The organism is Shewanella mangrovi (assembly GCF_000753795.1).
Taxonomy (GTDB): domain Bacteria; phylum Pseudomonadota; class Gammaproteobacteria; order Enterobacterales; family Shewanellaceae; genus Shewanella; species Shewanella mangrovi.
Window position 1 is genome coordinate 1 of the sequence record NZ_JPEO01000014.1, and the last position, 57671, is coordinate 57671.

Below are 57671 nucleotides of genomic sequence, written 5' to 3' on the forward strand. Positions count from 1 at the left end.
CATGTGTTAGGCCTGCCGCCAGCGTTCAATCTGAGCCATGATCAAACTCTTCAATTAAAAGTTTTGACTCTAATGAATTCTGTTCGCATGAACACTCTTCATAAAGTCGATAAATCGTTTTGTCGATATACCACTTCGAGAGTGCCCACACAGATTGCTTGATAACTTGTTAAAGAGCATTCCAACAGATAACTGCTAGAGGCTGAAGCGCTTATCGCGAATCAGTGGAAGCGAATTATAGGGACTGAATTAATTTGTGCAAGTACAAATAGGCGATAATTTTCAACTTTCAGCACAACCGCTCAGTTTTTAACCCTTAAAGATGCTTTTCGCCTATAAATCCAACGTGGCGGCACTATTTTTGCTGATTTTGCTGCAAATATGTAGGTACATCGGCAATTGAGTTAACTACTGCTGTCGCTAAAGGCTCGGCCTCGATGTCAAACTTTTTCCCGGTCCTGACTAGTAGCCGCGTTGGTATGTCCGCTGCGATAGCTGCACGCATATCATCAGCCTTGTCGCCCACCAGTACACTTTGGCTCATATCAATCTTCAGGAAACGTTGCGCGCTAATCAACATACCGGGTTTAGGCTTGCGACAGTCACAATCTTGCTTATATTCACCAATGCCTTTATCGGGGTGATGAGGACAATAATAGATGCCATCGAAGTCGACACCTTTGTCGGCAAAGTTCCAGTCCATCCATTCCGTTAACTGCTGGAACTCATCTTCCGTGTAGTAACCTCGAGCAATTCCAGATTGATTGGTTACCAATACTAATAGATATCCTTGCTGTTTTAACTGACGACAAGCGTCAAACACACCTTCGATATATTCAAATTCATCAATTGTATGGACATAACCGGTATCGACGTTAATCACACCGTCACGATCTAAAAACACCGCTTTCTTCACACTGCATCTCCAATTTCTGTGTCACGGCATTATAGGCAGTTACGGGCAAATTGCAGCCATTGCTCGCAATAAAAGTAGCTTGTTATCGCAACTTTTCCTTCGGTTTCACGTTGGATTAAGCAACCTGTGCGTCTTGAACTTTATTTATGGTAAATGACGGGTTAACCTAAGCTCATTGAACAGAACCTCATCACACCACTATATCCTGTTTGTTCGGTTAGCACCCTAGTTCAGCGATATCCACGTGCGAGTATGTTCGACCCACATCGAATGAAAGAGAGTCGCTACGTCTAGCGCCGACTATGAGAGTATTTTTATATGCAGTACGCCACGATCACCGGCTGGGGTAAATGTGTTCCTCCCGCGATTTTAACAAATGATGATCTATCCACTTTTATGGAAACTTCCGATGAGTGGATTAAGCCGAGAACCGGCATCAGCCAACGTCATATCAGTCACGTCAACACTTCTGAGCTCGCCTCTGTTGCGGCAAAACGTGCTCTGGCCGCTGCCGGAATTGAAGGGTCTGAGCTGGATATGATTATTTTGGCAACCGCTACGCCAGACACGCTCATTCCGAATATTGCATCAACGGTGCAAGCTAACGTAGGTGCAAATTGCGCTGCATTTGATATTAACGCGGCCTGTAGCGGCTTTTTATATGCGCTGAGTTTAGCGACAGGTCAGATTAAGAGCGGTGCCGCTCGTAAAGTTTTGGTCATTGGTGCCGAACGTCTGAGCTTTTTCATCGACTGGTCTCGTCGTGAAACTGCGGTCTTATTCGGTGATGGTGCTGGCGCAGTTGTCGTCGAAGCGACTGACGAAAAAGAAGGTGTCTTAGGTTACGAACTGAATAACGACCCAGAAGGCCGTGAAATTCTAAAAACCAGCTTTGGTACATCAATGGACCGTTATGCTGCAGAGTCGTTAGATTTCTATATTCAATTCGATGGCCGGGAAATCTTTAAGCGCGCAATCCACGGCATGGCAACCCTAAGTGCTAAGGTGCTTGATAATTGTGGTATTGATAAAGATCAGATTGACCTCGTCGTGCCGCACCAAGCAAACGAACGCATTATCGATACCTTAGTACACAAAATGAAAATCGATCCGGCTAAAGCGTTTGTGAATATCGCAAACTACGGCAACACGTCAGCCGCGACGATCCCTATCGCGTTATGCGATGCACTGGAAAAAGACTTAATTAAGCCTGGTCAATATATTCTGTCTTGTGCTTTTGGCGCCGGTCTCACCAGTGCAGCCATGCTGCTTAAGTGGGGAGCTCGCATTACACCTAAGTCAACTTCAAACGCAGAACTTCCACCTTGTGAAGAAACTGGGTTGCAGCTGACCAAACGCGCGGTGGATTACTTCTACCGTAATCAGGCGAAGTAATCACTCGTGATAAAAAAGAGCGCATAACGCGCTCTTTTTTATTTGTTCAGAACCAAAACAGGTAATCATCTAGCGGTTGCGTCTCCCATCCAGCAAATGCAGTTTGCGCCAGAAATAGCTCACCACAGGCAGTAGCATCCATCAGCGCATTATGGGCCGAGTACGCCGGAAGATGATATCGTTTTCTACATGCAGCCAAACGCAAACTGCCATGTTCAATAACATGCCTGTCACGTAACAATCGTCGTTGTTCCAACTGCATGGTATCCACAATTGGCAGATGTAATGGCCGCTGAAATACCTGCATACAAAGCTTGGACAAAAACGCGATATCAAGCATACCGTGGTGAAAAATTAACAGCTTTCCTTGGGTTTGCTGTAGCAACCATAGCAACATCTCGGACTGCGACATAACATCTTGCTGCAATTGCCGGTCAACAATGCCATGGATTGTCGCACTTTGCCCAACACTACCATTAATGCTAACTAATTGGTGCACTGCGCCGGAAAGCTGCAATCTTTGCTGTTCAATCGGCAACAAGCCGACCGAGATTATCTGATCGATTTGCGCATTAAGGCCTGTCATCTCCAAGTCGATGGCAACCAGTGGTACATGCAGCAGATGTTCTCGTTGCAGTATTGGTCGTAGGGATTCGTAATAGTCGGCCAAAGCGCCATTGGCGCGCCACAATTGATAGTTTACCCCTAGCCTATGTCGCCACCCCGCCATTAAAAGCTCCGCATAAATTTAAGCCGAATGGCTGACTGGCTGTCGTGCACGACTTTAAATGCATCACGCAACTGATGACGCATCAGAGAAGACAAGTCCTGAGGTTTTAAATAATTTGATAACGGACGGCGCTGCTCAAATTGCTGTCCCTGATTGGCTAAACGCATATGACCGATAAACTCTAACGCGTCAGCTAAATTAAGCCCGTCTTTGCGATTAAGCACGCCAGCATCAATTACCCGCTTAATCCGTTTTGCAGTATTCACCTCTTTTATGCCGGCCGACAATGCATAGACTCGGGCGATGTCATTTATAAGGGCACTGCCTCGGTGCTTTAGATCTATTCCTTTAAGCTCACTGCCATCACGCTCTAAGACAAACTTGCGAAAAAAGCCTAATGGTGGCGATTCGCTAGTAGCGTTACCTGTTAATGCCGCTAAAAAGATGTCGTTATCTTTGGTCCTTTCCAGCACTTCGTCTTGCAGCGCATCAAACAAATTTGCTGGACCGTACACAGCACGCATATCGAAAAATATACTGGCGTGCATTAGCGCTTTTGGCTCAGGGCTATCAACCCAATGAGCAAATTTTTGCTGCCATTGCGTCAATGACATCATCCACTGAGGATTTTGCGCCATAATATCACCGGGACAAAACACGTAACCGCAATCGTTTAAACCGCTACATACTCCCTTGGCTAACGCTTCAAAATAGCCTTTTGCTTGTTCATCAGGCTGCTCCGCTAATAGCAGCCCATTATCCTGATCTGAACAGGCGACTTGATCTTGTCGTCCCTGCGAGCCGAAGGCGAGCCAACAAAAGGCCATCGGAGCCTCTCCCAGCAGTGCTTGATTAAGTACAATCAAGCGACGCGTTAATGCATCGGTAACACTGGTAAGAATACGACCGATCTCTTCGGCCCTCGCGTCGGCACTAATTAAACTTTGTAATAACTCGGGGATTTGTTTACTCACCGCAATCAGACTTGGCAAATCTTGCTGACGCTCTATTTCACGGATCAGCAAGATGGGTTGGGAAGATTGGCTCCTAATAATATCGGTAGAGGTCACCATCCCGATTGGAATACCGTCGTCAATGACTGGCAGATGATGAATATTGAATTCGCTCATCAACAACATAGCTTCGAACACTAACGACTTAGCCTCAATGGTAACAGGCGATGGCGTCATCGCCTGATGGACCGGCACATCGCCAGCAAGCCCTTCGGCAAGCACTCTATTGCGCAAGTCTCTGTCAGTAAGGATGCCGCACAATTTACCGTTATCCAGCACTAACGCGGACGACACGTGATGACTTCTCATCGCTCGCGTCGCCTCAATCACCGTTTCTCGGTGATCGACACTGAGCAAAGAGGTGTTAATTAAGCTGGAAATTCGGTTGGTGGTTACCGTCTCACGATTACGATAGCGACGCTCGTGACGTAGACGCTTGGCATAAGCACGATTAAAAAAACGGTCAAAACTTCGACATTGAAGTCTGAGTTGGTCGAACTCGGCAGGTGCAAGATGATAAACCAAACCATCCTCTAAAATGAGCACACGGTTACTGACGCTCTCCCCCGATAGCAGTGACGGAAAACCGAAATAATCCCCCTCGCCGAGGCGATCCACCAATTCATCATCAGCATCACGCACTTCAAACGCCCCACTGCGCACAATATATAACATTGGATTATCAGAACTCAGGGGCACGGCCTTCGACGCCTTACTGTAATATCCGATGCTGATGCGCCGACAGCAAAGCACTAATAAATCAGCTGAAAGCTCATTAAATGGTGCGATTTCAGCCAGAAAATTACGAATAGGCAGTAGTTCTGTTTCATCCATAGACATATATCGTTAGCTGATTTATCAATCACTTAATAATGGCTGCTCGCATCGAAAGCAGCCAATCTTCTTTGGTCTAATAGTAGATAAATAGACTTTGCCCCTCATTTGGATATTTATCATGCTTGCTGGTAAATTTTTATTGTTAATACAATGTAAATCTAAAATATCAAAGGATTGTTCAATAGAAGGGTTTTCTAATCCCATAACTCGCGTTAGTCTGCCATAGGCGCTTTTTCACGACTAAGCGCGCTAATACTTACTTCTACAACGCCTATAACAATAAATTATCTGATAAGACCGGATCACTATGGACACAACGCTTGGTTCCTCAGCCAACAACATGACCCCCCATTCACGCGCAAGACGAGCTGCCTTCGGGAGTTTTGCCGGCGCAGTCGTCGATTGGTACGATTTTTTACTCTATGGCATTACCGCTGCTTTAGTTTTTAACAGTGAATTTTTCCCACAAGTGAGCCCAACAATGGGCACACTAGCGGCCTTTGCCACCTTTGGCGTTGGCTTTTTATTCCGGCCGTTGGGTGGCATTATTTTCGGTCATTTTGGCGATCGGCTCGGACGCAAACGCATGCTGATGTTGACCGTGTGGCTGATGGGCATTTCTACAGCTTGCATTGGCTTGCTGCCATCATTCGACACAATCGGGTGGTGGGCTCCAGCACTATTAGTAATGCTGCGCGCAGTGCAGGGATTTGCTGTAGGGGGAGAATGGGGCGGAGCGGCATTATTATCTGTCGAAAATGCGCCAGCGGGGAGAAAGGCTTTCTATAGCAGTGGCGTTCAGGTCGGCTATGGTGTTGGTCTACTATTGTCTACCGGGCTAGTGTCCGTTATTAGTCATTTTTGCAGCGAGCAAGAGTTCTTAAGCTGGGGATGGCGCATTCCATTTTTGTGCAGCATATTGCTGGTGTTGGCGGCTTGGTATATTCGCAGCGACATGGAGGAGTCAGAAGAGTTTAAACAGGTGGCTGTACGTGAAAAGCGTGAGCATCAAACACAAAAACTCCCCGTCATCGAAGCGTTACGGCGTCATCCAAGCGCATTCTTGCAAATTATTGGTCTACGATTGTGCGAGTTGCTCACTATGTATATTGTCACGACATTTGCACTTAATTACTCCACGCACAACTTAGGTTTATCACGAGAATTGTTCCTTACTATCGGCTTGTGTGTGGGGGCATTAAGTTGCATCACTATCCCCTGCTTTGCGCTGTTGGCTGACAAATATGGTCGTAAACGAATTTATATTACGGGTGCAATAATAGGTGCTCTGAGTGCCTTTCCCTTCTTTATGGCACTCGAAGCCCACTCCATCATGAGCATTATTCTGTGCTCATTGCTGTTAGCTAACCTTGCTCACGATATGGTGGTGTGCGTGCAGCAACCGGTATTTACAGAGTTATTTGGTGCTAGCTATCGTTATAGCGGCGCTGGCGTTGGCTATCAGGTTGCGAGTGTTGTCGGCGGAGGCTTTACCCCATTTATTGCAACCGCATTGGTGAGCTTGTCTAACGGTAGTTGGCATAGTGTGGCTATGTATCTGATGGGAGGTTGTCTACTTTCTGCAATTGTCGCTGGCACCATGAAGCACGCAGCAGTATCGCAACAGACGCAGTCTGATAATGCTGAGGATAATGAAGCCGAGATGATGAGTTTGCCGACTCAATTGGAAAAAATCTAAGCTTAATTTGAAAGCAAAAAGAAAGGCGCTAACTGCGCCTTTCTTCATTTCAGTAGTTGCTTAGTGCTCAGTGTCCTGAAGCTTCACCTGCACCTTTAGGGAAGCGAATAGACTCCACCATTTCCTGCACCTCATCCGGCACTTCTGCCGTCATTTTACTCACAACAAGCGCAACAACGAAGTTCACTATCATACCGACCATACCGATACCTTCAGGCGAAATGCCGAACAACCAGTTGTCAGGTACGTTAGCCGCTGGATTTACAAACTTGAAGTAGATGATATAGGCGGCAGTGAAACCTAAGCCCAATACCATACCGGCAATTGCTCCCTCTTTGTTCATGCGCTTGGAGAAGATCCCCATCACTATCGCAGGGAACAAGGAGGACGCAGCTAAGCCGAAGGCAAAGGCTACCACCGCGGCCACAAAGCCTGGCGGATTAATACCGAAGTAACCCGCGATAACAATGCCCACAGCCGCCGCAGTACGTGCGTACATCAACTCCTTCTTATCCGAGATATCCGGCATAAAGTTCTTTTTCAGCAAGTCGTGGGACACCGAGGTTGAGATAACCAACAACAAACCTGCAGACGTTGACAACGCCGCGGCCAAACCACCCGCCGCTACCAAGGCGATAACCCATGCTGGCAAAGATGCAATTTCAGGTGTCGCCAATACCATGATGTCACGGTCAACACTCATTTCGTTGCTGCTAGCAGGATCAGTGATCTTACCTTTGCTATAGAACATTTTGCCGTCGCCGTTCTTATCGTTCCATTTGATAAGACCAGTCTGCTCCCAGTTTTTAATCCAAGAAGGCGCAGTAGCATGTGCAACGCCCTGACCATCGGCACCGTTGATGGTTTCAATCATATTCACACGTGAGAATACAGAAACCGCAGGCACAGTGGTGTACAAAATGGCAATGAATACCAAGGCCCAACCAGTACTGGTACGCGCATCTTTCACTTTAGGTACTGTGAAGAAGCGTACGATTACGTGCGGCAAACCAGCAGTACCCACCATCAGTGCAGCAGTAATTGCAAACACATCGATAGTACTTTTAGCCCCTTCGGTATACTCATTAAAGCCAAGCTGCGTCGATAGCCCATCAAGCTTATTCAACAAGTAGACACCGGTATCATTACCTGCCGCGTCAAGCACGGTAGAACCGAAACCAATCTGAGGGATCACATGGCCAGTCATCATCACAGAAATGAAGATTGCAGGCACCATGAACGCAAAAATCAGTACGCAGTATTGCGCTACCTGGGTATAGGTAATCCCCTTCATGCCACCGAGTACGGCATAGAAGAACACCACCGCCATACCAATGTAAACACCGGTATCAACTTCAACTTCGAGGAAGCGAGAGAACACTACGCCAACACCACGCATCTGTCCTGCAATATAGGTAAAGCAGATGAAGATGGCACAGACTACCGCCACTACACGGGCTGTTTGCGAGTAATAACGCTCACCAATAAAGTCGGGTACGGTAAACTTACCAAACTTACGTAGGTAAGGTGCGATACACAGTGCTAGCAGCACATAGCCACCGGTCCAACCCATCAAGTAAACACTGCCGTCATAACCGACAAATGAGATGATACCGGCCATAGAAATGAAGGATGCAGCAGACATCCAGTCAGCCGCTGTTGCCATACCATTCATGACAGGAGGTACACCGCCACCTGCAACGTAGAAATCTTTCGTCGATCCGGCCCGCGACCATATCGCGATGCCGATGTAGAGCGCGAACGACAGCCCCACGATCAAAAAGGTTAATGCTTGAACGCTCATTTTCAGCTCCCTTAGTCTTCGTGTACGTTATATTTTTTGTCTAAGGCGTTCGCTTTGTACGCATAGATGAAAATCAGCGCGACGAACACATAAATGGAACCTTGCTGAGCAAACCAGAAACCCAATTTGAACCCCATAAAATGGATTTCGTTTAACATGTCAGCGAATACAATTCCACAGCCATAGGACACGGCAAACCAGACTGCCAAAAGTCCCAGCACAAGACGTAAGTTTTCACGCCAGTAACTCAGTGCCTTCTCGTTGCTATCAAAGCCCATTGTGACTTCCCCTTTTGTGCAAATAAGTCACATTTAATCTAGCAATCGCGAACTTGCTCACAATCGCGACCTTAGTCTAACGTTTTGTTTACGTAAACGTAACATTGAAAAAATTGCGATATTATTTAATCAGTTAACGTTTAAGTAAGATTTTATTGATATAGATCAAGATGGGGGTTGATTAGACCAATGTCGATACGAAAACAGACAGTAAAAATAAAAAAAGCCGGTATTTCACCGGCTTTTAGGGATTAAACAATATGTTATTTTTGAGCGAGATATTGAATGAGGTCTGCCAATGCCTGCGGATCTTTTGGCTGATTTCTGATGAGGTATTTTCCATTCACTAACAGTGAGGGTACTCCTCGAATGCCAGACAACTGAGTTTGTGCATCATAATTGGCGATGGCAAGCGAGATATCGGCAGAATCAACCACCTTAGTTAATTCCTCTTTTTGCAATCCCTGTGCAGTAAAGAAATCGATTAAATCTTGCGAACGTTGAAACGGGAGGTGCTGTTCATGAATACGGTTAAAAATTTCACTATGTACCTGTGCTACCACATTAAATTTGTTGGCAATGTAATAGGCTTTTTGGCTCATAATCCATTGAGTACGTCCAGCACCGACAGGGGTGCGCTCAAAACGGACTTTGCCCTTAAGCAGCTTCGCAGTGTCTAAAAATAGTGGATCTTGGTGATAACAATGCGGGCAATTGTAGGAAAAGAACTCACGCACGACCGGGCCCGGACTTTCAGGAATGCCACTCACCACCTGATATTGTTTACCCTCCTGATATTGGGCAGCTTGCACTTGGGAAAAAACACCCACCATTAATAATGCAGACAAGAGTAATGTTACGAATCGATTAAACAACATAGTGATACCTCTTTATTCCTTGTTGTTATGCAAAGCTTATGCGAGCAATGACTTAGCGTCACGATATTGATAATCAAAGTCAAGCTCGGAGCAAATGCGATCACCAAGTACGACTTTGCCTTCACCAATCGATGTTGCGCTAAACTGCGGTGCAGGCAATCCGAGCATTTCTGCCGCTTGAGCATAAAATTGATCTTTTCGAGGATGTGCAGGAGACACCAGATTGTAAACGTGGCTACTGTACTGACTGCGCAATACAGCGGTTACACCAGCAATACAATCTTCAATATGAATTAAATTAACTAAATGACTTCCGCCAGCTAAACCAGTCTTGCCGGCTAAGAATCGTCCTGGATTGCGCCCAGCCCCCACTAAACCGGCAAACCTCACTGTCACGACCCGTCTTGCGTCTGTTGCTAATGACTGCATCATTTGTTCGGCGTGTTGCAGAATCGCAGCACTACCATCATCGTCAACCGCCACTAAATCGTCTTCGGTTAACCGCCCTTCTGTTTGCTGGTACGCGCCGGTACTACTGACATAGACCACCAAACGCAGCTTACTGTCTCGTATAGGCTCAGCCAACAACTGAAGTTTATCTAAGTAATCACGTTCTCCGCGTCTAAGGCCCGGAGGAATATTGACAACTAACGCATCAACATCGGTCAATATTTGCCGCAATTGAAAAGCGCAATTGTCATCCCCCAGCGTCAATAACGCGCCGTCAATCCCAGCCTCATTCAACAGTTGCACGCCAGCAGCTGTAGTTTTAGTCCCCACGACGTCAATGCCGTTGGCCAACAATGATTTTGCTAATGGAAGACCAAACCATCCACAACCAATTACTGCGACTCGCTTCATTCATTATTTCCATCAAAGGTTAAAGATTGCGGCGCGATATTACACGAGCTGAATTAGCGCCTTAACAGATATAGAAGCTAATACCGTCATCTGACTTGAGGGTTTTCGCTGCCCCCGATGTTAACTCATCGGGTTTTATCGCCGCTTCGACGGTCACATCCTCATCAATCAAGAACCGAAATACCGCCTCGGAGCCATCCACTTTACACGACCAGACTTGTGGCTTGGCAACATTTTCCGTCGTCAGCATGACTTTGCCGATAAAACCGTCACTTAATCTCACCAAGGTGCCTGGAGGATAAATGCCCAACACTTTCACCAAGGCTTCGATCAAATTCTGTTGATGCATACCTGAACGATTTTTGAAGAGATAGCCCAGTGCTATCTGTGGCGAAATAATATCGTCACGCCATAGCTGCGAATCATAGTCATTCGCCAAAGACACAATTTGCGTCGACAAGGAAATTGCATCTCCCTTTAAGCCATCAGGAAAACCGGAGCCGTCGATAAACTCATGGTGGTGCAGCACGATATTCAATACATCATCGCTAAAAAGGCCACTGCGCTTTAACAGGTCATAGCCAAAATTAGGATGCATTGCGAGAAAGTTTTTTTCGTGGTTGGTTAAGCTCGTACGCTTACGACGAATCGACTCAGGAACTTTCATTTTACCTATATCATGCAGAATCGCCCCAGTCGCAATTTCACGCAGTTGTGGCTTAGATAACGCAAGCTGTCGGCCCATCACCAAGGCCAACGTTGCCACAGAAATCCCATGCTGCGTAATGCTGACACTATTCTCACCGGATGACACGAGGGCAAGCCTTGAATGCTCAGTTTCAAACAGATGCTCCATCATCATTTCGACCAACACCGCGGTTTCTCGCACCGCACCTTCAGGATCGCTAACGACCTTACTCATCATAGTGCGACTTTGATTCATGGCTTCAATGAAACGCTTCTGGCTTAGCCGCAGCGCTTTGCGCGCCTTTTGTGCCGGATCTAGTGGCAAGGGTTTATCTGCCGCATTTTGGTCGACATTCGTCATTGCAGGCGCCTGAGCCTCGGCGGATAGATTTTCCATACCCGACAACACTTGCACGTAAGGCACGCCTAACTGGCGGATCATCTCGATTTGACCAGCTGATTTGATTTCTATCTTATTGAATAGAAAGGGATGATCCGTCCAAGACAATGGCAACTTTACGGTAAGACCTACTTGCAATTGCGCAACTGGCAGTTGGATCGGTTTGTGTTTGGCCACTGATGCTCCTAAACACCTGCCTTTTTGGGGCTTTAACGTGAGTCAATAGAATTAATCAAACTATAGCTCATTGATATGAAAGCGAAAGTCCAAACAGTCAGAATTTACGAACAACGTCAAACAATTGACGATTTTCGCGTCAACATTACGACATTTACGCTACCCAGTCGCGGCAATAGAGCTGTAGCTGGCGGGAAACGCGAAGATAAATCAGTGACCAAAATAGCAGTAATGCATCCAGCGCCATCGACCATTCAAACCAGAAATGGTTATGTTTTAGCCGAAAATAGAGCAGCACCGCATCAATCACCAATAAGACCAACAGCATCGGTCGTAACCAGCGAAAGCAATGTCGTAACCATTGTGGCTTGCGGCGACGCTCTGCCGTCACCAATAGAAATATCAGTACCGCCCCGGCGCCAGCGGCGAGGGAGACTAAAAAATCAGCTCGTTCAGGAAAGAAAAAACGTACCAGACCAGCACGATCGCTGCTATCCGTTAACGACAGCACAAAGATAACCCAGCCGCGCGCAAGAAATAGCAGTAAAAGATATAACACCATGGGCGGCTTAACATGGCCTTTGTCATCAAGCCAGCGAACATCTTCAAAACTGAACATCAGTAATCCAACGGCAGCGTATCGGGGAGAGAATAACTAGTAGATGGGCATCATTCGTTGAAATTTCAACTAACTGATGCCCATTTTGGCGTGAGTTTAGGCCAATAGTTGCAGCAGTTCTGCTTCATCAATCACTTTGACACCAAGTTCAGCGGCTTTCGCCAATTTAGAGCCTGCTGCTTCACCTGCGACTACACAATCGGTCTTTTTAGAGACACTGCCCGCCACTTTAGCACCAAGAGCTTCCAGTTTCGCTTTGGCCTCTGTACGCCCGAGCGATGTCAAAGTGCCAGTCAGTACCCATGTTTGGCCTTTTAACGGCTGAGCTGCTTCATTCGGCAATTCAATCGCTGGCCAGTGGATGCCAGCATCCACTAACTGGGCAATGACGTCCAGATTATGGGCTTGTTCAAAGAAGTGCTTCACATGTTGCGCGACAACTGCGCCAACATCTTCAACTTCAATGAGTTGCTCAACCGTTGCCGCTTGCAGCGCTTCAATAGATTTGAAGTGATTTGCCAGATTGGCTGCTGTCGCCTCACCCACTTCACGGATCCCCAGCGAGTAAAGGAACTTAGCCAAGGTCGTCTGCTTAGAAGCTTGAAGCGCTGCCACCAAATTATTGGCCGACTTAAGTCCCATACGTTCTAGTGAGGTAATCGTAGAAGCGCTCAAGCGAAACAGATCTGCCGGGTTCTTAATCAATTCACGATCAACCAATTGCTCCACAATTTTGTCGCCAAGACCGTCAACATCCAACGCCTTACGTGAAGCAAAGTGCTTAATCGCCTCTTTACGCTGCGCCGCACAGAATAACCCACCGGTACATCGCGCAACCGCCTCGCCTTCTAGCCGTTCAACTAACGAGCTACATACCGGGCATTCACTCGGAAAGATGATATCGGTTGCATCTTCTGGACGCTTTTCAGCAACAATCGCCACAATCTGCGGGATCACATCGCCCGCGCGGCGCACAATCACGGTATCGCCAACTTTCACGCCTAAACGATCGATTTCATCAGCGTTATGTAGCGTCGCATTCGAGACCGTAACACCACCGACAAACACCGGTTTTAATCGTGCAACTGGCGTCACAGCCCCAGTGCGCCCTACTTGGAAATCAACACCTTCAAGGACCGTGAGCTCTTCTTGCGCCGGAAACTTATATGCCGTCGCCCAACGCGGTGCTCGTGCCACAAACCCCAGTTGTTGCTGCGCTTCAATGGCATTAACCTTAAAGACAACGCCATCAATATCAAATGCTAACGTGGGGCGCTTGGCTAAAATCTGCTGATAATATTGCTGTACTCCGGCCAAATCATCAGCCAGCTGTGTTTCACTGCTTACTGGCAGCCCCCAACTTTTAAGTTGCTGTAGTTGACCAAAATGACTATCCGCCATGTCGAAGCTTTCTGGCTCCACCACACCTAATGCATACGCATAAAATGCCAATGAGCGCGAAGCGGTAATCTTGCTATCGAGTTGACGCAAACTCCCTGCAGCAGCGTTACGAGGGTTAACGAATAATTTCTCATTACGAGCGCGAGCCCGTTCATTCAGTGCATCAAATGCTGCACGCGGCATAAAAACTTCACCGCGGACTTCCAGCAGTGGAGGATACCCTTCGCCACGCAGTTTCAGCGGAATGGAGCGAATCGTGCGTACGTTTTCGGTGATATTCTCACCAACGGCACCATCACCACGAGTAGCGGCACGTTCTAGCATGCCATCGCGATACACCAAACTTACTGCCAAGCCGTCAAGCTTAGGTTCACAGCAATATTGGACTTGGCCGACACGCTCAGAAATACGACGATGAAATGCGGTAAATTCCTCTTCACTAAAAACGTTATCTAGGCTCAACATCGGCCGCAAATGTTCAACCTGTTCAAACTTGGCTAACGCAGCGCCACCAACTCTCAACGTTGGAGAATCTGAGCGTTGCAGTTGCGGATGTGCTTGCTCCAACGCTTTTAACTGCTGCATTAAACGGTCGTATTCCGCATCTGGAATCGTCGGATTATCATCAACATAGTAACGAATATTATGTTCGTTGATGGTTTGGATCAGATGATCAATCTGTTGTTCAACTGTTGGCATATCTCGGTCCGATAAATTAAAGGCCGCATTGCGCGGCCTTTAGCTAATTCTATAACGCAGGGGCTATCAGGCGCTGGCTCTGATCCGCTCCAAATATCGCATTTTAATCTGTTCATTCCACAACTGACGTTCGCCGTCGAGCAAATTGGCATTTAAATCATCAGCCAATTGTTGTGCAGAATTCAGCATATTGGAGAAGTTAAATAAGGCATCACCATAACAAGGTAAGGTCATAAATAGTACGACGCCCACGGTGGTAAATTGTTCCATGTTATCGGGGTCAAATACCCCTGGCTTAACCATATTTGCTAATGAGAACAGAACCTTGCCATTACCCGCATTATCTTCGTGACGATGGAAGATCTGCATATCGCCAAACTTAAAGTTTAACGTTAGTAACGCTGGCAATAACTCTGCGCCACTGAGCGCTTCGCCTTCTTTGGCAACGACGTGCAACGCTAACACGTCTCGCGGCGCCGGCAATTCATCGTCAACTTCTGCTACAGGTTCAGGCTCAACCGCTTCTGGCTCACTGGCTAAACCAAGTTCCATCTGAATATCTTCTTGCACCACAACGTCATCGCTTTCAATCGACAATGTTGGCTCTTGTCGTTGAGATTTAGGTGCTCGTTTAGTGGCTTCGCTCGATAATTCGAATGCATCATCGTGGGCTTCAACGTCAGCATCAATATCAGCTTCAACCTCAAGATTAGGCGCGGTGTGCACCGCTGGCTTAGGTCGTTTACTCGTTTTCAGCTTTGGCGGACGGTCATCAGCGGTCATTTTACGTACGCGCACTTCACCGACGCCTTCTGCGTCAAAGCCATCGCGGTCACGCGAATGTGACTCTCGAGCAACGCCGGTTAAAGGCGAGTCTTTTAACCCTTTGGGCTGCTGTTTGCGGATAGACCAAAAGCCGTGAACAAGTACCGCGATAATCGCGATCGCACTCAATACAATCAAAACGGGCTGTAAATCTTCCATTGCTGACCTGTAATTCCTGTAGTTATCCGGCGTCTGCCATGGCAACGGCTTCTTCAATATTCACCGCTACAATACGCGACACGCCCGGTTCATGCATGGTCACACCGATCAGTTGATCGGCCATCTCCATGGTAATTTTGTTATGGCTGATATAAATAAATTGTACGTTGCCCGACATTTCCTGCAGCAGTCGGCAAAATCTGTCGACGTTGGCATCATCTAACGGTGCATCGACCTCATCTAACATACAAAACGGCGCTGGATTCAGCCTGAAAATCGCAAACACCAATGATAAAGCGGTCAACGCCTTTTCTCCACCGGAAAGTAAGTGGATGGTGCTGTTCTTTTTACCGGGTGGGCGCGCCATAATCGTCACACCGGTTTCTAATAAATCATCGTCCGTAAGCGCTAAGTATGCACTGCCACCACCAAACACTTTGGGAAACAGTTCGCCCAGTCCTCGATTAACCTCATCAAAGGTGGTTTTAAAGCGACTGCGGGTTTCGCGGTCAATACGCCGAATCGCTTCTTCTAAACTGGTAAGCGCTTGTGTTAAATCATGATCTTGTTCATCAAGATACACTTTACGCTGTTTTTGCTGCTCAAATTCTTCGATCGCAGCAAGGTTAATAGCACCGAGGCGGCCGATTTTACCACGTACATTCTCTAAATCTTTGTGCCACTTATCGATTGTGGCATCTGCCGGCAACTGCTCGGCAATATCGGCGACACGTATCTGCTGCTCTTGCAGCAACGCCATCTGGCTTTCGGCCTTACCTTTTAAGCCTTCGCGACGTAACTTTAACGTGCTGATCGACTGAGTCAAGTGCTCTGCTTCAGCAAGCTGTTGTTTTTGCTTAATTGCTATCGCTTCGTATTGCTTTTGTAAATCGGCCTGCTTAACTCGGGTGTGTTCTAATGTCTGCTGATATTGCTGCTGCTGTAACAGAAGTTGCTGCAGTTGCTTCGCTAATACCTCAACCTGCTGTTCGTCTTGCTGTGACAAATGCTGAGGTATAAGACTAGTTAGCTGCTCATGCAGCTCTGCCTGCTGCTGAGCGGCTTGTGCCATTTGCTGTTGTTGCAATGCAATCGTTGTCGCCAGTTCATTAAGCTGACGCCCATAATCTCTGTTATTACGTTCCGCTTCAGCCAATTGCGATTTTAGGCTATTGCGTCGCAGCAACAGCTCATTGTGTTGCGCTTCGAGACGCCGTTCGGCCTCTTGCTTTTCATATAAAGCATCATCGGCATTGAATTGCGCCTCAATTAACACTTCCAGTTCAAGCGATGCTGTGGCAATCCGCTCTGAGAGCAGTTCAACTTCCTGTTGCAGATGCAACTGCCGCTCAGCAGCAGCCTGTTCATGTTGCTGAGCGCTTTCTATCGCTAATTCAATTTTTGAACACGCTAGTTGTGCCTGCTGATAATGGCTAGCCTTAGTTTTTTGTTCATTTAGCGCTTGTTCTGCAGCAGTATTAAGCTGCTGTAGCGCTGCATTTTGTGCCTGAAACGCTTGCTCCGCGGCGGGGAGTTCAGCTTCGACAGTCTCGAGCTCAGCCATCATCTGGATCAAGGAGTCACCACGACTCTCAGCGATAGACAAACGGCAACCATTGCCCAATAGACGACCGTTTTGACAAAGAATTAACTGCTCATCCGCCAAGGTTAGCAACAGTTGCTCAGCTTCATCTTCGTTCTCGACAAACCGCCAATGCGCCAACCACGGCGCTAAGTTAACAGGCGCCTTTACCGGGCCCCACTGTTGTGAAGTCCATGCGCTAAAACCATCAGTTGCTTGAGCTTGAACCTCATGCCATTGTCGTTGCAGCAAAGGCTTTAACCAATACTCTATTGCGGTTTCCCAACCAGGTTCCACACTGAGTTGTTGCCAAAGTTGCTGACTGGCATCATCGGTTTGCAGCTGTTGTGCCTTAATCCAATCACTCAGCAACTGCTGACGTTGAGTCAATGTATTCAGTTGCGCCTGTGCCGATGATAGCTGTTCATTCTGCTGGTACTGCTGTTGTTGCAGCGCTTGATACGCCGACTCCGTCTGATGCAGCGCAATTTCGGCATCCTGCTGCTGTTGTTGGGCTTCTGCAAGTTGCACCGCTAATTCGCCAACCGCCTCATTTTGCGGTTTTGACTGTGCTAAACGTTGCTGCAATCGCTGCAGTTGTTCTTGGTCACGTCCTAACTGTTGCTTCAGGTGCTGTTCTTTTGTCGCGTCCAGTTCCTGTTTGTGTTTCAACTCACTGGCGAGGGTGCGAGCTTGCCGCCATTGGCTATCAAGATAGTTGACCTGTTCTTCCAGCTGCTCTTGCTGAGACGCCAGCTCCCAATGCAGCTCGTCTGTTTGCTGCTGGAGCGGCTCAAGTTGCTCATGGCGCGTTTGCAATTGCCCCAGTTGTTGCTGAGCACTCGCGTGACGTTCATTCGCTTGTTGCAATTGTTGTTGTAAACGCTGCTGCGTTTGCGCCAATTGCTGGTCACGGTCTTTCAAAAACGCGATTTGCTGCTCGGCTTTGGCAATATCGGTATTGGACTGGTAAAACTGTGCAACTTGGCGCTGCTCGAGATCGTCGAGGTCATCTTGCTGCAACTTTAATTCAGTCAGTTGCAATGCCGACTGTTCAGCCAACGTTTGAATGCGCATCAGCTCGGTTTCTAAGCGTAAAATCTCGCTATTTTCAGCTTCTGCAAGCTCATGTAATTCTAGATAACGCATTACCAAGAGCTGAGCATTAAGACTGCGCTCTTGCTGCTTGTACTCACGATAGCGCCGTGCGGCTTCAGCTTGTAAGGTTAACTTATCTAATTGTTTACCCAGTTCAGCGCGAATATCCCCTAGCCGCTCTAAGTTATCGCGAGTGTGGCGGATACGATTCTCGGTGTCGCGGCGACGTTCCTTATAACGGGAGATCCCAGCTGCCTCTTCGATAAAGACACGCAGTTCCTGCGGCTTGCATTCAATTAGCCGTGAAATAGTACCTTGGCCGATGATGGCGTAGCTGCGAGGTCCTAACCCAGTGCCCATAAAGATATCGGTAATATCTTTCTTTCGGCACTTTTGCCCATTGAGGAAATAGAGGTTGTCGCCATCACGTGAAACTTGGCGTTTAACGGCGATTTCATTGTAATTAGCGTATTGGCCGCCAATTCGCCCTTCGGTGTTGTCAAACACCAACTCAACACTCGCGACAGAGACAGGTTTACGGCCGTTAGAACCATTAAAAATGACATCTGTCCAAGAATCGCCACGCAGGTTTTTGGCTGAGCTTTCACCCAACACCCAGCGCACCGCGTCAATGACATTGGACTTACCACAGCCATTGGGACCAATAATTGCGGTGAGTGGGTTTAAAAAGGGAATTTTGGTAGCATCAACAAACGACTTAAAGCCAGCAAGTTTTATCTGTTTTAGTCTCATGTGTGCTTGAATGCCAGTCGCGTAAAAGAAGTGATTATCGACGTCAGAAAAGCTGAACCGACGCTGTTTATAGTTGTGAAATCACTTTAACAAAGCCGCTGTATTTTGTAACCTTTTTTTGGTTTTCGCAGAAGTTTTTTGCTTGTTTTCCGTCGTTTGCTTACTCACAATCATGCCAACAGTTACAGAGTTTTCAGGGAGTGTCTATGTCGTCAGCGAGTAAAAGCGGCATTCAGTATTTTATGGATGGCTTTAGCTTGATCAAACAACCGGGACTGCGGCGCTTTGTGGTCGTGCCGCTGCTGGTTAACTTAGCGTTGTTCTCCGGCGCGTTGATGTTAGCGGTAAAATACCTGTCACAATTGATGCAATGGATTGATCACGCTGTGCCCTCTTGGCTCGACTGGATCAGTTTTGTGTTATGGCCGCTCCTTATCATCGCCGTACTTGTTGTGTTTTCGTTTATTTTCAGCTCGATAATGAACTGGATAGCGGCGCCATTTAACGGCTTATTAGCGGAAAAAGCCGAGCAACTGCTGACAGGAAAGCCGCTTTATACGGGCGGCGCTATGGATGCAGTGAAAGATCTGCCCCGCGTATTTGGCCGCGAATGGCAAAAACTAAAATACTATCTGCCACGGGCACTACTGGTATTGGTGCTGTTTTTTATTCCACTGGTTGGCCAAACGCTGTTTCCAGTTATCTGGTTTCTCTTTAGTGCCTGGATGATGGCGATTCAGTATTGTGATTATCCGTTTGATAACCACAAAGTTGCCTTTAATGATATGAAATTCGCGCTGAAGCAAACGAAGGGCAGCAGCATGAGTTTTGGTATTGCGGTGACACTGTTCTCCATGATCCCAATAGTTAACTTCATTGTGATGCCAGTGGCGATTTGTGGCGCCACCGCCATGTGGGTGGATAAGTACCGAGAAGTTTATCGTAATCAACGTGTTGCACCAGAATAACACTGTCGTTTTTGATTCGTTTAAAAGCCCACTCTGTGGGCTTTTTTATATGTAATAACGCAGATTAATGGAGAAATTTTTGTACCAAGTCCACTGCGCTCATCGGCTTACCAAACAAAAAGCCCTGAAAACGGCGACAGCCATGCTTAAGTAGAAACTGCAATTGCGCTTGTGTTTCGACGCCTTCTGCAATGGCTTCGATATTGAGCGAATCACAAATGGCGAGAATCGCTTGTACAATCGCCGCATCACTCTCGTCTTCCGTAATATCCTGCACGAAGGAGCGATCAATTTTCAGTTGATCGACTGGCAGCTGTTTGAGGTAGGAAAGTGAGGAATAACCAGTTCCAAAATCATCCAAAGAGAAACGAATGCCCGCCGCCTTTAAGCGTAAAATCTTCTCTCTCGCGGCATTGATATCCTGCAAAATGGCGCTTTCGGTCAGTTCAATTTTCAACCGTGTTGGATCTGCTCCAGTCAGAGATAACGTCATCAGCAGTTCGGAGACAAAATTGACATGGGTGAATTGACGCGCGCTGACGTTCACCGCCACTTGAATATCGAGGAACATATTATTTTGCTGCCATTTCACCAGTTGTTGGCAGGCGGCTTTAATCACCCAAGAGCCAATCACCTCAATTAATCCTGACTCTTCCGCTATCGGGATAAAGTCGCCAGGGGGCACCATTTCACCGTCGTCTTTAATCCAACGGATCAAAGCTTCGGTGCCAATCAATTGGCCGGTAGCATCCATTTGCGGCTGATAATAAAGGACAAACTGCTGTAATGCGTCGGCGCGTTTTAAGGCGTTTTCGATTACCGTGCGCTGGGCAATTTCTTGTTGAATACTGCTATCAAACACTTTGATCACATCACGTCCAGCGTCTTTGGCCTTATAGAGCGCCATGTCGACATGGGTCATTAACGTATCGATAGAATCTTTAGCACCATGAAATAACGCGATCCCCATACTGACGGTACAGGTATAGTCTGTGAGTTCATTTGCGAGCCGATAAGGCAACAGAATCTTGTGTTTCAACGAGCGCGCAATATCCAGCGCCTCCTGCTCTGCGCGTTTACGGTCGGTCCCTAAATTATTCATTAACACAATAAATTCATCACCGCCGAGACGCGCCACCGTATGCGAAGAGGCAATGGTGGTCTTCATCCGCCGTGCCACTTCAATGAGCAACAGATCGCCCATGCCATGACCGCAGGTATCGTTAAGCGCTTTGAAATTATCCAAGTCAGCCATCAAGATCGCACCATACTGACCCGTTGCCTGACTATTTTGTAATTCGGCACGGAACTGTTCCAGCAACATACGGCGATTGGGCAACTCAGTTAGCGGGTCATAAAATGCGAGATGGCGGATCTGCTCTTCGGCCTGCTTACGCTCAGTGACATCACGGACTACCGCTACATACACAGATTGGTATTTCATCATCCAACTGTTGATCGATAGCTCTAAGCGAATTTCATTGCCATCTTTGCGCAAACCGGGTAACTCAATAATTTTTCCTAGAAACGGGATCTCATTACCGCTAAGCACACGCTCCATGCCCATATGGTGCTTGTTGCGATCTTGATAGGGCACTAGCACCGAAATTGACTGATGCAGCATTTCCGCTTCGCTATAACCAAAAATCTTCTCCGCTCCGCGATTCCAGAAGGTAATTTTGCCCTTCTGATCAGTTTGAATAACGCCTTCTTGTGCGGTTTGCACCAGCGTGCGATAACGCACCTCACTCTCTTTTAATGCAGAGTCTTTTGCGGAAAGGTGAGTCACCATGTCGTTAAAGGCAGAGCCGATATCGTTAAATTCTCCGGGGAGTTTTTCGACCGGTAAGGTACTCGTGCTGATCCCCATGCGGGTATGGCGAATAGCATCGCTTAACACTGTAATCGGCTGCAGTACATTACGGCGGATCAGCACCAGAATGATGATGACCAACAGCACTCCAGATCCCAACATCCACCAGAACTGAATGCCAAACATATGCCGAATGCGCCGCTCAACGATTGTTCCCGGCAGCTTGATACTGACAATGCCACGTAAATCGCCCACTTTATAATCATACGCAGTATCGTAATTATCGCGGATTGTCGCCGGCGCAGAGGCTTGGCTACCATGACAGGTCAGGCAATAAGGTTCGACCCAAATTGGGCGAGCATAGAGGTAAAAGCGTTTACCGCTGCGATCATCGAACGGAACAAATTGAATCTCGGCTTTCGGATTTTTGCGAAAAAAGTCGATAGCCTGTTGTTCGATACCATCAGCACTGTGTTCCGGATTGCGTGGTACGTCGGACACGTTATTGAAGGAAAAACCTGAATCGTTCCAATTGGCAATATCGCGCGAGATTTTGCCTAGGGCATGAGCGGGTAAAAAGCCGAGGGTATGTTCGTTGAGCGGCAAACCACTGTCTAAAAACTGATGCTGGTATATACGACGAGTCGCCATCAGCACCGAACGCACTCTGTCAGCTGAATCAAGCAGTTCTTGTTCAGTTTCCTGCTTGATGTTGTGATACATCAGAAATTGTACCAACCCAAATCCAGCGAGAAATACGAAAAGTACGGCAATCAGAAACTTGGTACTGAGAGACATGCGGGCTTCCTTGTCAACCACATCTGCGCTGAGTATCGAGCAAGAATTCAATGATAAAACAACGACACACGGGTTAATCTTGGCGTCGTCACCATCGCTATATAGTAACCGTTACAGTTTGGTTTTGTGGTTTTTTTACGCGATTTTGTGTGAGATAACATCAATATTAGTAAAGTTAACGATGCGCAGGTTCGCGCATCTCCTATCTTAGCCAAGACTGAAAAACGTCTGTATTCTAGTGAGTTAATCAAAATTTCACTCCTGGAAATAAATACACAGAATCTAATAACCAAATCGAATATAGAAGAACAAAGATTCACTTCTCATCATCGCCAAGGGCATTATGCTTAGTTAGGTAAAATTCAAGGAGCTATTGAGCTATGAGCAAAATCTTCGAAGACAATTCCTATACCATTGGAAACACTCCACTGGTGCGTTTGAATCGTGTTAGCAACGGCAATGTGCTAGCCAAAGTTGAATCCCGTAACCCAAGCTTCAGCGTGAAATGCCGTATTGGTGCCAACATGATTTGGGACGCTGAGAAGAAAGGCCTGCTCACTAAAGACAAGGAACTGATTGAGCCAACTTCTGGCAATACCGGTATCGCGCTTGCCTATGTAGCAGCAGCCCGCGGTTACAAGTTAACCCTGACCATGCCTAACACCATGAGCCTTGAGCGTCGTAAGTTGTTAAAAGCACTCGGCGCTAACTTGGTTCTGACCGAAGGTGCCAAAGGGATGAAAGGTGCGATCGAAAAAGCGGAAGAACTTCGCCAAGCCGATCCAGAAAAAAATATCATTTTGCAGCAGTTTTCTAACCCAGCTAACCCAGAAATCCACGAAAAGACCACAGGTCCTGAAATCTGGGACGCAACCGATGGTAACGTAGACGTAATTGTTGCGGGTGTAGGTACTGGCGGTACGATTACAGGTATCAGTCGCTATATTAAGCAAACCCAAGGTAAAGCGATTACCTCTGTAGCGGTAGAACCAGCTGAATCACCAGTGATTGCGCAAACCCTAGCCGGTCAACCCGTGCAACCGGGGCCACACAAAATCCAAGGTATTGGCGCTGGTTTCATTCCTGGCAACTTAGATTTGGAACTGATTGACCGTGTTGAGCCTGTCACCAGCGACGATGCCATTGCGATGGCGCATCGTTTGATGAAAGAAGAAGGTATTTTAGTGGGTATCTCTTCTGGTGCAGCGGTTGTTGCCGCCAATCGCATTGCTGAACTGCCTGAGTTTGCTGGTAAGCAAATTGTGGTTATTCTGCCATCTGCAGCTGAGCGTTATCTGACATCACCACTGTTTGTTGGCCAATTCGGCGACACCGAAAACGTGCAGTAATCGTCTCTGATACTTGCAGAAAGCCCGCTAAGTGCGGGCTTTTTTACGGCCAACTCTCTCAGAAAGTGGCTTACGATTTTCTTGCTAACAGTGTCGCAAATCGCAGCTTAATGCGGTTGCCATTTTCATCCAGCTTGTGCAATTCACCCACATTTTCGTTGTACTTAATGACATCCCAATCCGCGTAATAGTTGAGTAACTCATTCTCTTTAAAGCGGAATGGGAAACCTACGGTGCAGGGATAGTCTGCAGTATCCATGGCTGACACAATCAGATTCAAGCCGCCCGCCTTGGTGTGTTGTTGCATCTGCCTAATTAACTGCGGCACGGTGTTTTCCGGCAAAAACATCATCACAACAGTGGATAGGATGAAGTCATAATCATCCTCAATCAGCAAATCCGCCAAATCTTGTTCTGAGGCGTTGATGTGAGTAAGACCTTCTTCACCGATGATACGGTTCAGATTAGCAATGCTAAGACTATTGCGATCAAAGCCTTGTACTTCAAAACCATTAAGGTTGAGATACAGGCTGTTACGGCCATTTCCACAGCCGAGATCTAACGCCTTGCCGCCATTCAGATAGGGCATTGCGGCAATCACTTCTGAATGCGTACGTGTCAGTTGATATTTGAAACCGTAGTAGTCTTCCGCACTGCACAGTAGTTCTACTTGAAGTTGTGCCGCATCATCAGATGTTAACGCCCCTAGCGCAGAGATTGCCGTTGGCTCCATTTTGGAATTCTTGTCTAACGCTTGTTGTTCACCCGCATTTAACAGCGCGACATGTCCGTCAATAACATGTAAGCATACCCAAGTATTTGCAGCAGAATGCGCTGTGGCCGCCAACATTTCGGCAGTGTCTGTATGATGCATAATGGGGCTAGTGTGATAGCTAATTAATGATGCTTGCGACATAACATCCTCTAAAGAAACAACCCAGAAACGACAAAGCCAGTCACGAGGACTGGCTTAAGACTACGCGAATGAGGCTAGCTTATTCGCTTTGGCTTTCGGCTTCCAACACTTTACCTGAGCCAATAGTAATTTTGCGAGGTTTCATCGCTTCGGGAATTTCCCGAACTAGATCAATATTGAGCAAACCATGCTCTAAATGAGCACCTGAAACCGTCACATAATCCGCCAATTGGAAGGTACGCTCAAAACCGCGCTCGGCGATGCCTTGATACAGGTATTGGCGTTCGGGTTGCTGCTCTGACTTAGTCCCTTTTACCAGCAGCTTTTCCCCTTCGCTGGTGATTTCCAATTCATCCATCGCAAAACCTGCGACGGCCATCGTAATACGGTATTGGTTGTCACCTAAAAGTTCGATGTTGTATGGGGGATAGCCTGCATTACCATTGTTGGCGGCAGCATGTTCTGCCAGACGAGCCAAACGATCAAAACCAATGGCACTGCGGTAAAGTGGAGTCAAATCATAATTACGCATATTCATATCCTCGTAAGCAATATGTCAATTTATGGGCCGAGTCATTCGCACCCAAATTTATAACGACCGCCCAAAGGCACGGTCTCTCGATTGTCGACAACGCCATTGCTGCCGACACTAACTAAATGGGGTGGCCAAACACATTTTCAAGGCACAATGTTTCGATTGGGCGTTTTTTGACCACACAGTTCTGTGTGATACTCAAACCTAATAGTTCTAAATAATCGAACTCAACAGCTCAATTTAGCGGCTTTTTGTTTGCTTAATTCGTTTATACACTATCCCCATTAGTAGATTGAAAGGTGGCGTTATGGGATTACTACAAGCAGGCAAATGGGTGGATAAGTGGTACGACACAGCTAAAACCGATGGCAAGTTTGTCAGAGAAAACGCCCAATTCAGAAACTGGGTTACCGCAGATGGCAGCGCTGGCGCAACTGGCAATGCGGGTTTTAAAGCGGAAGCCGACCGCTATCATCTCTATGTGTCGCTCGCCTGCCCTTGGGCGCATCGCACCTTGATTTTTCGTGAGTTAAAAGGCTTACAACACTTAATTCCGGTCACTGTGGTCGAGCCGCATATGCTGCAAAATGGTTGGGAGTTTGCAGGTGCAGGACAATCCGCCAATGCGCATCACATTGCAGGCGCTGATGCAGATCCTCTGTTCCAAAAAGATTTTCTGTACCAGCTTTATCTTGAAGCCGACCATAATTACAGTGGCCGTGTAACGGTGCCTGTGCTTTGGGACAAACAACAGCAGACAATCGTCAGTAATGAGTCTGCCGATATTATTCGTATGTTTAATTCGGCCTTTAATGACTTAACTGGTAATACTGTCGATTATTATCCGGCGCACTTACAGGCTGAAATTGAACGGTGGAACACCTTGATATATCCCAATATCAATAATGGCGTTTACCGGGCCGGATTTGCCACGCAGCAAGCCGCTTATGAGCAAGCATTTGACGACGTATTTGCCACGCTGGACACGCTTGAACAGCACCTCAGTAACCAGCGTTACTTAGCCAAAGAGCAAATTACCGAAGCAGACTGGCGTCTATTTACCACCTTGATCCGTTTTGATGCGGTATATTTTGGCCACTTTAAAACCAACTTACGCCGTATTAGCGATTACCCTGCTATATCTGCATATGTGCGCGAGCTGTATCAGCAGCCGGGGATTGCAGGCACAGTGAATATTGAGCACATCAAGCAACACTACTATTACAGCCACGATAGTATAAACCCGACGCGTGTAGTACCTAAGGGGCCAGCATTAGCTTTTGATGCGCCACATCAGCGTGAACGAGTAAGCAAATAGCGATTAACGCGCCTCTGCAGCAATTCCGTAAAAATCGGCAATTTGCTGCAGTTGTTCTGCGTTATCTAACGGCAGTTGCCAACTCACGGCTCCTACATTGGCCACCAGCAAATTAACAGATGCGATCAAGCGTAAGTCGTCGAGCAATACACTTAATATTGCACCGGATGGCATCAGCCTCACTTGCAACTCTTGCGGCGATAAAATCAATTTGGCGTGGTTTAAGGTCAACAACATAATCGCTCTCTATCAACACATTAAGCATCAGTCACAAAAAAGCCCGTGACTACGGGCTTTTTGGATATTACACATCACACTTAGTGATGATGACCACCATCACCGTGCGCATGACCATGCGACAGTTCTTCTTCGGTCGCGTCACGTACACCAGCAACCGTCAAATCAAAAGTCAGTTCACGACCCGCCAGTGGATGATTGGTATCCACCGTCACCATAAACTTGCCTACTTTTACCACGGTAACTTGGCGTTGACCTTGATCAGTGTTGATCACTGCTACCATACCGGGCTTCCATACTTTGGCGCCCTGCAGGTGTTTTACCGATACACGCTGCTCAGAATCAGCCAAACGCTCACCGTAGGTTTCAGTCGCTGGCAAAGTCACGCTAAAACTATCGCCTTCAGCTTTGCCTTCAAGCGCCTTTTCAATACCGACCATCATATTATTATGGCCATGCAGATAGGCAATTGGCGTTTGGCCTTCATTGCTTTCCAGCACTTCGCCTTGCTCATCACGCAAGGTGTAATTCAATTGCACAATTTTATCTTTTGCGATTGTCATGATGCGTCCTTAAAACCGCTTTTATCAAAGTGGCGGCAGCTTAACAAAAGCGCCAGCATGCCGCCAATATAATTAGCTATTGCCACCGGGAACGATAGAAAGATGCTCCAAGACATCTAGGACTTCGGTATTTTTCAATGCTAACTGGCACACTCCTGAGCTAATTTTATGTTCTTTTGAACAATCAACGCTCCAACTCCGCAACAGATATGCCGCCAAGGCAGCATTAGATTGCAACGACAACTGCCCGTCACTCATGCCGTAATCCAACGCTATTGCTTCAGGGTGAGATAAACTCGGATGTGGGATCAATATTAAAGTCACAGGCGTCAGCCACGCTTTGTCCGCCGCAGGTTGCTCGTAAGCGGCAACGACTAACTGTTCCTTACGTACTTGTTTAATACGCGTCACCACAAAATCGGTGAACAGCCCATGAGTGCGATCGTAAGCACGTACATGCCATCGCTGGCCATTGTTAATCAAACTATGCGGCACAATCTCACGCACGTTTTCACCAGATGAGGTGGAGACATAGCTAATCTGTAAAGCTGCACCTTGCTGTATAGCGCGCATTAACGCAGCGATAATATCTGGTTTAGGGTGGATCAGTTGTTGCGCGTCGATACAGACTTGGCTGGGCACCAATGGCTGCGACAGGCCATCACCAAAGCCGCGCGCTAAACCACTTAATACCGCTTGAGGGTCATGCTCAAACAGCGCTTAAAACTGAAGCTGACGTTGATAGTGTCGAGTGGGATGCACCAGCTTCAAATTATCAGGCGCCAATTCGCGATAAAGGCTCAGATCGCGCGTTGACGCAGCGAGACCGGTCGCGAACTTAGTAATCAAATCCTGACGACTTATTTGGCCAAAATATTGCAGACAAAAATCGATAAAAGCGAGACGCTGCTTCTGCGCGTGATTAAGTTCATCCAGACGAGACATTAACGGGCTTTCCTAAGGTGTTAACAATAACGCAACCTTAACCAAAAGCCCGTTCTCTAGCAATCATTTTGATTATCAAGAACCCGAAATACCTAATGCATTAAACGTAGCATCATCAGGAAATCCGTCTGGAATTAATCCCTTACTCGCCTGAAATGCACGTAAACTCTTGCGGGAATTACTCCCCAAAATACCATCAGGCTTACCCGCATCAAAACCTAATTCATTGAGCTTCTGTTGCAATACTTTAATTTGCTCTCGACTACGACGTTGCTGCTGCGGTGGCGCCTTTGCGAGCTTACCAGCACCAATAATGCGATCGGCCAGATGACCAACGCTAATGGCATAGAAGTCTGAACGATTCCAGCGTTTGATCACCTCAAAATTATCGTAACCGATAAAAGCGGGTCCCTGATGTCCGGCGGGCAAAATTAAAGTTGCGCGCATATCAGCCACGGGCAATCTATGACCATTGGCCTCTTTCAAACCAAGATGTTGCCATTCTACCAGCGGCTTGCTTTGCCCAATCTGGGTGTAATCGAAACCATCAGGCAGCAGGACTTCCCTCCCCCAACGTTGACTTCGTTGCCAACCGAGATGCTGCAGAAAGTTGGCGGCTGATGCGAGCGCATCTTCAGTACTGCTCCATAGATCCGCTTTACCGTCGCCATCGGCATCGACCGCATAACTGGCGTAAGCACTGGGCATAAATTGCGTATGCCCCATTGCTCCAGCCCAAGAGCCTTGCATTTTTTCTGCGGGGAACTGGTATTTCTGGCTCAGCTGCAACGCTGTAATGAGCTCTTTGGTGAAAAACTTGCTGCGGCGATGATCGCAGGCCAGTGTCGCCAGCGAATCCAGCACCGGCATCTTGCCTTTATAGCCGCCGAAGTTGGTTTCCATCCCCCAAAATGCCAACAGATACTGCGCCGGAATACCATATTGCTTCGTCAGACTGTTAAGAAATTGTCGATGTTCTTCCAACAACTGACGCCCTTTATTGACCCGCCAATCGGTAACGCGCTGATCAAAATATCCGGCAAAGGTTGAGGTAAACTCCGGCTGACGCCGGTCGAGTTCAATTACACGCTTAACCACTTTGAGATTAGCGAGATGGGTTTTAATGGTGTCATCACTGACACCCTGCGATTTTGCTTGCTCGGCAAAAGACTGCAAACATTGTGGAAACTCATCCTGCACACGCTGAATTTCCTGAGCTACATCCACTGGTTGCGCCGCAAACGTAGGGGCCGCTATGACGGCGAGCACCCAAGAGATCTTCTTTAACACCGACAGCCTCCTGTCATCGTTCAGTGTCATACTGGCGTCCATCCTATCATTGAGCTAAGAATTTTTAAGCGCAATTTCGATTTTCACCAAACAAACAGTGTTTTTTTGAGCAGATGGAGATTCTCGCCAACTATTGCTTGGTCGCCAGCCTGCTTAACGTATAATGGCCGCAACTAGCTATTAAGGAAGCCAAACCATGAGTGAACTGTCCGCTGTGCTGAGCAGCTTTTTGAAAAACATCGAAGAAACTCAAACGCTGTGGGCGTTGCAGGATGAATCAGGTGAAGGTTGGGTTGTTTGTGACTCCACCATGTATGAAGACACAGATGTAATGCCGCTGTGGTCAACAGAAGAAATGGCGGCTAAGCAGTGCAATGATGAATGGCAGGACTTCACCCCGACGCCAATCAGCGTAGAAGAGTTTCTCGAATACTGGGTAGAAGATCTCAATGAAGATGGCGTCACTATTGGTATCGATTGGCAAGGTGATGAAAACTGTGAAGAGTTAGAGCCTGTCGAATTCGCTAAAACGCTCGCTGAAATCGAAGCCGAGTAAATTATCGCGCTGTTATGTCCGGTGTGCTGATTGATATTCCTTTTGAATTTCGCCACATCTGCTGGTTTTGTGGCGAACCCTGCAATCAGCTGCTGGACTATCCCCTCGCAGGCGCAAACGCCCGCACAATTGCTATTCCAAGCTGTAAAGAGTGTCGCCAACTCGCCAACAAACAACTGCTTACGTCATATGCTGAATGCCGGGTGGCGGTCAAAGACGCATTAATGAAACGCTATGCTAAACATCTGGCTATTGGACTAAATTGGACCGAAGAAGAGTTGGCTGAAGCAGACTTCACCTGCCGTACGCTGCAAAGCTTTCAACAGAGCGCATGGTTTATGTTCGAAGTCGCGAGAGACAGAATCAATTTTAACGGGTGGCAAGTTAGCGTTGATGGCGTATCGCTTGACGAAGCAATTAACGACACCCGATTTGAATTCGATGGCGTACAGTACAGTTCGGTGTTTTCCGCTATCGAACAATATTGTCGCCATTTAGCGTTAGACCGCGATTTTCTCAGCGGCGTTGTTGCGGTAGTGGGTAAACATAGGTTTGGTCATGCAGTGCGCCTTGCCAGAATCCATATTGTGTCATCTGACAAGGTTAAACGTGCTGTTATTCAAGAATTAATCGACGACGTTCAGGCTTTCACGAGTTGACGCAAGCGCTCTTGTACGGCTTCCACCAGCAAGTCAGGTTGAAACTTAGAAATAAACTTATCGCAGCCCACCTTCTCCACCATCGCATTATTAAAACTGCCGCTTAATGAGGTATTCAAGGTGATGAATAAGTCTGCCATACGTTTGTCATTACGGATCTCGTAGGTCAAACGGTAGCCGTCCATCGATGGCATTTCGGCATCGGTGATCAGCATCAGAATTTCATCACTCACAACCTTGCCACTATCAGCCCACGCTTTTAGCATCGCCAGCGCTTCGGCACCGTCGGACGTTTCAATCACCTCAATCCCAAGTTGCCCTAAGGTGTCACGCACTTGACGGCGCGCTGTGGGTGAATCATCGGCAATCAGGACTTTACGCCCGGGCATGTGTTGCACTAACTGCTGGTCGAGGATCTCGTCTGATAACTGGATGTTGTACTCAATAATCTCCGCCAGCACTTTTTCCACATCAATAATCGACACTAAGGTCGTTTTGCCCTGATCTTCCATGCGCGTGATAGCCGTCAAATAATGATTGCGACCCGCATTTTTCGGTGGCGGCAAAATGTCTTGCCAGGTCATGTTGACGATGTGCTCGACCTTACCGACCAGAAAGCCCTGCACTGACCGGTTATATTCGGTGATGATCAAATTGCTGTCTGGGGTAATGTCCATCGGACTAAAGCCGATAGCACTGCGAAGATTAATCACTGGAATCGAGGTGCCGCGAATATTGGCCACACCACAAATACAAGGGTGGCGTCCTGGCATCGCAGAAAGATGCGGCACTTTTACCACCTCTTTTACCTTAAACACATTGATGGCATAAAGTTGAGTCGAATTAATCCGGAATAGAAGCAGTTCTAAGCGGTTTTCACCTACCAGTTGGGTACGTAAATCAACTGATTCCAATAAATTTGCCATAAATGTCCAAACCTTTGTTACTACAGAACTAGTTAACTAGTCATAATTATAGTGCGTAAGCTAAACGCACATATTGAGCGAATGCAAATTTATTACTAACTATTCGAATTTATTACGATTGATCGCTTTTAAACGCTAGTTCGTATTCGAGCACGCCCAATCAAGGAAATTTGAATATAAAGGATGCCATAATGAAGACCTTATCGCTCGCGCTTGCACTGTTATTACTCTGTATGTCGGGGTGTACCAGTTTAGATAAGAAGATCGCCGTCGTTGAGCCGTTTGTCGCTCAACAATATCTAGGCAAGTGGTATGAAATTGGCAGACTGGATCATTCCTTTGAACGAGGACTGACCCATGTGACGGCCGAATATCGTCAGCAAGCGGATAGCATAAAGGTGATTAACCGCGGTTTTAATCCTAAGACACTAGCGTGGCAAAGCGCCGATGGCGTGGCCTATTTTACCGATGGCCACGATGTCGGGCGCCTACGCGTCAGTTTCTTTTGGCCGTTTTACGGTGCTTATCAAATCCATCAACTCATCCCCGCAAAACCTGCGAATGGAGCGCCCTATCAAGTAAGTCTGGTTTTGGGGCCCAATGTTGATTACATGTGGATTCTGGCCAGAACCCCACAAATCACCGCCGAGACCAAGCAGGCATTAGTCGAGCAAGCCGCAGCGCTTGGAGTCAACACAAACGACATCATCTGGGTAGATCAGTCATCGCCAATGGCACCTTAATCAAGCGTTATTTGGGCGGGTTTTATCGCCAATGTCAGTCCCGCTAACGCGGGCAAATGATGGGATTTTCGAATGTCAAAACCCGCCAACTTCAAACATTGATGTAATTCAATATGATTGAAGCGGTTGGTTTGCGGATGCTCAAACAACCGCTTACTCAACGGATTACAAATCGCAGCGCGATATAGCTCTTCAATCACAAAAGCGCCGCCGGGTTTCAGCACTCGAAAAACCTCGCTGACTGCGGCTTGCCAATCTGGTACATGATGAAACACCGCGAAATCGCACACGAGGTCAAATTGTTGATCATCAAAGGGTAATCGAGTGGCATCGGCTTGCAACAATGTCAGCCAGTCGGCACCTGCATGACGTTCTGCACTGTAAGCAAGCATCTCTTCATCAAGATCAACTGCCACGACCTTCGCCGCGCCAAAACCGTTACGCAACAGCTGGATCCCCTGTCCATAGCCGCAACCTATCTCCAATGCTTGTTCGAAAGCAGGAAGATTGTTGTCAAACAGCCTTAATAGTAATGGCTGCTCTATTTTGCTTTGCACCCAATGTCGCATTGGATGTTTCACCACCATGCGTTCAAAACGATTCAGCTTCATCCTCACTCCTAAATCCGGTAACTCTTTCCTAAAAACTATCTTACTTGCATGACCCCCATGTGTCATAACACTAATGGAATTGATCTGAACCACAGCCCAACACGTAATCAGATGCATCATCGCCAACTAAATACGTCTATGAAACTATCTTCAATTCCATTATTCCCACTTCCCGTGTGTTTGATGCCTGAGGGACAAACAGAACTGCGCATTTTTGAGCCCAGATACCAACGCTTGGTGCGAGAAGCCAGCGTTAATCAATATGGGTTTGGCTTATGTTTGTACCAAGCAGAAACCCAGTCAATGCCGGGAGCAGGCTGTTTGGCTGACATAGTGGATTTTGAGCAACTCGAAGATGGTTTGCTTGGGATTGTCATTCGCGGCCGCCAACGCTTCACTTTGAACAGATTTATAATTGAAGATGATGGTCTGAAACGCGGTGATATTAGCCTATTAAATAACTGGCATGCTGAATCCGTCAGCCCAGATGAACAGCATATTACGCAGCAGTTACAAACACTACATCAGCAACACTCACTATATGAGCATTATGCAGTAGAACGTTATCAAGATATCGCTTGGGTGTGTCAGCGTTGGCTAGAGATTTTACCGATCGATATTGCGGCCAAACATCAATTAATGCTGCAAGAGGATCACCAGATGTTGTTATCACTTCTCAAACAACTTATTGATTGATCCATTTTCCTGAACCAGTCGTATTCTTCGCAAAGCATACTCAACAGTTAGCACGGGGCTGTTTTTTGGGTTGCTGTTGAATACTCAATATACCTTGTAATGGCTAAGGATTATTCGCGTTTAGCGTAATAAAAGGACTAAGATAAGCGAATGAATGTTCACATTAACAACGCCATGAACCAGCGTAACTTGGATGAGATACAACAAAAACATCAATGGCTTAATACGCTGTTGCTGCAAGTTGCTGCGGAGCGGGATAAAGACGCGTTTCAGCAAATTTTTCATCACGTTGCGGCTAAGATTATCGCATTTGGACATCAACGTTTAGGCTCCCAAGGTCTTGCAAAAGATTTACTGCAGGAAACTATGACCTCGGTTTGGACCAAGGCGCATCTGTTTGATGCCGATAAAGGCAATGCCATCACCTGGATTTTTACCATTATGCGCAACCAGTGTTTTGATATGTTGCGTAAAGTCCAACACAACCGCGAAGACTGTTTGGGCGATAGTATCTGGCCATTGGTGGACTCATCGCCTGAAGAGTCGGAAACCATCGTGAGCAGTGAACAACAGCGCTTCCTGCTCGATCATTTAGCCCTACTGCCTTCAAAACAACGCCAAGTCGTCCAAGGCATTTATCTGCGCGAACTCACCCATCAGCAATTGGCTGAAGAACTCAATGTGCCAGTAGGTACCGTAAAATCAAGATTGCGGCTTGCATTAGAAAAGCTTCGCAGCCGTATGGAGCAATATGATGATTAGCCATCACCCTCGCCCACAACTTCTCGAACAACATGCCGCCGGCACCTTACCAGCTGGATTAGCAGTCGCAGTGGCAACCCATTGTCAGATGTGCGCAGAGTGCCGCGCGTTGTTGCAGCAAGCAGAGGCAGCATGTGCGAGTCAACATCTCAGTGAGTTTAGCACTACAGGCCATAACGCTAGCGAAGCAGATGCACCTAACTTTGAAGATATTTGTGCTCAGATTACCAGTTTGCCAGCAACTGCGTCCGAACCGATGAGACCGCATTTTATTTGTGTAAAAGGTCAGTCTTACCCGCTGCCAATCGCATTACAACAGCTTGATTGTGCTGCTTGGACATCTGTCGGCAATATCAGTCGCATGCGCTATGACTTAGAAGACACCGCCGGGCGCGCCAGTCTGCTGCATATTGCCGCAGGTGGCAGTGTGCCGCAACATACTCATAAAGGTCGAGAGCTCACTTTGTTACTCGACGGCAGTTTTACCGATGAAAGCGGTAAATATGTGAAAGGCGATTTTATTGAGCGTGATGGGTCAAATGAACACTCACCCTACAGCGAGCACGGCTGTTTGTGCTTCACGTTGGTGGATGCTCCACTCCATTTCACCAAAGGATTAGGAAAGTTGCTCAACCCATTCGGTCAATTACTGTATTAATCAAATTACAGTGATAGCAGCTTAATATCGCTGTCATAAAGCTGTGTTTACCTATGACGCGATATACGAGGTTTTGCGTACAGCTTTTACACAGCTTACTCACAAATATGCTTGATTAGTTGAGTTGTCTATGTTAGGTTCTGACTCACCTAAATTTCTTTAGCATGAAAAACTAAGGATATCTTATAGTTAAAACAAGTGCGTCGCATAGACGCTAGAACAATAGAAGGAGTGTGGCTTATGTCATACAAAGTTAACGGACATGAAATTACAGTGAACTTTCCTGTAGACTCAATCTCAATAAACAAAAACTCAATTGCCTTCACCGATAAGAAAGGCAAAAAATTACAAACATTTTCTCAACGCACTGATGCCCTGAATTTTATGAAGTGGCTAGTAAGTGCAAGCAAGTAAAGCTAGTCAATTCGGTACATCCCATTAACCTCTCACAAATTCGTACCGAAATTCCCTACTGCAAGTTAAGCAAATTGTTGTGACAACCTTGCAACCTAGTTTGGTTCAGGCAGACTTCCCGTTAGGGACTCGCCTGGCCAAATAGGCAACCCCAACGTTTCACTTGTTTAATAACTGCATTAGTATTGCGTGAACACGTCAGCTTATACGCATCAACCATTACTCGTGACAAAACCAAACACTACACAGGCGATGCACTATTTAATTGCCGAAATAGAGCAACAAATTCCGCTGAATATTAGTGACGCCAATATGTGTGGTGGCAAATGCCAAGGCTGCCCGAAAAAGATGTTGGAGATGCTCGACAGTGAGTTGAGTTATTGGAAATATGCTGACCAGTCCATTGTACCGTCGCTGGCAGATCTCAATCGACTGGCAAAACTCGCCAAGCGCACTCACAGAGTGTTCAGCAAAAATGGCCTAATACCATCCGGTTAACACCATTAGAAGCACTGCGGATATTTTCGTTGGTAGCGCGGTAATATGCTCTGATTTCCCAATACGCCCCCCTGATGCAGATACATCATTGGCATCGTGATTTGTTCTGCGACTTGTAACAACATCATCCACCCTAGCGGGTCATAGAGTAGTTCAAACGTAATACCAGTATGATTGAGCTGCTGCCACAGCGTTAAAAACTCCAGATAGCATTTCCCAAAATGGTACTTCTTGGGAGGCGCTACAATCATGGGATGAAGAGAAGTATCGGCACATAACTGCGTAAACTGCTGCTGCAGATATTCGGCGTCGCCTACAACGGGGCAAGTATAAACGTGGATATTCAACCGATGTTGAGTGAAATATTTTGCTAAAAATAACGCAGTCGTCCCTGTACCGGCAGGCAAAAACAGGGCGAGTTCATCAATCAGGTGTTGTTTACACCAAACTGCAATTTCCTCTGCTAACTTACTTACGCCATATTCCGCTTCAGCGACGCGGCCACCTTCAGCAATCAATAAACAGTGTTCATCGTGAGCAGCCAAACTACGTAAATAGCTTTCAATCTGCACACCGCCGCGGACAGGCGCCACAATAACATTCGCGCCCATAGCGCAAGCAGCGGCATAGTTACCTGAAGGGCTTTGCATTAACATTTGCGGCAAATGATCCACATAGAAATCAAGCTGCCATCCCTTCAATTGACACAAAGCCGCTAAAGAGTAGAGCGAATTTGCTTGGGCAGAACCATAACCCAACACCTTTTCTACTCCATCAAACGCATGTTCAAGGAAATAAAGAAACTTACGCGCTTTATTACCCGAGAACTGTGGATGTAGCAGATCGTCACGCTTTATAAATATGGTGTGCTTGCCCAGCGTTATCTGTTCTACAGGTGAGTTTGCTAATTGCATATTATCGCCGTGAGGTTAATCAATTAACAATTTTACCCAGCGCAAGTTACTGGAACCAATACAAATTAGTCAAAATCGCTAAAACGGATTAATCATTCATCACACCCATAGCAACATAAAAAATAACATATTGATTTTTATCAATTAAATTATTGGCATGGATATCGCTTTAATTAAGCTAGTCAACAACATTTTGAGGAATAAACATGTCATTGCTAAGGCTTATCTTCAACATCGCTTGGTTCTTACTTGGTGGATTTGTGATGGGACTCGCTTGGTGGCTAGCCGGGCTTATTTGCTTCATCAGTATCATTGGCATTCCATTTGGTCGAGCCTGCTTTGTTATTGGAGAGCTGGCCTTTTGGCCCTTTGGTCAAGATCACGTCAATCGAGATCAATTTTATGGTCGGGAAGATATCGGCACAGGTGCACTTGGCATGTTGGGTAATATTGTGTGGTTTTTGCTGTTTGGCATTTGGTTGGCAATCGGTCACCTTGTGCACGCCTTGGGTTGCTTCATTAGCATCATCGGCATCCCGTTTGGCATCCAGCACATCAAACTAGCACTGCTAACGTTGACCCCAATTGGCAAAACCATCGTTAACCGCGAAGCCCGTATTTAACCCCATCCATGAGTTCAGATGATCTCACTTGCCCATGCTAAGCGCTTTTCATAAAGCGCTTAGCTTATATTTAAGCTTCAGTGCTCACCTTGATCTACTTCCTAAGCCACCAGCTTCATTTGAAAGTAAATTTCACACTATCAAGCGTGATCTAGCCTACCAATCACGATCATCCAGAGACTTGAGTCACATTAGCCCTTGCTAAAGCTCAATTTTTAATCACTAATTTTTCATGAACTTACATAAAAACCACTAGAAAAAGGTCTAATATGACAACTGGTCATACCACATAAGAAAAAATCGAGACTAAAATGTAATTAACTTTCAGAAACGACCTAAAAAATACAGGTCGCGAACAGAATTCAAAATTAAAACATTATAGAGGGAAGAAACCATGAAAAAATTAACTGTAGCAGCTTTAGCTCTCATAGCCACCATGAGTTCAGCAAGCACTATCGCTGATTCACTGCAAAGCGGTGTTGAATCTCTGCAACTGCCTATGACGCTGGATACTGGCGTATTAACCCGCGCTCAGTATACGCCAAAAGGTGTTGAATACTACATCACCACCGAAGTTAAAGAGAAAGAGCTGACAGAAAACACTACTGCAAGTGCATGTGCTAACCTGGCTCCAGAAGCACTGGCTAAAGGTGTTACATACAACTACTTCAACCAAGCCGGCTACCTGGTTGCTAAAGTAAACATTGCAAGTGACACTTGTGGTCAATAAGCAAAAGTTTTCCTAAAAAGGCTCCGTTACGGAGCCTTTTTTGTTTTCATTATCATCAAGATAGCAAATAACCCTCGGTTATCATGTCGTTCTCTTATCACTAGAAATATCCCCTCATTCATCACACCTCATTTTGTAATATAATTACACAATTAACTTTCATCACACCCTGCCATTGTTATTTTATTGTTGTAAAGCTCAGGGGTTATTAACATCTAAACCGAATTATTGGTGATCCGGCGTAAAAATTCTTAAGCTTTAACGATGATTTACTAATATCTAGGAAGCGCTGTGCGTTATTGGCTATTCAAATCTGAACCTGATGAGTACTCAATTGAAGATTTACAACAGTCGGCACAACAAGGCACCTGTTGGTTTGGCATTCGCAATTATCAGGCTAGAAACTTTTTAAGAGACGAATTGCAGCAAGGTGATCAACTATTCTTCTATCACTCAAGCTGTAAACAACCCGCCATAGTGGGAACGGCATCGATCATAAGTCACAGCTACCCTGACCCAACAGCCTATGATCCGCAATCAAGCTATTTCGATATTAAGTCAACACCTGAGCAACCACGTTGGTTTGCAACAGATATTCAATGGCGTTCAACCTTTCATCAGCCGGTGACCTTGGCAGCGATGAAACAACATCCGGCACTAAATGGGATGTTTCTGATTAAAAAAGGAAATCGTCTCAGTATTCAACCTGTTTCAGAAGCCGAATGGCGATTGATAAACGCGTTAGGAGAAGCATCATAATGGACGCAATAAAAAGACCGTTGGTCACCTTAGTCACTGCAATTGCGCTGTTATCACCAACAGTCGCATTTGCTAAACATGATCATGGCGAGTTACCGCCTGGGCTACAGAAGAAAGCCGCCCAAGGCAAACCGTTTCCACCGGGATGGCAAAAACGCTATCATCGCGGTGATGTTCTTGAGCGTGATATCTATGATAGAGGACGTATCGTTGTACCGTTAGACGATAAAGGCCTGATTACCGTCAATATTGAAGGTACCTTATTTCGCTTGAACCAAACGACCCGCGAGATCATCGATATCTTAAGCCGTTAGTTTTTGGGACCAGATAATGAAAAAGCAGCGAGCTAAATTGATAGCTTCGCTGCTTTTTTATCGAGCTTAAGATAACGCTACGTCATCGATTAAATATGATCTGGATAGAGAGGTTGAATGTCGACTGGCACATCGCCCAAACTGGCATTGACTGCACGCACGCCATCATCAATGTGACCGTATTTGGTTAAGAAGGCTTTGGCTTCTTGATAATTACCATCCCCCTGCACGACCACCACATCGTGTACCAGATCTGTGATAGCTTGCTCTAACTTGTCGAAGTCAATTTTGTACAAACCATCAGCTTGACGAGTCAACGCACCTTTATCGACATAGTAACTATATTGGAATGCAGCGCCGATACCGTGAGCTTCATGCACGCCAAAACGCATCGAGCGGAACAAACCTGCGGCATAAGTCGCAAGCAGATTGTTTTTTTCTGCCATCGGCAGCTCACCTTTCTTCATCAAAAATAGAATGTTGTAAGCGCCCATTACGTCTGCTTTGCCTTCTTCAATGCCTGAGTACAACTCTTGCAGTTCAGCGGCTACCGTGGTGGGTTTACCGTTTTTCACAATAGAACCAGGGCCTAATGAGTGTGACAACTCGTGGAACAGGGTTTCGTAACCAAAGTACTGCTGATCCAACAACTTGGCTTGTTCTGGAATCAAAATGTGCTGCGCCATGGGCTTCATAATGCGCTCAAATTTGGCCGCCATCACGTTGTTGAGCAATACCTTTTTCGCGCCTTTAGCTTCACGTACTTTTTCATCATTTGGCAGGTTAAAGGCAATGGTCTGCACGCCTGGTACGTTATCGCCACCGCCTTGGATTTGATCTGCTACCGCTATCGGTGATTCAAAACCACGCTTAAAGTTTTTGTAGCTGTCATCCACCGGCAAGTTGGCTTCCATATCACGCAGATATTTCTTAAAGCGATCTAACTTGGCAGATGCATCAGGGTCTTTGATCGTCACAAAGGCCTCAAACGCCGTTTTGTAGCCAAACAAGCCATCGGTATAGTTTTCATAAGGGCCAATCGCCACTTCAATTGGGGTATCTTTCAGATCCATCCAGGCGATTTCAGAGGTGAAATAATCATCGGTACGGAACGCATGGGCGCGCAGCACTAGGAATTTTTTCAGGCTTGGGTTCTTAGTAATCAGCGCTGCGTCTTCCAACAGTTTGGCCGCTGGTTCTAGCCATTTGGCGTAATACTGTGAATAAGGGATTGCGACCAACTTATTGCCGTCACGACGGATTACGGTGTACAAGCTAGTAAATGCCGCTTTATCTTCTGGATGCTTGGCAATCCAGTCATTGAATTCTTTTTTGGTGATGTCCTGTGGATAGAAACCAGCACCCGGTGCATTTTTCTTATCGCCAAAGAATGGACGTCCAGCCGCCAGCGTATCCCAAGGGCCGAAGTGCTCATCGAACATATTCAGCAGTAGTGATTTATCTGAGGCGTTAGAACTGGCAATTTGCGCACGGATTTGAGGGTTTTGTTCGTTGATTTGACGCAAGTAGATTTCACTCATCAACTTGGCCGCTTTAATCAACTTATTGACGACTTGTTTCTCTTCATCGTTCAGAAATGCAGTATTAACGGGCATTTGAACTGGCACTATCTTGTTGCGTTGCTGCTGTAGATTATAGTGTTCGGCTTGAGGCTCAGCGAAAATTGCCGTCGATGGTAATGCTAAAAAACCTGCTAACGCGAGGGAAATAAGGGATTTTTTCATGAATAACTTCCTTTCATCAGCATCAGATGATGCACGCCACAATCATGTTTAATGTGGTCTTATTCGTAAAAGCATTGCACCGCAGCAGCCAAAGGTGCTGCGCTAGGCGCTCATTATTGAGAAGCAGAACGCCGCTGTCCAGTGCAATGCCTGTCTCAGGTGCTATCCATCCGCCCACAATCAGCCCAATTAACCGCAATTGATGAAATTGACACAAGGGACATTAATCGATGAAAAGCACTAATCGCCAACGGCTTAAGTACACAAATAAGCATGCTGTTGCAGCTGCTCATTCGCCAAAGCCGGATTAACGAAATTTCAGCAAACATTCATATCCATCAGACAAAGGTAAATTGTGATACTTTTTTACACATTTGTACGATCAAAACCCCAATTATGCGGCGCTCCTTTGTTCCTTTCTTTGCCTAGATGCAATATCCTGCTCCAGGCTCATTATTCTAATTAAATATTTAAAAATAGTTTTTATCCTGGGAGAAAAAGGTGCTACGTGACTTAGCGATGAAATACAAACTTGGTCTCGGCTTCGGTGCCGTGATCCTGCTAACCATGGTCGTTGGCGGATTTGCCATGTGGGCAATTTCAACGATCGAATCCCACGTCAAACAACAAGAAAGTGTCTCTGAATTTAGCCAAAGAATCAGTGATGCTGATGCCGCTGGCAGTGACTTTGTGAATACCTTTAACGCTAAGTTCGCTGACAAAGTTGATGAGCGCCTAGATCGCGCTGTCACCATGATTAAGGCATCACAGGAAATCATCACTGATGCAGATCTGCAGGAGATGTTAGTCAAGAACCTGCGTATGATTGAAGACTACAAACTATTGTTTGGCGACGTGCGCGATGGCGTTGATGAAAAAGTCGAAACCGAGAAGAGCTTGCGTCAGGATGTTAAAGTTGCCAATCAGATGATGGAAAACCTGCGCAACTTGATCAGCAATAGTTCTGCCGAAGTCGAACAAGCCTACGCCGAATTAGGTCTGTCGTATTATCGTGCGCGCTACAATGCGATTGCGATTTTATTAGGTGAAAGTTCAACCAGCGCCTTGGATAAGAGTGTTGAGCAGTATACCGACAGCTACGAAAAACTGCATGATCTGTTGAGCACTGACGAGCAGAAAGCTGCGCTCGAAAAAGAACATGAAGCCTTTGAAAGCTATCTGGAAAAAGCAACAGATATCAAAGACATTCAGGATACCTTGCACAGTGATCAGCAGACCCTTAGCGCACAGGCGCAAAAAATGCTGAGCTTCGGTAAGCAGCTAGGCGACAAATTACAGGCCGAACGTGATGCGGTAACACAGCGCGTTTATGTTCTGGTCGTTATTGCTTTAGTGGTGTCAGTTATCATTGGACTATTAGCCACTACGATGATCACCAGTCGTTTAATCGCGCCTTTAAACGAAGTGCTTAATCTTGCCCGCCGCATCAGTTCAGGTGACTTAACGCAAATCAGCATTAGTAAGCGCAAAGACGAGTTTGGACAACTGCTTGAAGCGATGGACTCAATGCGCGCTAACTTGCGTGATGTTGTTAGCCAAATTCAGCAAAGCGCCCAACAAGTATCAGCTTCAGCGACCGATTTATCTGCGGTTACCGAGCAAACCAGTGCCAGTGCCAATCGTCAGAAGCTTGAGACCGATCAAGTGGCCACCGCCATGCACGAAATGACGCTGACTGTGGCTGAAGTCGCTCGCAATACTGAATATGCCGTCGACGCGATCCGCAAAACTGATACTGAAACGGCACAGGCTAATCAGATTGTGACTGACACAATCACTCAAGTGAACGGCCTCAGCAAAGAGATGCTGCAGTCGTCTTCATCCATGAGCGCCGTGGTAGAAAGTTCTAACCACATTGGCAGCATTATGGATGTGATTAAGAGTGTTGCTGAGCAAACCAACTTACTCGCGCTTAATGCCGCCATTGAAGCCGCCCGCGCCGGTGAATCCGGCCGCGGTTTCGCAGTGGTTGCTGATGAAGTGCGTAACCTTGCTCAACGTACTCAAGAGTCGACGACTGAAATCGAGCAGTTAATTGTGCGCTTGCAGCAAGAGGCAGGTACTGCAGCCAAGCAAGTGACCAACAGTGAAGCGACGACCAATAAGCTGGTCGAGCTGATTGAACGCGTGGGTTCAGCACTGGGCAATATTTCCGGCTTAACCAGTGAAGTGAGCGATATGGCACAGCAAATTGCCACCGCCTCAGAAGAACAAAATAGTGTTGCAGAAGAGATTAACCGCAACATTATTCATGTTCGTAATGATACTGAGCAAACGGCTGCCGCCAACGTTCAAACAGCGCAATCGAGTCAGGAACTCGCAGGGCTTAGCCGCAATATGCAAAAAGCGGTATCGGGTTTTAGTGTGTAAATAAATCCCAAACTAAACCACATTAAAAAACGGCTGAGGTTTGCACCTCAGCCGTTTTTATTAGTGTCTCAATCAAGCCACACCGTGTCGTTACTGTTTGACCGCTAGCTCTACCATCGCCGCGGTGTACATTTTCAAATTCAGTTGCAACTGCTTACGGGTAATAAACTCATGCTCGCTATGACCGGTATATTCCACGCCCGGCATGGCAGGACCAAAACTGAGTGCATTAGGGAACAACTTACTGTTAGTCGAGCCACCGATCGCCACCGGTTTGGCACTCTGAATGCCACTGAAATGGGCGAACACATCCAGCAAAGTTTGCAGTTGCGGCGCATTCTGCATCACCATAGGCTCTCCCCAGTAGTTGTGACTATTGAGCAGGTTAACATTGTGCTTTGCTTGCCATGCTGTTAACGCAGCCTCAGTTTGCTGCTTTAATGTTTCCGGGGTTTTACCAATTGGGCGACGCAGATTTAGCGTGATATCACTGCCGCTGGCTTGCTGTTTGACTACCGTTACGGCGAGCGACATCGGTCCCATAAAGGCATCGTCATAGGCAATATCACCGAATTTTTCCGCATATAAGCCAGTGCCCACCAGCTCATTGATAAATGCCACAGTCATTGACGCTTGGGTTTTCGGCCAAGTGACATTGCTCAGCAAATCCGCCAAATAACTTACCGCATTAATACCAGCTTCCGGCGTAGATGAATGAGCTGATTTACCATCAGCGGCAATCAGCAACGTGCCCGCTTGCTGTGAAAATTGGTAGTGCATATGGCTGTGCTCAGCTTGCGCGGCAGCTAAAGCTTTTAACTGTTCGATAAGCGCCGCAGTTGGCTTTGCAATCTCAGCCCGCGCCTGCTGCGGAATTTGGCTTGCAAACGAACCACCGCTAAACCCGGTAAGCGTGTTTTCGCCGGCCGGCGTCGCCATCGCTGGCACTGTGGTCGAAATTTGGCTCCAGCCTTTTTCTGCGGTCACCACCGGATATTCGGCATCAATGGTGACATTAATATCGCCCGGCTGATAGGTTTGCAAAAATGCTTTTAGCGGCTCCCAATCTGACTCTTCACCGAGATAGATCATCAGCTCGATACGGCGTTTTAACGGCAACCCCGCATCTTTGATAGATTTCATGGCATAAAGTGCCGTCGCAATCGGGCCTTTATCATCTTCGGTACCACGGCCAATGAGTTTGCCCGGCTCAGAGGTAGTATCCATATCGTAAGGGCTTTGCTGCCACAAGCTTGGATCCGCTGGTTGCACATCGCCATGGGTAATAATGCCAAGTTTATGCGCACCGCCGCCTTTATCTTCACCTAAGCCCACCAGCAACACATAACCATGATCGCTGTAATCAAACCCCAGCTCGGCGGCTTTGGCTTTGACTGCCGCCTTAAAGCCTAAGAATTGAGGATTATCGTTCGGCGTCAGGTTATCGACTCGCACCGTGTTAAAACTAACGAATTCGGCCAGCGTTTGTTCCATAGCCCCCGCATAATGACGCACACTATAATCGGCACTGCGCTGTGCTAACGGGCTCACGTGTTGCCCATTTCCAGTCGGAATAGTGGTGCCACCGGTATTTGCGATTGCGGCTGACGAAAGCGCCGCGGTAACCGCAGCAGACACAAGGAGTTGTTTCAACATTCTTTTTCTCATATTCATTATGACAACCCAAAACTATCGCTATCTTGCCACAAGGTCGCGGCACATAAATCAAAGTAAAAACCTTGTTACAACTTTGGCTGCACAATCGCCAGCAAATCATCAGCACACATGTTATCTATGGGGCAAATAGCAAGACACAACGAGGATGGAATGAAAGTCAGCCACACCCTATTTGCCGCCAGCGTCATCATGGCGCTCAGTAGCACCTGCTTAAGCGCCGCAGAAACCAGCAGCAAAGCGCAATCTGTCACCATGGAGAGCCAAGGACTGGTGCGCGTTAATCCGTTTTTCCATCCTTGGGGCACCTATCTTGAAATTCCTGATTTCGCGCGTATCCGCGATAGTGACTATCTGCCAGCCTTTGAACGTGCATTAAAAGAGCGCGCACAAAATATCAAAGCCATTACTGAGAATCCTGCGCCCCCCTCGTTTTACAACACGATTTTGGCGATGGATAACGCGGGCCCCTTATTGAGCAAAGTCTCGCTGGTGTTTTATGGCCAACGCTCCGCCAATCCAAATGCCGAGATAAAGGCACTATCGAAAACACTAGCGCCAATGTTGTCAGCAGCAAGCGACGATATTTACCTCAACGACGAGTTGTTCAAACGGGTAAAGGCCGTGTACGACAGTCGCGACACCTTAAAACTCAACGAAGCACAGCAGCGCTTGCTAAAAGATACCTATCTGAGCTTTAGCCGTGGTGGCGCCAATCTCAACGCACAAGATAAAGCTAAACTGCGCGATATCAACAGTGAGCTGAGCGAGCTAAGCCTGAGTTTTCGTGAGAACATTTTGGCCGACACCAACGCCTTTAAACTGGTGATCGATAACAAAACGGATTTGGCTGGCCTGCCGGATGACATTATCGCCGCAGCCGCTACTACGGCAGCTAAAAAAGGCCTAGACGGCAAATGGGTGTTCACCATTCAGAAGCCTTCGTACATTCCGTTTATGACCTACGCAGACAACCGCGAACTGCGCCAGCAAATGTATCAGGCATATACCACCCAAGCAGATCATGATGACGCACATGACAACAAAAAAATCCTCGCAAAAATCGCCTCGCTGCGGGTTGAGCGAGCGCATCTGCTGGGTTATCGCAGCCACGCGGATTTCGTGATGGAAGAGCGCACCGCGCAAAAACCTGAAAACGTCTATGCCCTGCTCGACAAACTATGGCCAGCAGCACTGGCAAAAGCCAAAGATGAACGCGCCCAGATGCAGGCACTAATTAATGCCGCACCCAAGCCATTCAAACTCAAAGCCTGGGATTGGCGCTACTATGCCAATAAAATTCGCGCTGAAAAGTATGATTTTGATGAGCAACAAACCAAGCCGTATTTCTCGCTCGACAACACCCTTAAAGGCGTGTTTTATACCGCCAAACGTTTGTACGGTTTAGAGATTACTGAACGTAGCGATCTGCCGAAATATCATCCTGACGTTCGCACCTTTGAAGTAAAAGATAAAGATGGCAGTGTGCTCGGCATCTTTATGGGCGATTATTACGTACGCGATAACAAACGCAGCGGCGCATGGGCCAGCCCGTATCGTAAACAGCAGATGGTCAATGGCAAGCGCGTCGCGCCGATTGTGGTGAACGTGCTCAACTTGGCAGCGCCAATCAACGGCAAACCTACTTTGCTGACGTTTGATGAAGCCAGCACTGTGTTCCACGAGTTTGGTCACGCACTGCACCATCTGTTGTCGAACGTGCAATACAACTCGCAAGCTGGCACGGCAGTACCGCGTGATTACGTCGAATTCCCATCGCAGGTGAATGAAAACTGGATGACCGAACCGGAAGTGTTGGCCTACTTTGCCCACAACATCGATACCGATGAAGTGATCCCCCAAGCTCTTGTTGATAAAGCACTGGCCGCGGGCAAGTTCAACCAAGGGTTCAACACCGTGGAATACCTTGCCGCTACTAAGCTGGATCTGGACTGGCACAGTCTGACTGACAGTAAGTTACGTGATGCCGCCAAATTTGAGCAAGCGTCACTGGCGAAAATGGGCCTGATTGAGGAAATTCCGCCGCGCTATCGCAGCACTTATTTCGGCCATATCTTCTCAAGCGGTTATTCGGCCGGATATTACTCCTACATTTGGGCCGATATTTTAGGCGCCGATGCGTTTGAAGCGTTTAAAGAACACGGCATTTTCGATAAAGCGACGGCCGATGCGTTCCGCTACAAACTGCTATCTAAAGGCGGAAGCCGCGATCCGATGCAGATGTACCGTGATTTCCGTGGCAAAGATGCGGATATCAAACCACTGCTAAAAAGTCGTGGCTTGTTGTAACCATTGACGCGCCCCCTCATAAAAAACGCTGGCATAGGGTTATGTCAGCGTTTTTTTATTGCGGGAAAGTAAAATCGGCTTAGTCCGTGCTGGCGCTACCGGCAATCGCCACAGTCTTTGCGTCTTCGGCCGCTATGTGCGCGCGAAGTGTTTTAGCGTTATCGTAGGGATTTGCCTGACACACAAATAAACCAATCTGCTCATAGCCCCCCATCATCTGGGTTTTCGGTAAAAACTCCACATACAAGCCGCAACCAGGTCCGTTGTTGATGATCATGTTAAAGGCGGGTTCCATGCCCATGTCCGTCATCAGTTGCATAATGGCGCGTATCGCCTGTTGAATCCCGAGCGCTAACTGCCACAACTCATCATCATCCAGTTGATGCAAATAGCGTTTTTGACAGTCTTTAAAAATCAGCAACATATCTAACGGCCGCTTCATAAAGTAAGGCACCATCAACTGCAGCTCGCCATAATCTTTGACCAGTAATTCGGCCGGGTTTTCCTCAATCATGTACTGGCTAAAGGCGCGATCATGGCGCTTGCGAAAACAGAGATTATTAAAGAAGTGCTGCGGCAAAATATTGCTGTAGGCAATTTGCTGATGACCATGCACTAACGACGCGCCGGCACTGGCGCCATAGTTTTTGATGATCGACACATAACCGCTCACCTGCTTATCTTCCATCAGCTTACCCGATTGCGCCATAAAGTCGGTGGGCTGATACAGCAGCGTTGCCTCCACCGCGGCCAAACGCCGTAAACAGATAATGGCGTCGGCTAACGGCAGATTATGCCAATCCCGCTCATGTATTGATGAAGTCCACTGCAACAGATGAAAACCATAGGAGGCGCGACCTTGATGGTACGGGTCTTGGTGCTGAAAATAGTCCGGCAGCTCATCGGGGATATATTCAATCGGATGAAATATCGGATAGAGGTTCTTACTGATAAAGGTAAAGCCTTCGCTCTGCTCGGCAATATCGATAATGTCTGCGCTCTGGCCATTACAGATTGGACAGGGCTTTTCCGCGACATGATGCGCCATATGGTCTGTTGCTTGAGATGATGCCCTAGTCGCCGCGTGGGTCATTGGCCGCTTTGCTCGGGCCGAGTTATATACCACCAGATTGCCGTTGCGCGGGTCGATTTGGCACACTCCATCGGGGGCAAACAGCTTTAGTTGTGGATCGTTACTGATGTGTTGTAACAACTGCTCAAACTGCAGTGTGGTAATGTCGTTACTAATGGCAAGTTGCCGCGCTACGTCCAACGAAAACGCCTGAGTCATCGATAGTTCCTTACCCATCTGCCGGAAAATGCCATTCAAGTATAGCCAGCTTTAACGGCTATTTTTTTACCGTTCCGCCAGTTATCACTGAGCTTAGCCCCATGACGAAAGTGTATTTTCTCGTCAGCTCACCTTTTCTCTCAACAAATTTTGGCGTAAAACGGTATGCTATTTTGTATTACAAATAGTGCGATTTAAAAATAGCACATCACAGATCATGACATCTCTTTGCAGGAAGCACCTATGCATAAGCTAGCCCTATCAATGGTGGCTGCGCTTTGCTGTTGTACCCATGTATCAGCAAGCCAAAGCGTCTTAGTCATTAATGAACACCAAAGTGCCGTTGCTCATTTCGGGAACGATGCTGCTTGGTATGAACACAACATCCCCTTTTTTGAAGCCTCTGATCCGCTGCTGCAAAAAATCTATTACTACCGCTGGCAACTGTTCCGCGCCCATCAACGCGATTTGGGTGCCCGTGGTTATATCTCCACCGAGTTTTTAGATGATGTCGCTTGGCAACTGGAACCTTGGGCCAGCCTCAACGATGCCACCGTGTTTCATATTCTAGAAGGCCGCTGGCTGCGCGACCGCCGCTACACCAGTGATTACATCAACTTTATGTACCAAGGCGGTAACGATCGCCATTTCTCGGAAGCAATTGCCGATGCCAGCTATCAAAACTATTTAGTCAATGGCGATAAAGCCTTGCTGCTAAAACAGCTGCCGCAAATGCAGACCATCTATGATGCGTGGCAAGATCACTTTGATGACAAGCAAGGACTGTATTGGGTCGAGCCGATTGCCGATGCCACGGAATACACCATCTCATCGATTGATGCCTCCGGCGGCAAAGATGGCTTTTTTAAAGGCTTTGCCTTTCGCCCGACCATCAATAGCTACATGGTGGCCAATGCGCGTGCCATCGCTAACATCGCTGATCTAGCGGGTAATAAGCGCCTTGCCGCCGACTATCAGCAACGCGCTGAAACCCTGCAAGCAACGCTTAATCAAAGCTTATGGAATAGTGAGACGCAGCATTTCACCGATCGCTACCAGCAAGACAATGAGTTTGTCCATTATGGAAAGTTCGTCCGCGGCCCTGAGCTGGAAGGCTATCTGCCATGGACATACAAGCTCGCGCCCGATAACGCGCAATATACAAGCTCATGGCAACAACTGCTGGATCCGCAGCAGTTTGCAGGCCGCTTTGGCTTACGCACCGTCACGCCTGACTATCAATATTACATGAAGCAGTATCGCTACTTCACGCCCACTGGCGCGCCAGAATGCCAGTGGAATGGCCCCGTTTGGCCCTATCAAACGACGCAAGTGCTGACGGCGATGGCCAACTTGCTGGATGATTATCAGCAACACGCTGGCGTGACGAAACACGATTATATGCGCTTGCTTGAGCAATACGCCGCGTTGCATATGATGAACGGCCAGCCGGATCTGCAAGAGGATTATGATCCGGATAACGGCAAAGTGATTGTTGGCCTCGACCGCAGTCATCACTACTTCCACTCCGGCTTTAATGATTTGATTATCTCCGGCTTGGTGGGTATTCGTCCGCAGCCGAATAACAGTGTGGTGGTTGCCCCGTTAGTGCCTAATAGCGGTGACGGCGCGCTAGATTATTTTGCCTTACAAGATGTGCCCTATCACGGCCACCAAATTACCATCACCTTTGATAAAACCGGTCAACGTTATCCAGAGCAAGGCTTAACAGTATATGTGGATGGCAAAGCCGCAGCCCACAGCAAAACGATAGCCCCTCTGAAGATTAACATTGAGCAAGCGCCGCTTGTGGCGGTGAAAGCACCGATAAATTTGGCGGTGCAGTTGGATAAGCAAGGTTTTCCCAAAGCAAGTGCCGCAAGCAATCAAGATCCCATCAAACTACATCAAGCAATTGATGGCCGCGTGTGGTTCTTTCCAGAATTAGCCAACGGATGGGATGCTCGCAATCCCGACACAAACTCCAGCAGGAGAACAGAAAATTGGTATCAAGTGGATTTTGGTAAAAACGTCAGCCTCAGTCAGGCTGAACTGAGCTTTTTTGCGAAAGACCGTGGTTTTGCTGCACCGCGCCGTTACCAGCTGCAAGCTTGGGTCAATCAACATTGGCAAACGGTTGCTGAGCACAAATCGCCGTACGCAGATGGCATTAACCATGACCATTTCGCCACAGTAACCACCAACAAACTGCGGGCAGTGTTTGATATTCCTGTCGGTAAATCCATGCGTTTAGTGGAGCTCAAAGCATTTCAGTAAACCCTGTATATGCCACAAAAAAGCCAGCGCTCTTATGAGGCTGGCTTTTCATTTTCAACTCGACTGACTTAATAAAGCTCGAATAACGGTTTGCCGTCAGCGTCGAACTTCACTTCTAACACGCGCGCATGACGGTTTGGATCGTAAAGCGGGTCTTTCTTGATCTCTTCCAACGGACGTGTATCGGTTTTGGGTACTACCGCTGGGTCGCCAACGGCTTCTTCGTAATCACGCGCGTGATAGATACACAGCGGCGTCACATCATCTTCAGCTACGGTGAAGCTGTTATGGCCGGGGCCATAGATTTTCTTGTCGTAGTCGGTGCCGAGTACTGGCTGGCGGGTTTTCTTCCAGGAGTTACGGTCCAGCAGATCTGAGTTTTCATCCGCTTCCATATAGCCCATGCAATAGCACGCACCGGTGGCACTGGCCGAGAAAGTAATAAAAATTTTGCCGTCGTGTTTCAGTACTGCCGGGCCTTCATTCACCCAAAAGTCCACCCGTTCCCAATCGTAATCTGGGGTGGTCAACATAAACTGCGTGGTTTTCAGCTTAATCGGTGATTCCATCTCAGCCAGATACAGGTTCGATGCGGCAAACTGGCCGCCGGTTTTCTCTGCCCAGCAGAAATAACGCTTACCTTGGTTTTCAAAGATGGTGGCATCGAGCGAGAAGTCGATAAACGATTTGTTATCACCATCGGCCGCTTGCATCATGCCCAGCTCAAGCCATTCATCATTCAATGGATCTTGGCCTTGGCATTCCAATACATAAGGACGCAGTGCCCAGATATCATCTTCTTGGCTTGCAGCAAAGTAGATGTACCATTTGCCATCCAGATAATGGATCTCTGGCGCCCAAACATGGCGGCTCATTGGGCCGGCATCATGCTTAAACCACACATCAAACGTCTCGGCGGTTTGCAAACCCGCTAAGGTTTTTGCGCGGCGTAATTCGATACGGTCGTATGTAGGAACTGAGCCAGTGAAGTAATAAAAGCCATCGGTGTGCTTGTACACAAATGGGTCGGCGCGCTGTTCTACTAACGGGCTGTTTGTTGCAATCGTCATTCTCAACCTGCCTATTACGGGAAAAATTTTGCCAATTGTATTACTTTTGGCGTTCAGCTCAAAGTAGTGAATGCAATTCAATAGCTTGTAATGGGTGCTGTGCGAGCTAACTCACACAGCGATTCATTCATCAGGCAGAAATACTGATGGCGGCATTTAAACAACAATAGTGTGAAAAATATTTATCCGTTATATCAACATGACAACTTAAAAAGTATTGAAACATACTTTTTAAGTATTAATCGGTATTAATCTTAAATATAGCAACGGCAAATTTCAAAATGAGAAATGTTAATAGTCGCCACGTTACAAATTAAAAAATAATTAATGATACTAATTAAAAATTTTCTCTATAAACAATAACGATTTTTGTTGAAAAACGGTTAAATAACAGCTGACATATCTAACAGTTCCCATGGTGAATACTGCAAGACAGGTTCAGTTAAAGATTAACGAGAATGACATTAAAAGCACCACGATACCAAGTGATATAAATATGCTCGAGAAATGTCATATCACCGCTATTATCGCGGTCGCATTTTTGGTAAGCCTTCTGAACTTCAACTATGCCTCCGTCAGTCATAACGCACAATAAACCAATTGAAATTAATTACTTAAAAGATAAGGCATGGCAAATCCTTGGCGAAAAAGGATAATGCTTAACGTCGATAACCGCGTAATTTCTACACAAAGCCATCAATACGATATTGCACTCCACATGAGATAAACTGCTTTCATACATCAATATCTCAAGCCGAAAAACAGCAATACCTAACATCTATGAAATCTTATAGGTAAATTGGCAATGCAAAAAACAGAATGGTTTAAACAATTAAATGCAACAGTTAGCCATTGAATGAAAAATATTTGTTAAAACTTAATCAGTTAATACGCACTCATTTACTACCAAACTTAATATCAATGCTTAAAAAAGGTGTTTGAGATCACATTTTTTTGGGATTAAGATATTTACACCGAATACCTGCCAATATTCCAAATGGCCCGTAACAATAGCGCAAAGCTATTTTAAATAAGATCTTCAATCATCGAATATCAATTACGGGAATTGCAGTGCACCGATGGATATCGGCAAACCTAACATTAATTTTGTCGCGCTTTGCGCCCATCAAAGGAATGAAGTTATGACTACCAATTCATATGACTACATCATCGTCGGCGCCGGCTCTGCCGGATGTGTTATTGCATACAACCTATTAACCCGTAAAAAAGGCACAGTGCTGCTGCTGGAAGCTGGCGGTAACGACAATAACCTGTTCATTAAAGCCCCAGGCGGCATGGCCTTGGTAATCCCTAAAAAATCTTGGCCTTACATGGCTGAACCAGAACCTTACACCCAAAACCGCAACATGGATGTGCTGCAAGGTCGCGTACTGGGTGGCGGTTCATCCATCAACGGTATGGTGTATGTGCGCGGTCAACGCTCTGACTACGATGCATGGGAAAACGAATTCGGCGCAGCAGGCTGGAACGGCGACACCATGCTGCACTACTTCAAAAAAGCCGAAAACAATGAAGCGATGGCTGACGAATACCACGGCAACAAAGGCCAACTGTTCGTGTCTGAAAACCGCTATCGTCACCCAATGAGTGATGCGTTCGTGCGCGCTGGCCAACAAGCCGGTTATGACTACATCGTTGACCACAACGGTGCCCGTATGGAAGGTGTTGGTTTCTATCAAACCACTACGCACAACGGTGAACGTGCATCAACAGCCCGCACTTATCTGAAACAAGTGCGCGATGATAAAAACCTGACCCTTGAGCTCAACGCCATGGTGTCACGGGTAGAAATTGAAAATGGCCGCGCTACCGGCGTGACTTACAAAGTGCACGGCAAAGAGATTACCGCCACAGCCAAACAAGAAGTGATTGTCTCCGCTGGTGCGATTGGTTCTGCCAAAGTGCTGCAACTGTCAGGTGTTGGCCCAGCCGATGTACTGAAACGTGCTGGCGTAAAACAAAAACTGGAACTGCCAGTCGGCAAAAACTTCCACGACCACTTGCACATGTCAGTCAACGCCACCATCAAAGAACCTATCTCTTTGTACGGCCAAGACAAAGGTTTGAAAGCGCTCGGCCACGGTATCGAATGGGTATTTAGCCGCTCAGGTGTGTTGACCTCACCTATTTTGGAAGCATTTGCCTTTATCGACAGTACCGGCTCAGGCAAACCTGATGTGCAGTTCCACTTCCTGCCAATTCTTGATACTTGGGATGACCCAGATTTGAACCAAAAAGGTCGTACCCACGGTGTAACCATTAAAACCGGTCACCTACAACCAAAATCACGTGGTGAAGTGGAAATTCGCTCCGCCAATCCAGAAGAGTTGCCACGTATTCGTGCCGCTTATTTGGAAAAAGAGGAAGACGTTCAAGGCCAAATCCGCGCCACCAAACTGGCACTGAAATTCTTTGAACAACCCGCACTGAAAGAACACGTGGTTGAAGTATTTAACCCAACCTGTAGCGCCGATGACGATGCCGCCATCGAAGAATATGTACGCCGCGTATCACGCACTGTGTATCACCCAGTCGGTACTTGCCGTATCGGCCAAGACCCAGCCACTTCAGTGGTTGACCCAGAGCTGCGCGTACACGGCATTAAAGGCTTACGTGTAGCTGACTCTTCGGTAATGCCACACATTCCAAGTGGTAACACCAACGCCCCAACCATCGCCATTGCTGAAAAAGCCAGTGACTTGATTTGTGGTGTGAAAGACCCACTTGGCAGCCAAACGCTGGCTGCAAAAGCTAAAACAGCCAAACCTGCCGCCAAAGCGCGCGAAGCCGAAGCTGAATTAGCAGTGAAATAAATTTTTAGACGATAAGGACATTTTATTATGGCTACTGTAGAGCTACTTCCTGAAGTCAAAGCGTTTCTTGCGCGTCAACAAGGTCACTTCATCAATGGTAAAGCTGTGCCTGGCTCAGCCACCGACCGTGAAGAGATCCGCAACCCTGCTAACGGTGAACTGGTTAGCACCGTTGCCCGTGCAACGCCTGAAGAAGTAGAGCAAGCAATTGCCTCTGCGCACGCTGCCTTCAAAGGTGAATGGGCGGAAACTACCCCAGCACAAAAAGAACGTATTTTGCTGCGTTTTGCTGACTTGATTGAACAACATGGCGAAGAGATTGCACAGCTAGAAACCCTGCAATCTGGCAAATTGCTGTCGCTGTCACGCATGATTGAGGTGGGTTGGGCGGCAAAATTCCTGCGTTACTACGCTGGTTGGGCGACCAAAATTGCAGGCCAAACCCTGACACCATCGGTGCCATCCGCCAATGGCGAAAAATACACTGCCATGACCCTGCGCGAACCTTTGGGCGTGGTATTCGGTATCATTCCGTGGAACTTCCCAGTAATGATCCCTATCTGGAAACTGGGCGCAGCCTTAGCCACCGGTAACACCGCGTTGCTGAAATCTGCCTCACCGACCCCATTCTCGCTGCTGCGCGTAGCTGAATTGGGTAAAGAAGCGGGTTTGCCAGACGGTGTATTGAACGTGATTAACGGCCCCGGCCGTTTGGGCGACCAAATCATTCCTGACGACCGTATCGCCAAAGTGTCACTGACAGGCTCCGTTCGCACTGGCCACATCATTGCCGATGCCGCCATGAAAGCAAACTTGAAACACGTAACACTGGAACTCGGTGGTAAAAACGCCGCAGGCTTCCTGCCCGATATGAGCGTGGAAGAGATCGTCAACGGCATGTTTGAAGCAGGCTTTATGCACACCGGCCAAATCTGTGCTTCAGCTGAACGTTTCCTCGTGCACACCAGCCAAATCGATGCGGTTGAAGCCGCCATTCGTGAACGCTTAGAAGGCATTGAAGCTGGCGATCCAATGGATGAAAACGCGCAATTCGGCCCCGTAGCGACCGAAGGTCAATACAAGAAAGTGATTGAAGCGTTTGAAACTGCCAGCGCCCAAGGCGACCGCTTTGTGGTTGGCGGTGAAACCTACGACCGCCCAGGCTTCTACGTCAAACCTACCGTGATCCGTCCAAAATCATTGGAAAACGCCTCATGGCGTGAAGAAGTGTTCGGCCCAGTAGCCACCCTGGCTACTTACGACACCGAAGAAGAACTTATTCGCGAAATGAACGACACTCCTTATGGCTTAACCGCATCCATTTGGACTCACGATTTGTCCAAAGCCCTGCGCTTAGTGCCACAAGTGGAAGCCGGTACTGTGTGGGTGAACATGCACACCATCGTTGATCCAAGCGTACCATTCGGCGGCGCCAAAGGTTCAGGTATCGGCCGTGAATACGGCGCAGCCTTTATCGAAGACTACACCGAGCTGAAATCAGTGATGATCCGTTATTAATCGCCCACGCGATTACATCTCTCAAACAGCAAAAAGCGCTTTGGACCTTCACCCAAAGCGCTTTTTTATTCTTTGCTGCGGCCAAACTGAGAACTTAGTTCCAGCCAGTCAAGGTGATGTTGCCATCACCCGCGTATTCAAACGCCAGATTCACTAAACCACCACTATTATTCATTGCCACCAGACCATCACAGTCGGCATCAGCACTGCAGTTAAATGGTTGCCCTAAGAAATAGTAAACATCACCTTGCTTGGTAATCGTTGACGCCATCATTTCAACCAAATCGTACGGATAAGCAGTGCCAACGGCATCTTCAACATCAGAGACAACATTAACCAACTCATATGACATTGATGAACCATCCGCTGGCGGATTTTTGATAGTGGTGACATCCACCGTTAACTCGTAACTGTGCCCCCAAACAAATTCAAACCCCGCAATGGCATCATAGAAATACGTTGGAGAACTGGTATTTGCAGCCAGTAAGCAAAGTTGTTGAGATGTAGCCACACATGGCTGCTTATATGACAAAAACTTGAGGGTTTGTTGGGTTGTATCATCTGAATCGCTACTGCATGACATTGTTAAGGCCGCCAGTAACAAAATGAGCATCCGTTGGAGCATAATATGTCCTTATATATTTATTCCGTAAATGACGAATCCAGCCATATCCTATTTCGTCAACTCCCTTACAACATTAACAACTTAGCAACAAAACGACATCTCTGCAACAAGGATTGTTCAAAGTGCGTACTGGTCGCAAAAACGCAACCGCTATCGACAAACTTGCGGATGTAATCCCGGCTAAAGGGCTACCAACGACAGCATCAAATTGCAGATAGCGCCACATTGGCACCTCTTAACGAAAAGTTAAGCAATCATCGCCACAGTCAATAACACCATCAGAGTTCATTCTGCTCTTTACCAGCGTGAAGTGAAGCGCAATGCAGGAGATATGCCCATGACGACTCAGCAAGCCCTTGTAAAAGTCCCTGCCGTGACCTTAGGTTTCTGGCTGATAAAAGTGCTCGCCACCACGCTTGGAGAAACTGGCGGAGATGCCGTCTCAATGTCGATGAATCTTGGCTATCTCGTCAGCAGTGCTATTTTCCTGATGGTATTTGTCGCAGCCGTATATTGGCAGATCCGTGCTG

51 protein-coding genes (1 of these 51 running past the window's edge) are annotated in these 57671 nt (G+C 47.1%); 23 read left to right on the forward strand and 28 right to left on the reverse strand.

Features of this window, described 5'->3' with window-relative positions:
* Window positions 1-355: 355 nt before the first annotated feature.
* Window positions 356-916 (reverse strand): D-glycero-beta-D-manno-heptose 1,7-bisphosphate 7-phosphatase, encoded by a 561-nt coding sequence (gene gmhB / locus HR45_RS14210; protein ID WP_037444175.1) that lies wholly within the window; start codon window positions 914-916, stop codon window positions 356-358.
* 318 nt (window positions 917-1234) lie between these two features.
* On the opposite strand from gmhB, the gene HR45_RS14215 reads away from it, so the two are divergent.
* On the forward strand, window positions 1235-2311 hold the full coding sequence (locus HR45_RS14215; RefSeq protein WP_037444177.1) for a ketoacyl-ACP synthase III: 1077 nt from the start codon (window positions 1235-1237) through the stop codon (window positions 2309-2311).
* 46 nt (window positions 2312-2357) lie between these two features.
* Here HR45_RS14215 and HR45_RS14220 read toward each other — a convergent pair whose 3' ends face one another.
* Entirely contained in the window at window positions 2358-3041 is a 684-nt protein-coding gene (locus HR45_RS14220; protein WP_052074755.1) for an exonuclease domain-containing protein, read from the reverse strand.
* Window positions 3041-4888: a DUF294 nucleotidyltransferase-like domain-containing protein gene (locus HR45_RS14225; protein WP_037444328.1), complete on the reverse strand. Its 1848-nt coding sequence runs from the start codon at window positions 4886-4888 to the stop codon at window positions 3041-3043. The genes HR45_RS14220 and HR45_RS14225 overlap by 1 nt, the downstream gene beginning before the upstream one ends.
* Before the next feature lie 310 nt (window positions 4889-5198).
* Between HR45_RS14225 and shiA the strand changes: the two genes are divergently transcribed.
* Window positions 5199-6590, forward strand: coding sequence for a shikimate transporter (shiA, locus tag HR45_RS14230; RefSeq protein WP_081933486.1), 1392 nt, complete (start codon window positions 5199-5201; stop codon window positions 6588-6590).
* A 67-nt stretch (window positions 6591-6657) separates the two neighbouring features.
* Here shiA and HR45_RS14235 read toward each other — a convergent pair whose 3' ends face one another.
* The 9 genes from HR45_RS14235 to HR45_RS14275 form a co-directional block, all read right to left on the reverse strand.
* A complete protein-coding gene (locus tag HR45_RS14235) occupies window positions 6658-8394 on the reverse strand; it encodes a sodium:solute symporter family protein (RefSeq protein WP_037444179.1) in 1737 nt (578 codons plus the stop codon).
* An 11-nt stretch (window positions 8395-8405) separates the two neighbouring features.
* Window positions 8406-8672, reverse strand: coding sequence for a DUF4212 domain-containing protein (locus HR45_RS14240; RefSeq protein WP_037444181.1), 267 nt, complete (start codon window positions 8670-8672; stop codon window positions 8406-8408).
* A 263-nt stretch (window positions 8673-8935) separates the two neighbouring features.
* A complete protein-coding gene (locus HR45_RS14245) occupies window positions 8936-9550 on the reverse strand; it encodes a thiol:disulfide interchange protein DsbA/DsbL (protein ID WP_037444183.1) in 615 nt (204 codons plus the stop codon).
* 36 nt (window positions 9551-9586) lie between these two features.
* Window positions 9587-10411, reverse strand: a complete 825-nt coding sequence (locus HR45_RS14250; protein WP_037444185.1) for a Rossmann-fold NAD(P)-binding domain-containing protein — start codon at window positions 10409-10411, stop codon at window positions 9587-9589.
* Window positions 10412-10472: 61 nt separating this feature from the next.
* Entirely contained in the window at window positions 10473-11675 is a 1203-nt protein-coding gene (locus HR45_RS14255; RefSeq protein WP_037444188.1) for a cyclic di-GMP phosphodiesterase, read from the reverse strand.
* Window positions 11676-11829: 154 nt separating this feature from the next.
* Complete coding sequence (locus tag HR45_RS14260) at window positions 11830-12294, reverse strand: DUF2919 domain-containing protein (protein WP_037444190.1); 465 nt, start codon at window positions 12292-12294, stop codon at window positions 11830-11832.
* A 96-nt stretch (window positions 12295-12390) separates the two neighbouring features.
* The gene (gene ligA / locus HR45_RS14265) at window positions 12391-14394 is read right to left on the reverse strand and encodes an NAD-dependent DNA ligase LigA (protein WP_037444191.1); all 2004 of its coding nucleotides are present in this window, start codon (window positions 14392-14394) and stop codon (window positions 12391-12393) included.
* A 66-nt stretch (window positions 14395-14460) separates the two neighbouring features.
* Window positions 14461-15378, reverse strand: a complete 918-nt coding sequence (gene zipA, locus HR45_RS14270) for a cell division protein ZipA (protein WP_037444194.1) — start codon at window positions 15376-15378, stop codon at window positions 14461-14463.
* 22 nt (window positions 15379-15400) lie between these two features.
* Window positions 15401-18811, reverse strand: a complete 3411-nt coding sequence (locus HR45_RS14275) for a chromosome segregation protein SMC (protein ID WP_037444198.1) — start codon at window positions 18809-18811, stop codon at window positions 15401-15403.
* A 206-nt stretch (window positions 18812-19017) separates the two neighbouring features.
* On the opposite strand from HR45_RS14275, the gene cysZ reads away from it, so the two are divergent.
* Window positions 19018-19779, forward strand: coding sequence for a sulfate transporter CysZ (cysZ, locus tag HR45_RS14280; RefSeq protein ID WP_037444201.1), 762 nt, complete (start codon window positions 19018-19020; stop codon window positions 19777-19779).
* A 64-nt stretch (window positions 19780-19843) separates the two neighbouring features.
* On the opposite strand, the gene HR45_RS14285 is transcribed toward cysZ, so the two are convergent.
* Window positions 19844-22390 carry an EAL domain-containing protein gene (locus HR45_RS14285; RefSeq protein WP_052074756.1) on the reverse strand — a complete coding sequence of 849 codons (2547 nt, stop codon included), beginning with the start codon at window positions 22388-22390 and terminating at the stop codon, window positions 19844-19846.
* A gap of 380 nt (window positions 22391-22770) precedes the next feature.
* Between HR45_RS14285 and cysK the strand changes: the two genes are divergently transcribed.
* Window positions 22771-23739, forward strand: a complete 969-nt coding sequence (gene cysK / locus HR45_RS14290; RefSeq protein ID WP_037444204.1) for a cysteine synthase A — start codon at window positions 22771-22773, stop codon at window positions 23737-23739.
* A gap of 70 nt (window positions 23740-23809) precedes the next feature.
* Here cysK and tehB read toward each other — a convergent pair whose 3' ends face one another.
* Window positions 23810-24655 (reverse strand): SAM-dependent methyltransferase TehB, encoded by an 846-nt coding sequence (gene tehB / locus HR45_RS14295; protein WP_081933487.1) that lies wholly within the window; start codon window positions 24653-24655, stop codon window positions 23810-23812.
* A 79-nt stretch (window positions 24656-24734) separates the two neighbouring features.
* Window positions 24735-25187, reverse strand: coding sequence for an Hsp20 family protein (locus HR45_RS14300; protein WP_037444208.1), 453 nt, complete (start codon window positions 25185-25187; stop codon window positions 24735-24737).
* A 310-nt stretch (window positions 25188-25497) separates the two neighbouring features.
* Between HR45_RS14300 and HR45_RS14305 the strand changes: the two genes are divergently transcribed.
* Window positions 25498-26508, forward strand: coding sequence for a glutathione S-transferase family protein (locus HR45_RS14305; protein WP_037444210.1), 1011 nt, complete (start codon window positions 25498-25500; stop codon window positions 26506-26508).
* A 3-nt stretch (window positions 26509-26511) separates the two neighbouring features.
* Here the strand turns inward: HR45_RS14305 and HR45_RS14310 are convergent, their stop codons facing one another.
* The 5 genes from HR45_RS14310 to HR45_RS14325 all read right to left on the reverse strand — a co-directional run bounded on the left by HR45_RS14310 (window position 26512) and on the right by HR45_RS14325 (window position 29573).
* Window positions 26512-26745 carry a DUF3389 family protein gene (locus HR45_RS14310; protein WP_037444213.1) on the reverse strand — a complete coding sequence of 78 codons (234 nt, stop codon included), beginning with the start codon at window positions 26743-26745 and terminating at the stop codon, window positions 26512-26514.
* 80 nt (window positions 26746-26825) lie between these two features.
* On the reverse strand, window positions 26826-27308 hold the full coding sequence (locus HR45_RS14315; RefSeq protein WP_037444216.1) for an FKBP-type peptidyl-prolyl cis-trans isomerase: 483 nt from the start codon (window positions 27306-27308) through the stop codon (window positions 26826-26828).
* Window positions 27309-27380: 72 nt separating this feature from the next.
* Complete coding sequence (locus HR45_RS14320) at window positions 27381-27950, reverse strand: WYL domain-containing protein (protein ID WP_347360077.1); 570 nt, start codon at window positions 27948-27950, stop codon at window positions 27381-27383.
* 78 nt (window positions 27951-28028) lie between these two features.
* Entirely contained in the window at window positions 28029-28253 is a 225-nt protein-coding gene (locus HR45_RS19775) for a BrxR family helix-turn-helix transcriptional regulator (protein WP_347360078.1), read from the reverse strand.
* Window positions 28254-28328: 75 nt separating this feature from the next.
* The gene (locus tag HR45_RS14325; protein WP_241461132.1) at window positions 28329-29573 is read right to left on the reverse strand and encodes a lytic murein transglycosylase; all 1245 of its coding nucleotides are present in this window, start codon (window positions 29571-29573) and stop codon (window positions 28329-28331) included.
* 166 nt (window positions 29574-29739) lie between these two features.
* Between HR45_RS14325 and HR45_RS14330 the strand changes: the two genes are divergently transcribed.
* Both HR45_RS14330 and HR45_RS14335 read left to right on the forward strand, forming a co-directional pair.
* The gene (locus tag HR45_RS14330) at window positions 29740-30099 is read left to right on the forward strand and encodes a DUF2750 domain-containing protein (protein WP_037444219.1); all 360 of its coding nucleotides are present in this window, start codon (window positions 29740-29742) and stop codon (window positions 30097-30099) included.
* Window positions 30100-30113: 14 nt separating this feature from the next.
* Window positions 30114-30758, forward strand: coding sequence for a hypothetical protein (locus HR45_RS14335; protein WP_037444223.1), 645 nt, complete (start codon window positions 30114-30116; stop codon window positions 30756-30758).
* Here the strand turns inward: HR45_RS14335 and HR45_RS14340 are convergent.
* Window positions 30740-31684 (reverse strand): chemotaxis protein CheV, encoded by a 945-nt coding sequence (locus HR45_RS14340; RefSeq protein WP_037444225.1) that lies wholly within the window; start codon window positions 31682-31684, stop codon window positions 30740-30742. The genes HR45_RS14335 and HR45_RS14340 overlap by 19 nt on opposite strands.
* Window positions 31685-31875: 191 nt before the next feature.
* Here HR45_RS14340 and HR45_RS14345 point away from each other — a divergent pair, with 191 nt between their 5' ends.
* Window positions 31876-32427 carry a lipocalin family protein gene (locus HR45_RS14345; RefSeq protein WP_037444228.1) on the forward strand — a complete coding sequence of 184 codons (552 nt, stop codon included), beginning with the start codon at window positions 31876-31878 and terminating at the stop codon, window positions 32425-32427.
* Here HR45_RS14345 and HR45_RS14350 read toward each other — a convergent pair.
* Window positions 32424-33038 carry a class I SAM-dependent methyltransferase gene (locus tag HR45_RS14350; RefSeq protein ID WP_037444231.1) on the reverse strand — a complete coding sequence of 205 codons (615 nt, stop codon included), beginning with the start codon at window positions 33036-33038 and terminating at the stop codon, window positions 32424-32426. The genes HR45_RS14345 and HR45_RS14350 overlap by 4 nt on opposite strands.
* A 138-nt stretch (window positions 33039-33176) precedes the next feature.
* Here HR45_RS14350 and HR45_RS14355 point away from each other — a divergent pair, with 138 nt between their 5' ends.
* From HR45_RS14355 to HR45_RS14370, 5 genes are all read left to right on the forward strand, one after another.
* Window positions 33177-33734, forward strand: a complete 558-nt coding sequence (locus HR45_RS14355) for an LON peptidase substrate-binding domain-containing protein (RefSeq protein ID WP_037444338.1) — start codon at window positions 33177-33179, stop codon at window positions 33732-33734.
* A gap of 174 nt (window positions 33735-33908) precedes the next feature.
* Window positions 33909-34496, forward strand: coding sequence for a sigma-70 family RNA polymerase sigma factor (locus HR45_RS14360; RefSeq protein WP_241461138.1), 588 nt, complete (start codon window positions 33909-33911; stop codon window positions 34494-34496).
* Window positions 34486-35154: a ChrR family anti-sigma-E factor gene (locus HR45_RS14365; RefSeq protein ID WP_241461133.1), complete on the forward strand. Its 669-nt coding sequence runs from the start codon at window positions 34486-34488 to the stop codon at window positions 35152-35154. Before HR45_RS14360 ends, HR45_RS14365 begins: the two co-directional genes overlap by 11 nt.
* A gap of 240 nt (window positions 35155-35394) precedes the next feature.
* Entirely contained in the window at window positions 35395-35568 is a 174-nt protein-coding gene (locus tag HR45_RS19545) for a hypothetical protein (RefSeq protein WP_156104081.1), read from the forward strand.
* Window positions 35569-35793: 225 nt separating this feature from the next.
* Window positions 35794-36066, forward strand: a complete 273-nt coding sequence (locus HR45_RS14370; RefSeq protein WP_037444343.1) for a hypothetical protein — start codon at window positions 35794-35796, stop codon at window positions 36064-36066.
* A gap of 5 nt (window positions 36067-36071) precedes the next feature.
* On the opposite strand, the gene HR45_RS14375 is transcribed toward HR45_RS14370, so the two are convergent.
* Window positions 36072-36980 carry a pyridoxal-phosphate dependent enzyme gene (locus HR45_RS14375; protein ID WP_037444237.1) on the reverse strand — a complete coding sequence of 303 codons (909 nt, stop codon included), beginning with the start codon at window positions 36978-36980 and terminating at the stop codon, window positions 36072-36074.
* Between the two features lie 206 nt (window positions 36981-37186).
* Here HR45_RS14375 and HR45_RS14380 point away from each other — a divergent pair, with 206 nt between their 5' ends.
* The 4 genes from HR45_RS14380 (at window position 37187) to HR45_RS14395 (ending at window position 39406) form a co-directional block, all read left to right on the forward strand.
* On the forward strand, window positions 37187-37603 hold the full coding sequence (locus HR45_RS14380) for a YccF domain-containing protein (RefSeq protein ID WP_037444240.1): 417 nt from the start codon (window positions 37187-37189) through the stop codon (window positions 37601-37603).
* Between the two features lie 394 nt (window positions 37604-37997).
* A complete protein-coding gene (locus HR45_RS14385) occupies window positions 37998-38333 on the forward strand; it encodes a hypothetical protein (protein ID WP_037444243.1) in 336 nt (111 codons plus the stop codon).
* Between the two features lie 291 nt (window positions 38334-38624).
* Window positions 38625-39092, forward strand: coding sequence for an EVE domain-containing protein (locus HR45_RS14390; protein WP_037444246.1), 468 nt, complete (start codon window positions 38625-38627; stop codon window positions 39090-39092).
* The gene (locus HR45_RS14395; RefSeq protein WP_037444249.1) at window positions 39092-39406 is read left to right on the forward strand and encodes a hypothetical protein; all 315 of its coding nucleotides are present in this window, start codon (window positions 39092-39094) and stop codon (window positions 39404-39406) included. The genes HR45_RS14390 and HR45_RS14395 overlap by 1 nt, the downstream gene beginning before the upstream one ends.
* An 89-nt stretch (window positions 39407-39495) precedes the next feature.
* On the opposite strand, the gene HR45_RS14400 is transcribed toward HR45_RS14395, so the two are convergent.
* Window positions 39496-41151 (reverse strand): dipeptidyl-peptidase 3 family protein, encoded by a 1656-nt coding sequence (locus HR45_RS14400; RefSeq protein ID WP_037444252.1) that lies wholly within the window; start codon window positions 41149-41151, stop codon window positions 39496-39498.
* A 501-nt stretch (window positions 41152-41652) separates the two neighbouring features.
* Between HR45_RS14400 and HR45_RS14405 the strand changes: the two genes are divergently transcribed.
* Window positions 41653-43542, forward strand: a complete 1890-nt coding sequence (locus HR45_RS14405; RefSeq protein ID WP_037444255.1) for a methyl-accepting chemotaxis protein — start codon at window positions 41653-41655, stop codon at window positions 43540-43542.
* 90 nt (window positions 43543-43632) lie between these two features.
* Here HR45_RS14405 and HR45_RS14410 read toward each other — a convergent pair whose 3' ends face one another.
* Entirely contained in the window at window positions 43633-45198 is a 1566-nt protein-coding gene (locus HR45_RS14410; protein WP_081933489.1) for a dipeptidase, read from the reverse strand.
* Window positions 45199-45369: 171 nt separating this feature from the next.
* Here HR45_RS14410 and HR45_RS14415 point away from each other — a divergent pair, with 171 nt between their 5' ends.
* Window positions 45370-47526 (forward strand): M3 family metallopeptidase, encoded by a 2157-nt coding sequence (locus HR45_RS14415; protein ID WP_037444259.1) that lies wholly within the window; start codon window positions 45370-45372, stop codon window positions 47524-47526.
* Window positions 47527-47605: 79 nt separating this feature from the next.
* Here HR45_RS14415 and HR45_RS14420 read toward each other — a convergent pair whose 3' ends face one another.
* Window positions 47606-48817: a hypothetical protein gene (locus HR45_RS14420; protein ID WP_052074759.1), complete on the reverse strand. Its 1212-nt coding sequence runs from the start codon at window positions 48815-48817 to the stop codon at window positions 47606-47608.
* A gap of 243 nt (window positions 48818-49060) precedes the next feature.
* Between HR45_RS14420 and HR45_RS14425 the strand changes: the two genes are divergently transcribed.
* Window positions 49061-51094 carry an MGH1-like glycoside hydrolase domain-containing protein gene (locus tag HR45_RS14425; protein WP_037444261.1) on the forward strand — a complete coding sequence of 678 codons (2034 nt, stop codon included), beginning with the start codon at window positions 49061-49063 and terminating at the stop codon, window positions 51092-51094.
* 68 nt (window positions 51095-51162) lie between these two features.
* Here the strand turns inward: HR45_RS14425 and HR45_RS14430 are convergent, their stop codons facing one another.
* Window positions 51163-52164 carry a family 43 glycosylhydrolase gene (locus HR45_RS14430; RefSeq protein WP_037444264.1) on the reverse strand — a complete coding sequence of 334 codons (1002 nt, stop codon included), beginning with the start codon at window positions 52162-52164 and terminating at the stop codon, window positions 51163-51165.
* 1142 nt (window positions 52165-53306) lie between these two features.
* Here HR45_RS14430 and HR45_RS14440 point away from each other — a divergent pair.
* Window positions 53307-54998 carry a GMC family oxidoreductase gene (locus HR45_RS14440; protein ID WP_063355114.1) on the forward strand — a complete coding sequence of 564 codons (1692 nt, stop codon included), beginning with the start codon at window positions 53307-53309 and terminating at the stop codon, window positions 54996-54998.
* 27 nt (window positions 54999-55025) lie between these two features.
* On the forward strand, window positions 55026-56516 hold the full coding sequence (locus tag HR45_RS14445) for an aldehyde dehydrogenase family protein (protein ID WP_037444270.1): 1491 nt from the start codon (window positions 55026-55028) through the stop codon (window positions 56514-56516).
* A gap of 94 nt (window positions 56517-56610) precedes the next feature.
* Here the strand turns inward: HR45_RS14445 and HR45_RS14450 are convergent, their stop codons facing one another.
* A complete protein-coding gene (locus HR45_RS14450) occupies window positions 56611-57141 on the reverse strand; it encodes a DUF4377 domain-containing protein (protein WP_037444271.1) in 531 nt (176 codons plus the stop codon).
* A 337-nt stretch (window positions 57142-57478) separates the two neighbouring features.
* Here HR45_RS14450 and HR45_RS14455 point away from each other — a divergent pair, with 337 nt between their 5' ends.
* A protein-coding gene (locus HR45_RS14455) for a COG4705 family protein (protein ID WP_241461134.1) crosses the window boundary here: on the forward strand, window positions 57479-57671 show its beginning. 560 nt of this gene lie beyond the right edge of the window; only the first 193 of its 753 coding nucleotides appear in the window; the start codon lies at window positions 57479-57481; its stop codon lies off the right edge, out of view.

What these genes read in the sequence shown, in the direction of transcription:
- HR45_RS14215 (WP_037444177.1), top strand. Translation starts at nt 1,235, where the DNA reads ATGCAGTACGCCACGATCACCGGCTGGGGTAAATGTGTTCCTCCCGCG.
- zipA (WP_037444194.1), bottom strand. Translation starts at nt 15,378, where the DNA reads ATGGAAGATTTACAGCCCGTTTTGATTGTATTGAGTGCGATCGCGATT.
- HR45_RS14425 (WP_037444261.1), top strand. Translation starts at nt 49,061, where the DNA reads ATGCATAAGCTAGCCCTATCAATGGTGGCTGCGCTTTGCTGTTGTACC.
- HR45_RS14225 (WP_037444328.1), bottom strand. Translation starts at nt 4,888, where the DNA reads ATGGATGAAACAGAACTACTGCCTATTCGTAATTTTCTGGCTGAAATC.
- HR45_RS14450 (WP_037444271.1), bottom strand. Translation starts at nt 57,141, where the DNA reads ATGCTCCAACGGATGCTCATTTTGTTACTGGCGGCCTTAACAATGTCA.
- HR45_RS14380 (WP_037444240.1), top strand. Translation starts at nt 37,187, where the DNA reads ATGTCATTGCTAAGGCTTATCTTCAACATCGCTTGGTTCTTACTTGGT.
- HR45_RS14310 (WP_037444213.1), bottom strand. Translation starts at nt 26,745, where the DNA reads ATGTTGTTGACCTTAAACCACGCCAAATTGATTTTATCGCCGCAAGAG.
- HR45_RS14340 (WP_037444225.1), bottom strand. Translation starts at nt 31,684, where the DNA reads ATGGCAAATTTATTGGAATCAGTTGATTTACGTACCCAACTGGTAGGT.
- HR45_RS14395 (WP_037444249.1), top strand. Translation starts at nt 39,092, where the DNA reads ATGGACGCAATAAAAAGACCGTTGGTCACCTTAGTCACTGCAATTGCG.
- HR45_RS14400 (WP_037444252.1), bottom strand. Translation starts at nt 41,151, where the DNA reads ATGAAAAAATCCCTTATTTCCCTCGCGTTAGCAGGTTTTTTAGCATTA.
- HR45_RS14345 (WP_037444228.1), top strand. Translation starts at nt 31,876, where the DNA reads ATGAAGACCTTATCGCTCGCGCTTGCACTGTTATTACTCTGTATGTCG.
- HR45_RS14360 (WP_241461138.1), top strand. Translation starts at nt 33,909, where the DNA reads ATGAACCAGCGTAACTTGGATGAGATACAACAAAAACATCAATGGCTT.
- tehB (WP_081933487.1), bottom strand. Translation starts at nt 24,655, where the DNA reads ATGTCGCAAGCATCATTAATTAGCTATCACACTAGCCCCATTATGCAT.
- HR45_RS14285 (WP_052074756.1), bottom strand. Translation starts at nt 22,390, where the DNA reads ATGTCTCTCAGTACCAAGTTTCTGATTGCCGTACTTTTCGTATTTCTC.
- HR45_RS14445 (WP_037444270.1), top strand. Translation starts at nt 55,026, where the DNA reads ATGGCTACTGTAGAGCTACTTCCTGAAGTCAAAGCGTTTCTTGCGCGT.
- HR45_RS14375 (WP_037444237.1), bottom strand. Translation starts at nt 36,980, where the DNA reads ATGCAATTAGCAAACTCACCTGTAGAACAGATAACGCTGGGCAAGCAC.
- HR45_RS14355 (WP_037444338.1), top strand. Translation starts at nt 33,177, where the DNA reads ATGAAACTATCTTCAATTCCATTATTCCCACTTCCCGTGTGTTTGATG.
- HR45_RS14410 (WP_081933489.1), bottom strand. Translation starts at nt 45,198, where the DNA reads ATGTTGAAACAACTCCTTGTGTCTGCTGCGGTTACCGCGGCGCTTTCG.
- HR45_RS14235 (WP_037444179.1), bottom strand. Translation starts at nt 8,394, where the DNA reads ATGAGCGTTCAAGCATTAACCTTTTTGATCGTGGGGCTGTCGTTCGCG.
- HR45_RS14245 (WP_037444183.1), bottom strand. Translation starts at nt 9,550, where the DNA reads ATGTTGTTTAATCGATTCGTAACATTACTCTTGTCTGCATTATTAATG.
- HR45_RS14430 (WP_037444264.1), bottom strand. Translation starts at nt 52,164, where the DNA reads ATGACGATTGCAACAAACAGCCCGTTAGTAGAACAGCGCGCCGACCCA.
- HR45_RS14420 (WP_052074759.1), bottom strand. Translation starts at nt 48,817, where the DNA reads ATGACTCAGGCGTTTTCGTTGGACGTAGCGCGGCAACTTGCCATTAGT.
- cysK (WP_037444204.1), top strand. Translation starts at nt 22,771, where the DNA reads ATGAGCAAAATCTTCGAAGACAATTCCTATACCATTGGAAACACTCCA.
- HR45_RS14365 (WP_241461133.1), top strand. Translation starts at nt 34,486, where the DNA reads ATGATGATTAGCCATCACCCTCGCCCACAACTTCTCGAACAACATGCC.
- HR45_RS19545 (WP_156104081.1), top strand. Translation starts at nt 35,395, where the DNA reads ATGTCATACAAAGTTAACGGACATGAAATTACAGTGAACTTTCCTGTA.
- HR45_RS14330 (WP_037444219.1), top strand. Translation starts at nt 29,740, where the DNA reads ATGAGTGAACTGTCCGCTGTGCTGAGCAGCTTTTTGAAAAACATCGAA.
- HR45_RS14220 (WP_052074755.1), bottom strand. Translation starts at nt 3,041, where the DNA reads ATGGCGGGGTGGCGACATAGGCTAGGGGTAAACTATCAATTGTGGCGC.
- HR45_RS14415 (WP_037444259.1), top strand. Translation starts at nt 45,370, where the DNA reads ATGAAAGTCAGCCACACCCTATTTGCCGCCAGCGTCATCATGGCGCTC.
- HR45_RS19775 (WP_347360078.1), bottom strand. Translation starts at nt 28,253, where the DNA reads ATGTCTCGTCTGGATGAACTTAATCACGCGCAGAAGCAGCGTCTCGCT.
- HR45_RS14325 (WP_241461132.1), bottom strand. Translation starts at nt 29,573, where the DNA reads ATGACACTGAACGATGACAGGAGGCTGTCGGTGTTAAAGAAGATCTCT.
- HR45_RS14385 (WP_037444243.1), top strand. Translation starts at nt 37,998, where the DNA reads ATGAAAAAATTAACTGTAGCAGCTTTAGCTCTCATAGCCACCATGAGT.
- HR45_RS14250 (WP_037444185.1), bottom strand. Translation starts at nt 10,411, where the DNA reads ATGAAGCGAGTCGCAGTAATTGGTTGTGGATGGTTTGGTCTTCCATTA.
- HR45_RS14335 (WP_037444223.1), top strand. Translation starts at nt 30,114, where the DNA reads ATGTCCGGTGTGCTGATTGATATTCCTTTTGAATTTCGCCACATCTGC.
- HR45_RS14315 (WP_037444216.1), bottom strand. Translation starts at nt 27,308, where the DNA reads ATGACAATCGCAAAAGATAAAATTGTGCAATTGAATTACACCTTGCGT.
- HR45_RS14240 (WP_037444181.1), bottom strand. Translation starts at nt 8,672, where the DNA reads ATGGGCTTTGATAGCAACGAGAAGGCACTGAGTTACTGGCGTGAAAAC.
- HR45_RS14440 (WP_063355114.1), top strand. Translation starts at nt 53,307, where the DNA reads ATGACTACCAATTCATATGACTACATCATCGTCGGCGCCGGCTCTGCC.
- HR45_RS14305 (WP_037444210.1), top strand. Translation starts at nt 25,498, where the DNA reads ATGGGATTACTACAAGCAGGCAAATGGGTGGATAAGTGGTACGACACA.
- HR45_RS14260 (WP_037444190.1), bottom strand. Translation starts at nt 12,294, where the DNA reads ATGTTCAGTTTTGAAGATGTTCGCTGGCTTGATGACAAAGGCCATGTT.
- HR45_RS14350 (WP_037444231.1), bottom strand. Translation starts at nt 33,038, where the DNA reads ATGAAGCTGAATCGTTTTGAACGCATGGTGGTGAAACATCCAATGCGA.
- ligA (WP_037444191.1), bottom strand. Translation starts at nt 14,394, where the DNA reads ATGCCAACAGTTGAACAACAGATTGATCATCTGATCCAAACCATCAAC.
- HR45_RS14300 (WP_037444208.1), bottom strand. Translation starts at nt 25,187, where the DNA reads ATGCGTAATTATGATTTGACTCCACTTTACCGCAGTGCCATTGGTTTT.
- shiA (WP_081933486.1), top strand. Translation starts at nt 5,199, where the DNA reads ATGGACACAACGCTTGGTTCCTCAGCCAACAACATGACCCCCCATTCA.
- cysZ (WP_037444201.1), top strand. Translation starts at nt 19,018, where the DNA reads ATGTCGTCAGCGAGTAAAAGCGGCATTCAGTATTTTATGGATGGCTTT.
- HR45_RS14275 (WP_037444198.1), bottom strand. Translation starts at nt 18,811, where the DNA reads ATGAGACTAAAACAGATAAAACTTGCTGGCTTTAAGTCGTTTGTTGAT.